Genomic DNA, 52,054 nt, shown 5'->3' with positions numbered 1-52,054 from the left:
TGTTCGCCGTCGCCGGTGCGTGGCTCTGGCACAACCACGGCTTGCGCGAGCGGGCGCTGGAGCGGGTCAAACAGCATTGCGTGAATGTCGGCGTCGAGTTGCTCGACGGTAACGTGGCGCTGAAGAAGATCGGCTTGATCAAGGACGCCAGCGGTCGGCGACGTCTGGCCCGGGTCTACAATTTCGAATTCACCGTGACCGGCGAAACCCGGCACAACGGCACCATCACCCAGTTCGGTGCGCACAGCGCGCAGATTGAGCTGGCGCCCTACCCGGCGCCATTTGATGACACGCCGCCCGTGGTGGAAGTGACCAAGCCGCGTGGTGAAGTGATCGAGCTGAGCCAGTGGCGTCAGGAACATACCAAGTGGAAGCCTTGAGTCAGCTCGTCTGAAGCCGACACCGGGCCAGTCCGGCCTGTAATTCACTGACTGCCTGCGGTTCGTCGAAAATCAGCTCGATCCGGGAATCCTTGCGCCATTCACTGGGCAGCCAGCTGAGCTCGGCATTGTCCAGCGCATTGGCTGACTGCCAGCCGTCCGGGCTGTGAATCACCAGTTTGGCCCGGCGCCAGTTCAGGCTTTTCAGCCATTGGGTTATCCCCGATACGTCGAACACTTGGCTCGGATGCCAGCGCCAACCGATGCTCCAGCCACCCTCCTGAGCCTGACTCAGGCAGATCGGCAATGCCGGATCGCTCCAGATGGCCGGCATCTGCGCCAGCCCCTGAGGCACAACCAACTTATCCGCACCTGCTTGCGCCTGCACCGCCAGACCCGGCAACTCGCTGAGCGGCAACATCGCTTGTTGCGTCCAGATCAGCCGGACAGGCGGCAACTGTCGGGTGATTCGCTCACGCGTGGGCTCGTCGAGGTTTTCCGCCTTGTTCAACAGCAGCAGGCCTGAGCTGGACAAAGCTTCCTGCTGCGCGTCCGGCAGCGGTTTGCCCGCGGCGAGGGCCTGGGCGTCCAGCACCAGCACGCAAGGTTGTACGGCGAGTACGCCTTGCCACGGCGCCTCTTTCAGTTGCTTCAGCAGCTGCGCCGGATGCCCAAGCCCCGAGGGCTCGATGAACAGGCGATCCGGCCGCGCCTTGCGCAATAAACGCCCCAGACCAATCTGGAACGGCGCACCGTTCACGCAACACAAACAGCCCCCGGCCACTTCGCCCAGTGCGATACCATCGGCGTCGCAGGTCAACAGCGCAGCGTCGAGCCCGATCTGACCGAACTCGTTGATCAGCACCGCCCAGCGCTCGCCCGCCGGTCGCTGGGCCATGAGCTGGCGGATCAGGCTGGTCTTGCCCGCGCCCAAGGGGCCGGCGATGACGTGGGTGGGAATGTTCTGCAACATGATCAAGGTTTTCTGGAGGTCGAAGATGCGGTGGATGGGATGGTCGTTGCTGCTGACGCTGGTGTCGGGCGAGGCATTGGCACAGGCCTGCGTGGTGCACAGTCAGGCAGAGCGGCTCGACGTGAAGGTCTGCCAGCAGAACCGCAACATCCCGGAAAAACTGTTCAACGACGGCTTCTGCCAGCCGACCCTGGCCGGGCAGAAAGTCGAGGTTCAATACGTCAACCAGTGCCCCGCCGGCGCATTCGGTGTGTGCAGCAACGCGCAAGTCGCCAATATGCCTTATCGCCAGGATATCCACTATTACGGCGTGGCCACCGATGCGGCGTATTTGCAGCCCTACTGCGAGGCCCAGAGCCAGGGGAAATGGCTCAAGCCCTGAGGCGCTATCCGAGCCAGTCGAGGGTCAGCATCAGCCGCCGCTCTCCCGGCGCCGGTTGCGGCGAGCGATGGATCAGCCCGAAACCTTCGTTGCCGTGCCATTTTTCGCCCTTGAGCAATGCCACTTCGCCCCGATTCAATTGCTGAATCCGTGACGCTTCCTGCGGCTCGGCTTGCGGCTTTCCCAGTTGCCGACGATCCATCTGCCCTTCCCTTAACCATTCACTGCCGACACCTGCGTATGTCGTGATCAACCGCACCGGCACATGATCGACGTGAAAACGCGGACACATGGCCTTGTCCAGCACCCGCAGGCGCAAGCCGATCCGTCGCGCCCCCAGCAGGCAGGCGAAGGCACTGACCAGCCATTTCAGGTCGGCGATAAATCCTTCGTAGCCTTCCAGATCGCGAAAGCCGCTGGCCAGTCCCGTGAGATCCGGTTCTGCGTCTTCGTCCGGCAATTCCAGGCACAGCGCCTCGGCGTAAGGCTCGTTCAGAGACAACAATAAGTCCGCGAATTCGGCAATGTGCAGCGGAAGCTGTCGTTGCCAGACCGCAAGGTTGGTCTCGTCGTCAAGAATGTCCGCCAGTGCCTGCGGGGTCTGGCCGAAAGACTGATGGCGCGTGCTGCCTGACAGCGGTTTCAGGGCGAGCATCAGGCCACCTCGTCGTGCCAGGAACCAAAAGGATCGCGCAGCTGTAACCAGCCTTGAGTACCGAGCGCCATTTCGGCATCGGTCAGCAGGCAATCATCGAGTTCCGACGACAGCTGTGCGAAATCGATGTTCTGCCCGATAAACACCAGCTCCTGGCGACAATCGCCTACGCTGGCGATCCAGTTTTCCATGATCGCGGCGGTACTTTCCTGATCCTGTGGCCACTGTTCTTTTGGCACGAAGCGCCACCAGCGCCCGGCGAAACCGTGGCGCATCAGGCCACCTGCCTGAGACCAGCTACCGGCGTCGGTGGGTTTGCTGGCCAGCCAGAAGAAGCCCTTGGAGCGCAGCAATTTGCCGTTAACCCAAGGACGATCGATGAAGTCGAAGAAGCGCTGTGGATGAAAAGGCCGGCGCGCCCGATAGGCCGTGGAAGCGATGCCGTACTCTTCGGTTTCCGGCACATGTTCCCCACGCAGTTCCTGCAGCCAGCCCGGGGCCTGGGCGGCCTTTTCGAAGTCGAAACGACCGGTATTGAGAATTTTCTCCAGCGGCACTTCACCCATGACCATCGGGATGATCTCGGCCTGAGCGTTGAGGCGTCTGAGAATGGCCATCAGCTCTTCCCGCTCGCGGCTGCTGATCAGGTCGATCTTGCTGATCAACAGGACGTCGGCGAACTCGATTTGCTCGATCAGCAGATCGGTGATCGAGCGCTCATCTTCTTCACCGAGGAATTCGCCACGGGACGCGAGGTTTTCAGCGGCCTGGTAGTCCGGCAGGAAGTTCATGCCGTCGACTACAGTGACCATGGTGTCGAGCCGAGCGATGTCGGCGAGGCTTTGCCCCTGCTCATCACGGAAAGTGAATGTCTCGGCCACGGGTAACGGCTCGGAGATTCCCGTGGATTCGATCAGCAGGTAATCGAAGCGGCCTTCACGTGCCAGCTGGCTGACCTCTTCAAGCAGGTCTTCGCGTAACGTACAGCAGATACAGCCGTTGCTCATTTCCACGAGCTTCTCTTCTGCACGGTTCAGGCTGACATCACGCTGGACTTCGCTGCCATCGATGTTGATTTCGCTCATATCGTTAACGATAACGGCGACGCGCAGATCATCTCTGTTACGTAGTACGTAATTCAAAAGTGTACTTTTTCCGGCGCCGAGAAAGCCGGACAAAACGGTCACGGGAAGTCGGGAAGACATTGGATAAACCTCATCAGACGGTCGCTAAACAGCGCTGGAGGCTCTCGGGGCGAGCGTTCTTGGGTTTCGATGGGATCACCAGGGAAACGGACGCTTGAAAAGGAAGCCACGGAAAGCCTTGTCCGATTAATGTTATAGTATAACAACAAAATCAATCCACTCTCTTCTTGCCCAAAGTGACAAAGGGCCGGAAGCTGCAATCAGTTCGTCGCCGAGTTACGTCATGAAAACTGCGCTGAAATACTCGCTTATCTGCCTTGCATTGCTGACGCTGAAGGCCGAAGCACAGGTGCCGGGGCTCGCCAATTGCACGCGCAGCGCGAACCTGTTGGCGTGCATCGATGGCAACGGCAACGCCTATAGCGTCAACACGGTCGGCAGCACGATTTACCTGCGCGGATTCGAGAAAGCAGGCAACCGCTACTGGGCACAAACCAACAGCCGCTACGGCCAACTGACATTCTTCACCGGCATCGCTTCCGATGGGGAAGCCTGGGTTGGCTACAATCGCCGCGTGGGATGGACGACGATCAATCGGTTCTCCAGCTCAGGCGGCAGCAGTGCGAAGTTCACCTGCAGCCGGATCACTGGCTGCTAAACCCGCGATCCTTTCTGCTCTTGTTGCCATGCCATATAGCTGTCGACAGGTGGATTCTTCTGGAAATAGCGCTGCAAGCCCTCAAACAAACCGTCTGCCACGGCCTGCTGATGACGCGCCGTCACCAGGCGCTGACTGTCTCGTGCGTTGGAAATGAACCCGGTTTCCACCAGGATTGACGGCACATCCGGCGATTTCAGAACGGCAAATCCAGCCTGTTCCACGCGCTTTTGGTGCAGCGTGGTGATGCCGGCCAGGCTGCCCAGCACTGTGCTTCCGAGTTGCAAACTGGCGGCGATGGTTGCGTTCATCGACATGTCGAGGATCACGCCAGCGAGCATCGGATCTTTGTCCTTGAGATTGAGCAGGCTGGTGGCGCCAAGCAGATCCACACCGTTCTCACGCTGCGCCATGAACCGCGCGGTCGCGGATGTTGCGCCGCCTTCGGACAGGCAATACACCGACGCGCCAGAGGCGGTCAGACGCGGCGCAGCATCGGCGTGCACCGAGATAAACATGTCGGCCTTGTGCTGACGCGCGATCTCCACACGCTTGCGTAACGGGACGAAGAAATCGTCGTTACGAACCAGCTTCACATCAAAGCCTTTCTCTCGTTTAAGCCGACGCGCGAGCAATTGCGCGATGGACAAAACCACATCCTTTTCGCGCTCGCCTTTGGCGCCAATTGCCCCCGGATCTTTTCCGCCATGACCAGGGTCGACCACCACCATGATGTCGCGCTTGGGGTGAGATTTTTCCTGGGGTGTTTCACGTGGAACGCTCGCCGGGAGCCCTGCTGAAGCAGTCATCAAGTCCAAAACCAGGCGATGCCCTTGCCCATCCTGAGGCGCCAACAAGAATGAATTGAGCTGAACCGGTCTGCTTAGATCCAGCACGATCCGGGTGTTCCCTTGGCCAAAGTACCCTGAGCGGATCGAATGAATAGGGGTGCCGGATAACGCCAACTGGCTGAAATCCCCACTCAGGCTGGCCCCACTCAAATCGATAATCAATCGCTCCGGCGCACTCAAGGTGAAGGTCTTGTAACTCACGGGACCACTCAGATCGAACACCAGCCGAAGCTTGTCATCCGAACGCCAAAGCCGCGCATTGCGTATCTGCGTGGCGGACACCGAAAAAGGCAAAACAAAGGCCGCGCTGGCCAGCATCAGGTTGAGCAAGTGGCGTCTGTACATATGAAAGCCTGTTCATGAAAAAGGCATCGTGGTTTGAATTGTTATAATGTAACATCAAATTCAATCACCATGATGGAACTGCTCATGAACGCGCTGACTTTGCCGGATGTCGCGGCTCAAGCCGCCCGCCAGGCCCTGCCTCTCGAATGGGTGGGGATGTGCGGCATCGCATTACCTGTGTTTATCGAAGGCCAACGACTGGCTGCCAAAGCGGATGCAGGCGTCAGTCTGGATGACGGAGACGCACGCGGCATTCACATGTCGCGGCTCTATCTGGGGCTGGAAGCGCTGGAGCAGCAGAATCTTTCTCCCGCTCTTTTGCGCCGAGTTTTGCAGCGTTTTCTCGACAGCCACGAAGATCTGTCCGAAGCCGCTTACCTGAATATCCACACTGATTTGTTGCTGAGAAGGCCCGCGTTGGTCAGTCCTTTGGCAGGATGGAAAACCTATCCCGTCACTGTTTCAGCCCAGCTAAAAAACAAAGTGTTCCACGTGGAACTGAAAATCGACGTCGCGTATTCCTCGACTTGCCCATGTTCTGCAGCATTAGCGAGGCAGTTGATCCAGCAACAATTCATCGACGACTTTGCCAACAAACCGCTGCAACACGCCGATGTGTTGGCGTGGTTGGGCTCGACCCAAGGCATCGTGGCCACACCTCACAGCCAGCGCAGTACCGCCCAGTTACATTTGCACCTGGATGAATTCGTCGACGAACTACCCCTGACGTCCATCATCAACGACGCCGAAGCTGCCCTCGGCACCGCCGTGCAAACCGCTGTGAAACGCGCCGACGAACAAGCCTTCGCCCTCGCCAATGGCCAGAACCTGATGTTCTGCGAAGACGCTGCCCGACGCCTGAACCTGGCACTGCGTCGCTCACCCGGTGTCAGCGAATTCCACGTACGAGTCATCCACGCCGAAAGCCTTCATGCTCACGACGCCGTCGCCGAGAGTCATTGGCGCCGGGAGCAGCCATGATTCGCTGCCACAACCTGAGCTGGGGGATACCCGGCCAACCACTCACTGCACCGCTCAACCTGAGATTGGAAAGTGGCAGCCTGACGGCAATCATCGGCGTCAACGGCAGCGGCAAAAGCAGCCTGCTCAAAGTCATCGCCGGTTTACAGCGACCGCTGGCCGGCAAGGTCGAGTTGGGTGTTCCACGCCAAAGCGGCTTGTCCTTTCTGCCTCAGCAACAGCATCTGGATCGACAGTTCCCGATCAGCCTTCAGGAATTAGTGGCGGCCGGATTCTGGGGACGCCGACTGTCATCGCAACTGAGAGCCCAACGTCTCGAATCCGCACTGGAAGACTGGCACCTGAGCGGACTGGAACATCGTCCCCTGATGGCCCTCTCCGGCGGAGAACTGCAACGCGCCCTGCTCGCCCGATTGAGTCTGGCCGACACACCGTTGCTGCTGCTCGACGAACCCCATGCCGCGCTCGACGAACTGGGTCAGACATTGTTGTGGCAACACCTGCACGCCTGGCACGAACAAGGACGAACCCTGATCGTGGTTTGCCATGACCTCGCCGCCGTGCGCCAACACATTCCACAGACCTTGCTGATCAAACCCAGCGGCTGTGCATACGGCAGCAGCGTCGATCTCATTCAGCAAACGCCTCACACGCAGGTAGCCTGATGCTGACGCTCAGCCATTTATGGCAACCGTTCCACGAGTTCGTCTTCATGCGCCGGGCCCTGCTCGGCGGTCTGGTATTGGCGTGCAGCACGGCACCACTGGGCGTGTTTCTGATCCTGCGCCGAATGAGTCTGATCGGTGACGCCGTCGCCCACGGCATCCTTCCCGGTGCCGCGTTGGGGTTCTGGTTCGCCGGGCTGAGTCTGCCGGCGCTGACTCTCGGCGGGCTCGGTGCCGGCCTGAGCATGGCCGGACTCGCCGCGTGGATCACCCGACGCACCGGCCTGCGCGAAGACGCCAGCCTCGCCGCGATCTATCCCATCTCGCTGGCCAGCGGCGTGCTGATTCTGGGAATCGCCGGCAAGCGACTGGATTTGCTGCACCTCCTGTTCGGCTCTGCCTTGGCGGTGGACGGCCCGACCCTCAACGGCATGTTGTGGGTATCGGCACTCAGCCTGATGGCCATGGCGCTGATCTACAAACCGTTGCTGCTCGACACGCTCGATCCGTTTTTCCTGCGCACAGTCAGCCGACTCGGCCCCGTCGCCCATGGCGTGTTCCTGACGCTGGTGGTGCTCAATCTGGTGATCGGCTTCCAGGCGATCGGCGCCTTGATGGTAGTCGGCCTGATGATGCTGCCCGCCGCCGCCTCTCGTTTCTGGAGCCGACGCCTGCCGATCCTGATTGCCATCGCCGCGCTCATCGGTTGCGCCTCGGTATGGCTCGGCCTGTTGCTGTCGTTCTACTACTCGCTGCCCAGCGGCCCGGCCATCGTGCTGGTCGCCGGTGGCGGTTACCTGTTGTCCGTGGTGTTCGGACCGGTTCACGGTCTGTTGCGCCGCCCGCCTTTGCTCACATCCCAATGAGGTCTTTCCCGATGCGCGCTCTACTCGTGCTATTCAGCCTGATGCTGTCGATGTCGTTATCGGCGGCGGAAAAACTGCCGGTGGTCACCAGCTTCAGCATCCTTGCCGACATGGTGCATCAGGTCGGCGGCGAGCATATCCAGATCACCAACATGGTCGGCCCTGACGCCGATGCCCACACTTACGAACCGACGCCGGATGACGCCAAAGCCCTGCTCAAGGCGAAGCTGATCATCAAGAACGGGCTGGGTTTCGAACCCTGGCTGGATCGGCTGGTTGCCAGCACCGACACCAGAGCCCCGGTTATCAGCGCCAGCCGCGGCGTGATTCCGCGCTCGCTGGATGAGGACGGCGAAACCGTCCCCGATCCTCACGCCTGGCACAACCTGGCGAACGCCGAGCTCTACGTCGCCAACATCACCAAGGCGCTGATCGCTGCTGACCCGGCAAACAAAGCCGACTACGAGCGCAACAGCCAGGCCTACCTGAAACAGATTTACGCCCTCCTCGCCCAAGCGAAAGCCAAGCTCGGTTCACTGCCGCCGGGTAACCGCAAGATCGTGACCAGCCACGATGCCTTCGGTTATCTCGGTCAGGCCTACGGCATCGACTTCATGGCGCCACAAGGTCTGTCCACCGAACGCGAACCTTCCGCTGCCGAAGTCGCCGCGCTGATCACCCAGATTCGCCAGGCCAAAGTCAAAGCGGTGTTCATGGAAAACATCAAGGACGCGCGCCTGCTGAAACAGATCGCCGACGAAAGCGGCGCACACATCGGCGGCACGCTGTACTCCGACGCCCTCGCCGCCAGCGGCCCGGCCAGCACCTTCACCGGGCTGTTCGAATACAACCTCAACACTCTTTACCAAGCCCTGAGCCAACCATGATCCGTAAAAATCCTTCCGGTGATTTGCCGCAGATTGCCGAGTCTGCCTACGTCGATAAAACCGCGATCATCTGCGGCAAAGTGGTGATCGGCGAAAACGTGTTCGTCGGCCCGTATGCGGTGATCCGCGCCGATGAAGTGGACGCCACGGGCGAGATGGAGCCGATCATCATCGGCGCCAATTCGAACATCCAGGACGGCGTGGTGATCCACTCCAAATCCGGCGCGGCGGTGACCATCGGCGAATTCAGCTCCATCGCCCACCGCTCGATCGTGCATGGCCCGTGCACGGTCGGCGACCGGGTGTTTATCGGTTTCAACAGCGTGTTGTTCAACTGCGTGGTCGGCAACGGTTGCGTGGTGCGGCACAACTCGGTGGTCGACGGTCGGGATCTGCCGGACGCGTTCTACGTGCCCTCCACCACCCGCATCGGCCCGGGTACCGACCTCTCGCAATTCCCGCCGGTGAGCGTCAGCGCTTCGGAGTTTTCCGAAGACGTGGCGCGTACCAACGTCGATCTGGTGCGCGGCTACAAAGCCCTGCAGAACGAGTTCTGAACCATGAGCAGTGTGCTGATTCGCAATGCGCGGCTGGTGAACGAGGGGCGTGAGTTCGACGCCGATCTGTTGGTCAGCAACGGGCGCATCGTCAAGATCGCCGGTAGCATCGAAGGTGAAAACGCAACCCGTGAAATCGACGCCAACGGCCAATGGCTGCTACCGGGAATGATTGACGACCAGGTGCATTTCCGTGAGCCGGGTGCGCCGGCCAAAGGCAGCATCCACACCGAATCCCGTGCAGCCGTGGCCGGGGGTATCACCAGTTTCATGGACATGCCCAACACCAACCCTGCCACTCTGACCCTTGATGCGCTGGCCGACAAAAAACGCCGGGCAGCGATCAATTCGGTGGCCAACTACGGTTTTCACTTTGGCGTCAGTCGCGACAATCTGGACACGGTCGCAGCGCTGAATCCGAGCGAGGTGGCCGGGGTCAAAGTGTTCATGGGCGCGTCCACCGGCAACATGCTGGTGGACGACCCCCACACCCTCGAGCGCCTGTTCGCTGAAGTGCCGACGATTTTGCTGGCCCACTGTGAAGACACGCCGAGCATCGAAGCGAATGCCGCGAACCTGCGCGAACGCTTCGGCAACCAACTGCCACCCGATGCCCATGCGCTGATCCGCAATGCCGACGCCTGCATTCGCTCATCGTCTCTGGCGGTGGATCTGGCCCGACGTCACGGCACTCGTCTGCACGTCCTGCACCTGACCACGGCCCGCGAACTGGCCCTGTTCGAAGACAAGCCACTGTCGCAAAAACGCATCACCGCCGAAGTCTGCCTGCACCATTTACTGTTCGATGACCGTGACTATCCGAACCTCGGCAACCTGATCAAATGCAACCCGGCGATCAAGTCGCAGAGCGATCGTGACGCCCTGCGCCAGGCACTGCTGAGCAATCGACTGGACGTGATCGGCAGCGATCACGCACCGCACACCTGGGCGGAAAAACAGCAAGCGTATGAACAGGCACCGTCCGGGCTGCCACTGGTGCAGCACGCACTGCCGGCGTTGTTGGAACTGGTGGCGGATGGCGTGATGCCGATCACCACGCTGGTGGCGAAAACCAGCCACCGGGTGGCGGATCTGTTTGCCATTCCGGACCGCGGTTATTTGCGTGAGGGGTATTGGGCGGATCTGGTGTTGATTCAACCGGAGCCCAAGGGTGTCGCGGTGTCACGCCAACCCGTTCTATCGCAATGCGGCTGGACGCCGTTCGCTCAGCGCAGCTTTCGGCATCGGGTCAGCACGACGATGGTGTCGGGCCAGATCGCGTGGCATGACCAACGGATCCATGACAATTGCCAGGGATTGCCGCTGCGGTTCATGCGCTGAAAAAAAACCGCCTCCACTCGATGTGGAGGCGGTTTCGATAATGACGTTACGCTCTCGGTTTGACCGTGCCGCAATCCTGACCCAGCCAGACTGCCCGGGTTTCCAGACTGCCCTTCTGGTTGATCCCGATGGCATTGAAAGTACCGTTGGCGACGGTGGTGAACTCGCGGTCACTGAGGAACGTCGCGACGCCGGTGCCTTGGGCTTTCGGGCAACTGAAGCGGAATTTCCACTGGTTGCCGACACGCTCGGTGATCTGCTGTTTACAGCCCGACTGCGGATCCGCCAGTGGAATATCGTTGGTCGCCACCTGTTGCGGCGTCAGGCAGGCGCGGATGCCCTTGCCACCGATGTTGATCCCCTGCTTCTCCAGTTCAGCCCGTTGCTGAGGGGTGATCTGGCCCTGAATCTGGCCGAGGATCGATTGCACATCCATCACTTGATCATCGACCTTCACATTGCTCGACGTCATTTCCCACAACCCCGGCTGCAGCATTTGCGCCTGAGCAACCACCGGCAAGGCCAAACCCAGGCCCAGCGCCAAACCCAGCAGACGAACGTTCATTGAAAAACTCCTGATCAGTAGTGGCCGTTAGACGCCGGCCGCCTGTTTCGGTTCATGGCGGGCGCTGGCGGCTTGAAAACAAATAGCGACAATCGCCATGGAACATGGTCTGTTAAGCATTGAATCTTCAGGAGCAAGGTTGCCCCATGGATTATTTCGGACCGCACATTTTCGGTTATCTGATCGCCCTGATACACACCCTCGGCTCGATCGCCGCGATCCATGCCGTATTGACCGTACGCACCGCCCAAGGCTCGATCGCCTGGGCGCTGTCGCTGATCTTCATTCCCTACCTCACCCTCATCCCTTATCTGGTGTTCGGTCGCAGCACCTTCGATGGCTACATCAAGGCCCGCCGCCAGGCCAACGAACAGATGCGCCAGGCGATTTCCGAACTCAACTGGCGGCCGTGGGTGGAGGAAGCCCTGACCGCCCGCGCCTCGAATGCTTACGACTCGTTGCGCGCAATGCCGAAGCTGGGACGCATGCCATGCCTGGCCAATAATGAAGTGCGATTGCTGATCAACGGTGCCGCTACCTTCGAGGCGATTTTCCACGCAATCGACCAAGCGCGGGAAGCGGTGCTGATCCAGTTTTTCATCATTCACGACGATCGTCTCGGTCAGCGCCTGCGTGACTTGCTGCTGAAGAAAGCGGCCGAAGGCGTGGTGATTCATTTGCTTTACGACCGCATCGGCAGCCACGCCCTGCCCCACAGTTATGTGCAGGCGCTGCGCGACGGCGGCGTCGAGGTCAAGGCGTTCGCCACCCGCAGCGGCTGGCTCAATCGTTTCCAGGTGAATTTCCGCAACCACCGCAAGATCGTGGTGGTCGACGGGCTGATCGGATTTGTCGGCGGGCACAACGTAGGCGACGAATACATGGGTGAAAAACCACCGCTGGCACCGTGGCGCGACACCCACGTCCAGGTGCGCGGCCCGGTGGTGGCGTGCATGCAGGAGTCATTTGCCGAAGACTGGTTCTGGGCCGCACGATCGTTGCCGCCGCTGATCCTGCCGGACGCGTACCCGGAGGATGGCGTGCTTTGCCAATTGCTCGCCAGCGGCCCGGCGGATGCCTACGAAACCTGCTCGCTGTTCTTCGTCGAAGCCATCCACGCCGCCACCGAGCGTGTGTGGATCACCAGCCCCTACTTCATTCCCGATGAAGCCGTGTTCGCGGCATTACGTCTCGCGGTGTTGCGCGGAGTCGACGTGCGCCTGTTGCTGCCTTCGCGTCCCGACCACCGCATTGTCTACGCCGCCTCCAGCCTTTACGCGTTCGAAGCGGTGCGCGCCGGGGTGCGGGTGTTCCGCTACGAGCCGGGTTTCCTGCATCAGAAAGTGGTGTTGATCGACAGCGAAATCAGCGCCATCGGCAGCGCCAATCTGGACAACCGTTCGTTCCGGCTGAATTTCGAAGTGATGCTGTTGACCGTCGACAGAGAATTCGCCGCCAGCGTGGAACACATGCTCAACGATGACTTCGACCAGGCCTACGAAGTCGCCAAAGAAGAAAGCCGGGAGATCCACCGCCTGCAACAGGTCGGCATGCGGATCGCCCGGCTTATTTCACCGATTCTCTAGGTTCAAGGGTTGTAGATGTCGTCCCTCGTCCACGGCAGTTCATGGCTGCCGTCGGCATGGGCCTTCACGGCGAGGATCTGGTGCAGATTGATCCAGCCGCGAGCGAACGCATAAGCGCAGCCCGCCAGGTACAGACGCCAGATGCGCAGCGCCTGATCCGGCACCAGTTTCGCAGCGGCTTCGAGGTTGTCCTCCAGCCGTTCGCTCCAGTGGTCCAGGGTGCGCGCGTAATGCAGGCGCAGACTCTCGACGTCGACGATCTCCAGACCCGCTTCGCTGATCTCGGCCGAGATCATCGCCAAATGCGGCAACTCGCCGTTGGGGAACACGTACTTCTCGATGAAATCCCCGGCACCGCGTCCCACGGGACGGCCATCGGTGTGCTTGGCGGTGATGCCGTGATTCATCACCAGACCGCCCTCTTTCACCGCGCCGAACAGGGTTTTGCAGTATTCGGCGAGATTGGCATGACCAACGTGTTCGAACATGCCGACGCTGACCACTTTGTCGAAACGCCCGTCCTGTGGCAGATCGCGGTAGTCGAGCAGTTGCAGTTCGATCTGATCTTCCAGCCCCTCGGCTTTGACTCGCTCGCGGGCCAGGGCCAGTTGCTCTTTGCTCAGGGTGATACCGAAGACCTTGGCGCCGAACTCGCGGGCGGCATAACGCGCCAATCCGCCCCAACCGCAACCGACGTCCAACAGATAATCGCCTGGCTGCAGACGCAGCTTGCGACACAGGTGCCGGAACTTGGCTTGCTGGGCTTGCTCCAGGGATTCACTGCCGGTTTCGAAATACGCGCAGGAATATGCCATGTCGCTGTCGAGCCACAGCTGGTAGAACGCGTTGGACAGGTCGTAATGGTAGGAGATGGCTTTGGCGTCGGTTTCCTTGTCGTGCACGCTGCGCACCGGCTGACTTTCTTCGTCTTCATTGAGCAGCGCCGTGCTCAACTCATCGCACACCCGGATGACTTCGCTGATCGAGCCCTCCAGTTCGAGCTTGCCCTCGACGAAGGCCGCACCCAATGCGTCCAGACTTGGATGGGTGAACTGGGTGACCATCTGCGGGTCCTTGACCACGATGGTGACGCTGGGCGTCGGGCCCAGATTGAATTCATGGCCGTCCCAGAGTCGCAGGCGAAGCGGAAGCTGCAGATTCTGTAAGGCCGGTGGAAGTTGCGCGAGCATGGAATATCCCCCTGGTTTCAGACGTCTGATCTGAGGGTAGACCATCCTTGAAAATTAGCAGGCTATCGATTTGATAGTCGCCGACTATCAGCCGCAGAGGCTGTAATGGCGCTGTCATCCTTGCTTCAGTGCGCCTTCTCAAATGACTGCGAGAGCGGCGCACAGTTCGAAAAATGATCAGTCCGACGCTTTCAGCTTCAGCAGCGGTTCCTGAAAACGCAGCAGGCGACCGGCATTGCCCAGCACCAGCAACGTGCTCAGGTTGTGCAGCAATGCAGCGATCATCGCGCCCGCTGCACCGAGCCAGCCGAAGGCCGCGAACACTACGATGGCCAGCGTCCAGCCCAGACCGATGATCACGTTCACTTGCAAGGTCCGTCGGCACTGACGGCTGAGGCGCACGCAGGTGCCGAGTCGACGCAGGTCACTGCCGATCAGCACGATATCGGCGGACGCCAGCGCGATATCCGCGCCGCCCGCTCCCATCGCCACCCCGACGACGCCCGCCTTGAGCGCCAGCGAATCGTTGATCCCGTCGCCGACCACCATCGGCCGGAAGCCGTTGTCGATTTCCTTGAGCACTCGATTGAGCTTGTCTTCGGGCAACGCCTGGGCCTCGACTTCGTGCAGGCCGACATCCTTGGCCAGTGTCTGCGCGACGCTTTGCCGGTCGCCGGTCAACAGCAGTTGCCGCCCCAGCCCGAGGTCACGCAGTTCACTCAGTGCAAATCGCGCTTCCGGTTTGACGGTGTCGGCCAGCAACAGCCAGGCGAGGAATTCGCCGTTCAACGCCAGCCCGGCAATCGGGCCGTCGTGTTCGGGGATCGCCGTGGTCGAGATGCCCAACTGCGCAAACAGCTCCGGACGCCCGAGCGCGGCCTCGCCTTGCGCGGTCTTGGCCACTACGCCCAACCCCTGTCGCTCGTGAATATCGGTCAGCACCAGCACCTCCTCCGCGCTGACCAGTCCGGCCAGCGCGCGGCTCACCGGATGGCTGCTCGCCGCACCCAGGCTTGCAGCCAGCGCCATCACCGACCCGTGATCCGCTCGCGGGCTGTTGATCGACTGCAAGCGCAGCGTGCCGTAAGTCAGGGTGCCGGTCTTGTCGACCACCAGCGAAGTGAGATCGGCCAATTCCTCAAGGAACGCCGAACTGCGGATCAGAATCCCGTGCCGCGCCGCCACCGCTACCCCGGCAATCGCCGTGGCCGGCGCCGACAGCACCAATGCGCAAGGGCATGCCGCCACCAGCACCGCGAGCATCGCCTGCGCATCGTTGGTGATGAACCAGGTGACGGCCGCGAGCAACAACACCAGCACCATGTAACTGCCGGCATAACGTTCGAGCAAACGAGTGATCGGCGGTTTGGAGCGTTCGGCGTTCTGCATCAGCGCGATGACTTTGCCGAGGGTCGATTCATCCCCGGTACGGGTCACTTCAATTCGCAGCAACCCGTCGAGGTTGATCGCGCCGCCGAACACCGCCATGCCGACGCCCGCCTCGACCGGCACCGACTCACCGGTGATCGACGCCGTATCGAGGCTGGCCTGGCCGGATAAAACCCGACCGTCCGCCGGCACCCGGTCGCCGGCGCGCACTTCGACTTTGTCGCCGGCCTTGAGCGTGCCGTTGTCGACTTCGATGATCGAGCCGTCTGCCTGCACCTTGCGCGCATGACTGCGCGTCAGTTGGCCGAGGGCATGAATCGCTTCCTGGGAACCGATCACGCTGCGCTCCTCCAGCACATGGCCGAAGATCATGATGATCGGCAGCAGCGCGGCGGTGAGCAGATCGCCCGTGGCCCACGCCCCGATCATCGCCAAGGCGATCAACTGATCGGTGATGCCGTGCAGGCTCGGATAACGCAGGCTGAACCACGCCGAACGCATTACCGGCACCGCGACTAATAAAGAAGCGAATCCGAGCAACAACTGACTGACGCCGGTTTGCTCCGGCATCAACCAGCGCCAGATCAGCCCCAGACCAAGCAAGCCGAGGGCGAGCATCGCCAGGGTCAACTGGCGCGCGGCGCGGCGTTGTTCGGCCGAGGACAACAGGCTCGGAGATGAGGTGGTGGCAGTCATTTGCTGGCTCCCTGAATGATCAGGCGTGAATCGTCTTTCGGATCGACCGTGGTGACAGAACCGGCCTGACCGAGAATCTTCGGCATCCGCTCACGGTACAAACGCAACAGCATTTGCGGGTCGGTGCCCTGCTGTTGCGCCTTGGCCAGGCTAAGCACCGTCGCCGTGTCGGCGGAGGCTTTGGCCAGGCGCTCACCGGCCTGGGCGTGGGCGACTTGCAGCGTGCGGTCGGCCTGTTCGTTGGCGGACTGGGTGAGTTTCTCGGCCTCGGTGCGGGCATTGGCGACCGCCTTGTCAGCTTGCTGGCTGGCGGTGAGGACAGCGTTAAACGCGCTCACTGCCGGCTCCGGCAGACTCGATTGCACATCGACCCGCGCCACTTCGATGCCGATGCCCTGCCCGCTCGCCTTCAACTCGGCGAGACGGCGGTTGATGCCTTGCACCAGATCACCGCGCAGCCGTTCGCGACGTTCGGCTGCCTGATTGTCAGCGCCGATCAGTTCCGGCCGAGCCACCAGAATCGTGTCCAGATCTCGCGCCGCCGTCAGTGCGACGGCGCTTCGCGTCACCACTCGATCCAGCGCAGGCAACACATGCTCGCCTTGCAGTACAAAGTCATAAGGATCGGTGACCTTGTAGAACACCCGCACATCCAGTTGCACCACTCCGGCATCACCGGTGAGCAGATAACCGGAGCCGGCCAACGCGTCACTCAGCGGCGTGGCGAAGGTGGCGACACGATCCGCTTGCATGGCCTGATCACTGCGCAGCAGATTTTCCACCCGGCGTTCAATCACCCGATCCGCCGCCGGCAACAAAACCACCTGTTCGAACGGCTGCGGCCAGGCCAATAACAACCCGGCATTCTGAATGCGATCCAGTGCTCCAAAGTGCAAAACCACCGCCCGGTTCTGCGGATCGATCTGCCGAACATTGGAAAACGCCCAGGCTAATGCCGCAAGCACGGTTACCGCATACAGCGCGAAAAACGCCAGACGTCCCGCCTGAATCCACGGACTGTTCAGCGAATGTGTTCCACGTGGAACTTCATTCATGGCTGCGATCCGCTTTTGCTGTCGAGATTCGGCGGTCCGTCGACCAACACCCGGAATGGCGCGGCGTCGGTGCGCAGGATCAGTTTGGTATCCGGCGAAACGATGGTGCCGAGGGTGTCCAGCGAGCGTAGCAAGTTGTACAGCTGCGGTGAGCCTGCGTAAGCGCGCCCGTAAATCTGCGCCGCTTCCACCCGCGATTGGGCTTCTATATCGGCGGCTTTCACCGTGGCATCGGCTTGCACGATGCGCGCATCGCGTTCGGCGGCGGAGCGGATTTGTGCCGCTTCACGCTTGCCGATGGCGGTGCGTTCGGTGGCGATGGTTTCACGCTCGGCGCGCATCCGGTCGACCGTTGCAGTGAGGGTCACCGATGGCAAGGTCAGCCGTTCGATGCCCACCTGCACCACGCGCACGCCGTAGGTGGCGAGCAGCTGCTGATCGATTTGCTGGCGCAACTGCGCTTCGAAATCGGCGATGCGAACCTGGCTGGCATCGGTGTTCACCAGATTGGCCAGATCGAAACTGCTGGCCGTGGTTTCCAGTGCCGAGCCGACAAACGTCCGAATCTGCCGCGCCGCTTCGTCCGGCTGGTTCTGTACGGCGCGCATGAAGCGCTGCACGTTGTCGGGATCGCCCTGCACCTGCCAGGCCACGTACGCCTGAACGATGATGCGCAAACCGTCGCGAGTGCCGACATCCTGCAAGCCGCTGGAGGTCGTGCGCAAACGCAGGTCCACCGGAATCGCCGCTTCGAACGGCGCCGGCCAGCGCCAGCTCAGGCCAGGTTCCAGCAATACGCGGGACGGATTGCCGAAACGGGTGATGACCGTGGCCTCACCGGAGCGCACTTGCACCAGGCTCGCCGCCGCGATGGCGAACGCCACCAGTAACGCTGCCCAGCCCATGCGTTTCCACGTAAAAGGCCCCGCCTCTTCCGGCGCACCGTGGTGATGGTGATGATGCCCGTGATGGTGATGACCGCCGCCATGAGCATGATCGTGGCCGCTGTGGTCATGGTGATCGTGAGTGTGCGACTGGCTCAATGGGTAGCTCCTGGCTGAGCGGTGGTGCGCGCCGGATCTGCCGGCAGCGTAAACGTACGCAGGTCGATGGTCGGTGCGTTACTGCTGCCGCCCAGGCGATGGTCGAGTACCAGCAGTTTGGCTTTGCTCAAACCCTGGCTGAGTTGGCTGAGGTATTGCTCCAGCACGAAGGCCTGGCCGGCGCTGGCGTAAGCCTTTTGTTCGGCGCTGAATTTCAGGTCCGCCGCCCGGGCCGTGGCGTTGATTTCGTGGGCATTGGCACTGGCCTGATCCCGAGCGAGGCTGGCCTGCAACTGCGCCTGGTTACTCGCTTCGGCAGCGGCGCCGCGCTCGCGGGAGATCAACGCCTGAGCACCGATCTGCGCCGCTTGCACGCTGTGATAGGCATTGGCCGCCCCTGCCGGCGGGTGAATCGCTTCGACCACCGTAGCGAGAATTTCCACGCCGCTGTCGAGTTTCTGCAGATCGCTTTGCACGGCGCGGCCGATTTCTTCGGCGAGCCCGGTCCTGTCCTCGCCGAGCAATCCGTCGAGGGTGCGCGAGGCAAAGTCATGCACCAGAATCCGGCTGGCGGTGCTGCGGATCAGCGTGGGCACATCGGCGCTGTTGTAGGTGGCGGCCAGCGCGGCTTGATCGCTCAGGCCGATGCGGTAGACGAAGCGCACGTCCATGTTGACGATCTGAAAGCTCTGCTGATCGCCACGGCTACTGGCGATAACCTGGGACTTGTCATTGACGTGGCTGGCATCCCACAAACGGTTGGCGGTGAATGGCGCCGGGCCTTCTGCCGGATCCAATTGCACGGGTGCCGGATTTTCACCGACGCTGGTTGCCAGTTCATGCACCACACCATTTTCAACGTTCAGTACACGCCCCAGCGGCCAAGGCAAACCGGCGTGTAAACCCGGCCCGAACACCTGCACCGGTTTGCCGAAGCGCTCGTAAATGCCACGGCTTTGCATCGGTATTTCGTGAAGGCCGGTGAGCAACCAGCCTACCGTTGCCACCAGCACCAACACCGGCAAGAACGCGCGGCGCATGTAACTGAAGGCCCAGATCTGGCGCAGATCGATGCCGAAGCGGTTGTGCAATTCGTGCTGCAACGCGAGCAGAGGTTGTGGCGGCCAGCGCAGCAGATCGGCAACGAAACTACGCGCCAGCAACGCCGGTTCGAGTTGTTCGCGGCGCGGGCTGAACAGCGACAGCAATGCACGCAACAGCAATTCCAGGGCAACCAGCCCCGGCAGAATGCCGATCAACACTGCCAGCCGCACCGGCCAGATTGCACTGTCACTGGCGAACAACAGGCACAACGCACCCAGCACCAGACTGATGATTGCCACCCGCGTCAGTTGCGCCAGCGCTCCGGCCTCGGGCCATTGTGCCGGGTTTTCCTGCGCCAGTTGCCGCTCCAGTACCAGCAGAGCGAACGCCAGCAGCAACGCGATGGCCGCGCCGACCGTAGCGGACAACCCTAAACCCGCCGCCGGCAGCGTCAGATTCCACATTTGCTCGATGCTTAACAGCACCAGCACCGACCACCCGCCCAGCCACAATGTAGGCACGCCGATCTGCCCAAGCAGGTGCAGACTGCGCTGGCTCATCCGATCCAGCAGCCGTTCGTACCAGCCCTCTGGCGCAGGTTCCTCAGCAGCCGTAACCGGCACGACGGGATTGATCACCCGCGCCCGCCATTGCGTCACCCACCACGCCGATTGCAGTCCGGCCACCAGCACCAGCAACGCCGCGCTCTGATTGACCAGCAACGCGGGCCACAGCGATTGCGGCGCAAACAGCCCGACAAAAAACGCCAGTACCCACCCTGCCCCGGCCAACGCGCCCAGACCGATCGCCAGGCGACGCAAACGCCGGCCCTGCGTCGCCGCTTGCTGAAAGCGCGGCAATCCGTTCACCGGCGTGCCTTCATCCAGATCGACTTGCATATCCCCCCAAAACCCTCGGCTCACTGCACATATCGTTACGATATAACGAAAGTCGTGAAATATTTGTACTCATTTGCGCCATTCAAAGATGTGCAACCTGTCGCTTGCCTGAAGCCTTGACCGAAATGTCCGGAAACGCACATATTACGTTCGTAATTTTCAGTGCGAACTACTTTTACCGATCCGCATCCTTCAGCCAGGAGTAAGAGCATGAGCAACTATGACGTGGTGATTCTGGGCGGTGGCCCCGGCGGTTATAACGCAGCGATCCGCGCCGGCCAGCTGGGCCTCAAGGCCGCGTGCGTCGAGGGCCGCGCCACGCTGGGTGGCACCTGCCTGAACGTCGGCTGCATGCCGTCCAAGGCGCTTTTGCATGCGTCCGAGCTTTACGAAGCGGCGCTGGGCGCGGAGTTCGCCAACCTCGGCATCGAGGTCAAACCCACGCTCAACCTTGCGCAAATGATGAAGCAAAAAGACGAAAGCGTGAGCGGGCTGACCAAAGGCATCGAATTCCTGTTTCGCAAAAACAAGGTCGACTGGATCAAGGGCTGGGGCCACATCGACGGCCCCGGAAAAGTCAGCGTGACCGGCGATCAGGGCAGCAGGATCGAGCTAACCGCGAAGGACATCGTCATCGCCACCGGCTCCGAGCCCACTCCCCTGCCCGGCGTGGAGATCGACAATAAGCGCATCCTCGACTCGACCGGTGCGCTGTCCTTGAGCGAAGTGCCCAAGCATCTGGTGGTGATCGGCGCAGGCGTAATTGGCCTCGAGCTCGGTTCGGTCTGGCGCCGGCTCGGCGCGCAAGTAACCGTGGTGGAGTACCTCGACCGCATCTGCCCCGGTGTCGACGGCGAAGCCGGCAAGACTTTGCAGCGCTCACTGAGCAAACAAGGCATCAGCTTCAAGCTGAGCTCGAAAGTGACCAGCGCCACCTCCTCCGATACTGGCGTACAGCTCAGCGTCGAACCTGCCGCTGGCGGCAGCGCGGAAATCCTTGAAGCCGATTACGTGCTGGTGGCCATCGGACGTCGTCCGTACACCCAGGGCCTGGGCCTGGAAAACGTCGGCCTGAGCACCGACAAACGCGGCATGCTCGCCAACAAACAGCATCGCACCGAAGCACCCGGCGTGTGGGTGATCGGTGACGTAACATCCGGGCCGATGCTCGCACACAAGGCCGAAGACGAAGCCATGGCCTGCATCGAACAGATTGTCGGCAAGGCCGGCGAGGTCAATTACGACCTGATTCCCAACGTGATCTACACCCGCCCGGAGCTGGCCAGCGTCGGCAAGACTGAAGAGCAGCTAAAAGCTGAAGGCCGGGCATACAAGGTCGGCAAATTCCCGTTCACCGCCAACAGCCGGGCGAAGATCAATCACGAGACCGAAGGCTTTGCCAAAGTCATCGCCGATGAGCGCACCGACGAAGTCCTCGGCGTGCACCTGGTCGGCCCGAGCGTCAGTGAAATGATCGGCGAGTTTTGCGTGGCCATGGAGTTCAGCGCCTCTGCCGAAGACATCGCGCTGACCTGCCACCCGCATCCAACCCGCTCCGAAGCGTTGCGTCAGGCGGCGATGAATGTCGAGGGGATGGCGACGCAGATGTAAGCACTGTGCGAATACTTCCCGCGCAATGCGGGAAGTATCAGGACGGCAGATGCCCCAGCGGCAACGCGCCGGGCGTTTTCACCGTGTGGATCGCAAAATTGCTGCGGATATCGCTTACTCCCGGCAGCTTCAACAGGCAACCGGTGAGAAAGCGGTCGTAGGCGCGCAGATCCGGCACCACCACCTGCAGCAGAAAGTCCGATTCCCCTGACACCAGAAACGCTGAAATCACCTCCGGCAATGCCGTCACCGCCCGGTGGAATGCCTCGGCCTGTTCGTCGTTGTGGCGCTCGACCTTGACCCCGACAAACACCGTCAGCCCCAACCCTACTTCATCGCGATCCAGATTGGCCTGGTATCCGCGAATCACCCCGGCCTCTTCGAGCATCCGCACCCGGCGCAGACACGGCGACGCCGACAGACCGATTTCGTCAGCCAGCTGCACATTGCTCAGGCGCCCGTCCCGTTGCAGCGCGGCGAGAATCTTGCGGTCGAAGGCATCCAGTTTCATGGTTGGCAGATCCTGATGGTTTACGCGGTGAAAGAGCGCAGATTATGCCAATTCAGCGCCCTTTAGAAGCTGACTACGCAACCACCTGCCCTGCCCTTCAGCCCTAGACTGAGGCGACCGAATCGACAACGAAAGGGGTGCGACATGGCGAGTCTCTGGCTGTTTTTCCTGGCTTTGGCGGTGGTCTATCTGCTGCCCGGTCCGGACATGATCCTGCTGTTGCAAACTGGCGCCCGCCAGGGTCGCGGCGCGGCGCTGGCCACGGCGGTGGGTCTTGCGATTGCCCGAGCTTGCCACGTCGCGCTCGCAGCATTGGGGCTGGCGGCGCTGTTCAAGGCGGCGCCGTGGACGTTCGATGCCGTGCGGATTGCCGGCGCGGCGTACTTGCTGTGGATCGGCATTCAATGCCTGCGCACCACGCTGCTGCCGGATCTGGACGCCGGCACCGTAACGGACAGTCATGCACAGTGGTACGCAGCCATCCGTCGTGGCCTGCTGACCAACCTGCTCAACCCGAAAGCACTGCTGTTCTGTTCGGTGCTGCTGCCGCAGTTCATCGTGGCAAATGGCGCACCGGTGCTGACCCAATTCGCCGTGCTCGGCGCGATGCTAGTGGGCGCAGGCCTGCTGTTCGACAGCGCCTACGCCCTGACCGGCGCCGCGCTGGGCCGCTGGCTGAAACACAGCCCGACGGCCCAGCGAGTGCAGCAGTGGTTGTTCGGCAGCCTGTTGATCGGCTTTGCCGTGCGCCTGACGTTCGTCCAGCAGGCTTAGGTTTTGCGGGCCTTGCGCTGGCGGCGGGTAATGATTACGAGCGCAATGACGGTCAACCCGACAATGGTGCCGATCTGCACTGCACGCTTGTAGGGCCGCAACACTCCGCGTACAGCATCGACAACCTGGGTGACGTAGCGTTTGTCTGCGTTGGCGAAATCCGGATAAGGGCATTGCTGGCCGAAATAGCCGCCCCAGCCCATGTACGGACCTTCTTTCACATATCGCTGGTACAGCGCGCTTTGCTCTTGCAGGCTGCTATTGAAACCGGCTGCCGAGCACAACACCGCAGCGAACGCCTGACTGGTGTGCGGCAGATTATCCGCCGCACGACTGGCCAGCGCCGTGGCAACAAACCGATAGTGATAGCGCTCATCCGGCTGCGCTTCACTGGCCTTCTGGCGCTGCACTTCAGCCTCGCTCACCAAAGGCCCAACTTTCAGTTCGGTGGTTTCCAGGCTGTAGTTGCCGCCGAAGGTCGCGTAATCCGGGGCCATTTCGTAGCCCAGGATGTCCATGCCCCACTCACGGGCAGTCCACGCAGCATTGAACAGTGCGCTGGCACGTTTGGTCGGCCACCATGCCGAATCGGCTTTGAGGCGTTGCTCACCATAGAGCCGCGCCTTGTTCTGCAGATCCGCGCTGTCGAAATAGCCAACCGCTTCTTCGTAGTGCCCCTCACGCAACAAACGCCGCCCCAGCAGATTACGCAGACTGGCGGCCACCGGCAGCGGCACGTAATTGTCGCGATCCTGCTGGCTCAGCGCGGGCGGTGCCGGGACGTTGTTATCAACATAGTTTTTCAGTTCCTCGACCGTCAGCACTCGCTCGGCCACGGTCGCAGCGTCGAACCAGTAAATGCTTTGGCTGCGATACAACTGATCGAAAGCCTGCAGATACTCGCCACGTTGCAGCGCCAGAATCGCGCTTTCACCCTCGACCCGGCATTTGGGCTGCACGCTTTCGAGATTCCAGTCGGCGGTGCGCCGCTCGCCCCAGGACTCGTCCTGCGGGAACGCTTGCGCGGCTTTCGCATAAGCCGCAGCCGCCGCGTTCCTGTCGCCATCGCGCACCGCCAGTTTCGCCCGCAGCCACCACGCCAGACCGCTGTCGCCAGCGTGTTCGAGGAACGCCTTGGCGCTGGCGTAATCGCCCTGTTGGTAATTCATCGCCGCCAGACGATCAGCGTTATCGAGGCTGCCGCGCGTACTCGCTTGCAGCGCCTTGACCAGCTTCTTCTCGTTCGGCGGCTCATCGCCGAACGACCAGCCGATCCGGCTGATCAACGAGGCGGTCACCAGTTGCTGCACGGCTTTGCCACGCAGCAACTTCTCCAGTCGATCCTCGGGCTCTTCGGCCAGATCGTTCATCAACAGCTTCAGCGAGGTGTAGCCGACGTTCGAGCCATGCAGGTTTTGCGTGGCGTAGAGTTCGATGGCCTTGTCCCAACTACCCGCCGTGCGCAGCGCGCGCGCTTCTTCGCCAAGGCTGGCCACGCCCAGTTCCAACGGATCGCTGAAACCGTCGATGCTCAGTTGCCGCGTCTGGTGGAAGGCTTCGATGGCGTTTTCCAAGGCTTCGAGTGCATCGCCCGCTTCGCTGCTCATGGCAAAGAAAGCCCGGCCCAGCGAATAAGCGGCCCAGGTGCTGCGCAACGCACGTTGATCGGCCGGCAGCGCCAGCAACTGACGGAAATACTCGACAGCCAGTTGATGGTCACCGGCACCGAACGCTACGGCACCCGCCACATACAGACGCAGTTCCGCCGGCAGGCTCGCGCCCTGCGCGTCGACCTGATGCGCGTCGGTCAGGCTGCGCAGTTGTTTGACCAGCGCTTGCTGTTCAGGCGTCAGGCCGATCTGCTCGGCCTTGTCACGCACCTCGGCGGGTTCTGGCGCCTCGGCGTAGATGTCATCCGGATTGTGGGTGGCGGCGGTGACGTTCTTCAGCCCGGCAATGGTTTTGCCGAGGCGACTGATCTCGAACCTGAAGTTGCCCTCCGGCATTTCCGCCAGCGATTGCCCGCGATCGTCGAGCAGACGCATCGGGAAATCCGGGCCGCAGGCCAGCGCCGAGCCCAGCGGCAGGCTGAGGCTCAGGCAAAGCAGATGGCGGGGCCAGTTACGGGTCAACATGCGAACCTCCTTGATCAATATTTGCGCAGCGTGCCCAACCAATCGCACGCTGCCCGCCTGCCGGCAATCGGCCGTCGCGCAGGCGGGTGAAGGTAAGCAGATCCGCCGTCTGTTGCAACGCATAACCGGCGAGCGCATCGGCGCCTTCGCAGCCCCGGGCTTTGAGGGTGATGCGGGCAGGCCAGGCGCTGTCGAGGTTGCCGACGTTACGCAGGGCGATGTCTTGCAGGCCGTTCTGTTCGGTAAACGTCAGGCCAAGCTGGCTGCTCAATACATCGCCTCGGGCGACCGCACGCAGTGTGCTCAGGCTCCAGGCTCTGCGGTCGTTGGCCAACGGCAGCCGAAACCAGATCAGACCGGCCAGGTGCGCCGGGCGATCCTCGCGTAACTCATTGGCCAACCGGCCCAGTTGTTGTGGATCGGCGAGCAATTCGCGTCGCTGGCCACCCCGTTCGAGTGGCACTTCGCTTTCCACCACCGGAGCGCCATCGGCATCCGCCAACAACGCCACGCCATAGGCCGGCAGCGCCAGATAAAACGGTTTATCGGTCACCCGCCCCCAGGCCTTGGCCCAGCGCTGCGCCTGCTCGGGATCGAACAGACCGCGACGCGGATCACTGACGGCGTGCACCTGCAATACACTGCTATCGACGGTCGCCAGCAGCGCCGGCAATTGCGGGCTGTCGAGCCAGGCAGGCAGCGCGGTGATGCTCAGGGGCAGATTGGCCGGCAATGCGCCGCGCAAATGAGCGAGGAATTCGGTATAGCCCGACAGTCGGGCACTGCCGGCGTCATGGTCGATCTCGACCCCGGCCAGGGTGAGTCCCTGCCCTTGCCAGTCATCGAGCACTTGAAGGATTTGCGCCGTGACCGCTTGCGGGTCGAGCGCCTTGAGCTGGCCGTCGAGGCGAATTACCGCGATCAGCGGCCGGGCATCGCGTTTCAACAACGCAGAATCGACGCGTGCCCGACTCCATCCGGCATTCGGGAAAGCCTGCAACGCCAAGACCCGCAACGTCGAAAAGTCGTTGCGACTGTCGTTCAGGGCCTGTACATGGGCTGGCGTCCATTGCCGTTGCCAGACATATAGCTGCTGATCGAGCGGCACTGCGTCCTGTCGTTCACAAGCACACAGCAACAACACAGCCACCAGGGCTGACCACCCGATGATAAAGCGCATACCTTGCAGATCCCTGAGACATCAGGCTGCAAGGTTACACAAAAGCGCTCAGGGCTTGCGGGCAATGATGACCTGACTTTTCGCCACCACCGCATCCAGCGCCTGCTTGATCTGCGCGCCGCGCGGCGAGTCGAGCACCGCTTGCCAGGTATCGGCCCAATGGTTGAGCAGCGGATGATCCGGGTTGCTGAATTCGACCTTGGCTTCCCAGAACAACATCATCCACATCGACCAGTAAAAGCCGTACTGGCTATGGCTGATGATCTCGAGTCCCGCCTCGCTGACCATCGCCTTGAACTGCTCTTCGCTGATGATGCGAATGTGGTTGGGCTTCTGGAAATACTCCGGCGCGGCGATGTCCTTTTGCAGGTCTTCGGAGCTGGGGTGCGGCACACTTAGCAAATACAGCGCGCCCGACTGGCCGACACGCACCAGTTCGGCAAGGAACTGCGCCGGATCGTCGACGTGCTCGATGACTTCAGTGGACACCACGCGAGTGGCGGTGCCATCGGCGATCGGCAGCGGATTGCAGTCGGTCACATGGCATTCGACGCCACGCGCCGGCGTATCGCTCAAGCGCTGGCGAGTCGCTTCGACCTTGGCGCCGTCGATGTCGGCAATGATGATCTTCGCCCCGCGCATGCCGCAGAAATGCACGTTGCCACCGTCGCCGCAGCCAACGTCGAGCAAGGTGTCATCAGCGGTCACCGGGAAGCCTTTGAACAGCTCACCGGTTTCCTGGTTGAACCAGCCGCTGAGCATCGCGTCGTGCAGGCCGAGCATGTAAGGGTCCACCTTGTCGGCGACCGATGCGACAGCTTGTGCGGGGGCCGGAGCCGCCGTGAGTTTTTTCAGAAGGCTCAGCATGAGGTGGCTCCAGAGGACGAGACGACGGTTCGCGAGGTGGCGAGGCGTTTCACCAGCGTGGCGCCTCGATTGCGCATGGGCATTTCGATCAAGCGGTAATTGAGTTCGCTGAGCAGCACGATCAGGCCACCGGCTATCAGCAGCGTCACGATCGGATGCCCGGCCGGGCTCGGCAGACCGGCGCCCTGCAAACGGAAGGTCAGTTCCCGCACCAGTTGATAGGCCGGGATGTGGATCAGGTAAATGCCGTAGGAGCGGCTGCCGATCCATGCCATCAGTCGTTGCAGGCCCCCGGCCGGCAGCAGGTAATTGCGGTCGTACGAAGCAATCCACACCAGTACGGCGCTGAGCACGGCGATAGACCCGATGCGGTAACCGGCAAAAGTGAAACGGTCGGTGGCCATGAAACTCAGCAGCGCTCCGAGGCCGACCAGCGCGAACACTCCGGCCCATGGCCGCCGCAGAAATACCGGCTCCCAGCGGCGATAACCGGGCTGCACGCTCCACATCGCCAACAGCACGCCCAGCGCCAGCGCATCGGTACGAATCACCATCAGCAGCGGCGTGCGCACGGTGAACAATTGCACCGCCACCAGCGCCAGCAATGCCCACACCAGATGCTTGCGGCACAGCATGATCAATAGCGGGAACAACAGGTAGAACTGCTCCTCCAGCGCCAGGCTCCAGTAGACGAAGCTACTGCCGTATTCGTAATGAAAGAACGCATCGGCAAAGCGGAAATTGGCGTACTGCAGCACCCCGGCCAGGGTGGCCTGGACGTTGGCGGACCACGTGCCGAACGCGCCTGATCGATTCAGAAACACGCACGCCAGCAGCATCAGCGCCAGCCACAGCCAGGCCGACGGCAGAAGACGAAACGCCCGGCGCAGCCAGAAATTGCGCGTCTGCTCCCAGTACTCCTGGCGATTGCTGCAGCCGCGCAGCGCCGGGATCAGGCTGCGGGCGATGACAAACCCGGAAATCGCAAAAAACAGGTCGACGCCCCACCACGGCTGCGCCCAGGCATGAACCCTTTTAAGCAGCGGCACCGGGTCGGTGAACAGGCTGCCCTGCAAGTGATGAAACAGCACGCCGAGTACCGCGACAGCGCGCAGGACTTCGATGTCCATGATCCGCTTGCCGCTCATGACACACGTCCTGCATCGAGCGGTTTGCGGGCGATGATCACCTGACTCTTGGGCATGAAACGGTCGAGCATCTGTTTGATCGCCAAGCCATCGGGCTGCGCCAGCAAGTCCTGCCAGGTTCTGGCCCAACTCTCCATCAATGGTGGATACGGCGCCTGGATCCGGTCGCGCACGGCCCCGCCGAGGTCACGTCCGCCAGCCCGTTCGCTGGCCCAGAAAAAGATCATGCCCATGACCCAGAAAAAGCCCGTGGCCTGACGATGCTCGATCACTAGGCCGGCATCCTCCACCAGTGCCGCGAAGCGTTCCGGGGTGAAGATCTGCACATGGTTGGGTGACTGGTAATAACCCGCCGGGGCAATGCCCTGCTGCAAATGCTCGCCCACCGGCGCCGGCACACTGAGCAGGTACAGCGCACCGGGACGGCCCATGCGCACCAGCTCGGCCATGAACGGCTCGGGCTGATCGATGTGCTCCAGCACTTCCATGCACACGACCTTGCTCGCACAGCCGTCGCTCAGCGGCAGTGGCAGACTGTTGCTGACCAGACCGAGGCTGGCCTTGCGGCTCTGCGCTTCGACTTGCCGGGCAAGATCGCGCACCTTGTCGTGTTCGCTGTCGGTGAAGATCACCGAGGCGCCCTGGCGCACGGCAAACAATGTCGCTACGCCCTCACCGCAACCCACGTCGAGCAGGGTGTCGTCCGCGTCAATGGCAAAGCCCTTGAGCAACTCGCCACTGTCGCCGTGAAACCAGCCGTCGAGCATGGCGTCGTGCAGGCCGACGTCCCGCGGCGACACGCCGGCAGCCAGCGGTTCAGGCGCAGCAACCGGCAAAGAGACCGGCACCGATCGCGCCACCGGACGCAAGCGCCTCAGCAATGCGCGGATCATGTGCCCGTGGCTTCCGTTGCAGCGACAGCACGACATTCCTGCACTTGAGCGAGGAAATCACGCAAACGTTGCTCGGCCACCGCCTGACTGCAGAACGCCTGGAGACTGGCAACGGCTTGCGCCGACATTTGCGCATAACGCCCGGGATCGTTCTTCGCCACTGCATAGCTGTCGCGATAGGCCACACAGACCGACGCCCAATTAGTCATGTAGCGCAATGTGCGGAACGCCTTGCGCGGGTCGTGAGGCCAGGCGGTAAGTTCATCGGTGGACTCGACCTGGAACGCGTTGTCGGTGTTCAGGTAATCGATCATCGCCGTGGTGCGCGGCGCCACGGCCGGTTTGCCGCAGGACATGAACTCCATCAGCGGCAGGCACTGACCCTCACCGTAGGAAGTGTTCACCACGTAACGGGTGGCCTGCACCAGACGCTCGTAGTCCGCGTCCGCGAGGTAGCCATAAATCAGCACGATGCGGCAGCGGTAGGACTGGTTTTTGTACAGGTGATGAAGAATGTCGCCGAGCGCTTCTTCGGCATCGTGGTGCGTGAGCTTGAGCACCAGCGTCGCGTCTTCGACGTCGCGGAATGTCACGCAGAAAGCGCTGAGCATGTCTTCCCAGTTCTTGCGCCCGTCACCGGGATTGAACACCGATGTGTAGACGACACCGTCCAGCAGCAGCTCCTGCTCGCGCACCGGTGCCTGGAAATCGATGCCCTCGCCACGGCGCAGGTGTTTCGGACCGAACGCTTCGAGATCGAGCTGACGACTGTCAGCGACCAGCCCCTTGATCGTCAGGCGCACCGGACCTGTCGAGGGCTGCCCCTGAAGCTGCACGCCCCGGGCCGCGAAGCGATCCCACACCGGCGCGGGCACCGCGACAATCGGGTAATCGGCGCCCATGGCTTCGCGCACGGCGTTGACCGTGTAGGTGGAATGGGTGATCGCCGCGCCGCAGGCCCGGAGCACTGTGCGCCAGTCATTGCGCGGCTCGTTGTCGAAGGGTTCGTTGGGGATGGTGCTGAATTCCCAGGCGAACACCGGCAACGTCGGGCATGCCAGGTGGATCGGCGTGCGGTGCGGCGGCGAGAACGACAGGAACACGCAGGGCTCGCCACGGGACAGGCATTCCAGATACAACGCATCGACTTCGCGCGCCGGATCGACGACTTCCACCACACGCCCAAGACGTTCGAGCACCGGCCGGTACTCCTTGAGCACGAAGTAATAGCTGTACTCCGAACGCCCCAGGTTCTGCGCGATGGTGTGCTGGTTGGTTTCCGAATGAATGATGATCAGCATGAGGCGTTGTCCGTCACGGGGGCGGCATCGGCAGCCAGCGGCACGAGGCCGAAAAAGTCCGCCATGCGCCGCTGCACCGGAGCGAACGCGCAGTAGTCGTGCATGCGTTCGACAGCGGCGGCAGACATGCGCGCGTATTCCTGCGGCTGTGCCTTGGCCATCCGGTAGCTGTGCTCATAGGCGCTTTTGAGCGAAGCCCAGTCCGGCCGATAGCGCAGGGTGCGGTAGAGGATGCGGATGTCCTGGGGCCAGATCGTCAGCTCTTCGCTGGATTGCACGACGAAAGCCACCGTGTCGTCGATGTAATCTTCCATGGCCGTGTGGTCCGGGGCGATCACCGGTTTGCCGCTGGACATGAACTCCATCAATGGCAGGCACAGGCCTTCGCAGCGTGAGGCGTTTACGTAGAAACTCGCAGCCTGGTAGAGCCGCGCGTATTGCGCATCGTCCAGATAACCGTGCATCACCAGCACCCGGCAGGCGAACGGTGTCAGTTGCGCGAGCAGGGTCATCAGTTCGCTGTAGTAGGACGCCAGATCGTTCTGGGTAATCTTCAGCACCAGCGTCGCGTCAGGCGTTTCGCGAAAGGCCCAGCAGAACGCGGTGATCAGGTGGTGCCAGTTCTTGCGCCCGTCTTTGGGGTTGAACACGGTGACGTAGATCACGCCTTCCACCGCGGTCTCGACCACAGAAGAGGTGTCCGGCAGATCCAGCGGGGGTGGCTCGACCACCGCCACCGCATGCGGAGCGGCGATGGCCGGGAAACGTTTTTCAAGCCAGGCGTGTGCGCTGTCCGACAGCAGATCCTGCACACCTTCCCAGTACCAGTGGTGCAGGAATTTCACCCGTTCTTCACCCGCGCCCAGCAACCACAGACGCAGATAATGGCGGGCAATGACCAGGCGTCGTTTGACCGTCAGCGGTGGCGGGCGCAGTGCCTCGATTTCAGCCAGTTGTTCGGCGGTCAGCGGTTTGGGCAGCAAATCGTCGGCAGACAGTCCCAGCGTTCGGCTGTCGAAAATGCAGCCCTTGATCGCCAGGGTCGCGCCTGGATTGATCGGCGCACTGACGTGCTGATCACGAATGGCGGCGAAGTTTTCCCACAAGGGCGTCGGCAGCACGAGTAGCGGAAAGTCCTCGCCCATGGCGCGGTGAATCGCGCGGGCGGTGTGGCTCGAGAGCGTGATGACCCGTCCCTGTCGTGCGAGCATCTGCGTCCAGTCGTGGCGCGGATCATCGTCCCACGACTCGTCGGGGATCGAATCGAACTCCCATGCGATCACGCAGATCGTCGGGCATTCAAGGTCGGTCGGCGTATTTTGCGGCGGCGTGAATGACAGGAAAACGCTGCTTTCACCAGCACCGAGCAGGGCTCGATAGAGTGGATCGACTTCGGCGCGGCTGGATACCACATGCACCCGACCCAGGCTTTCCAGCACCGGGCGATAGGCCTTGAGCACGAAGTAGTAGCTGTATTCGGGACGCCCGAGACTCTGGCTGATGGAGCGGTCGTTGACGTCCGAGTAGAGAATGAAATTCATGGCATCCCACGGTGAAACCGCCATCCCGGCAACTTCACGCTATGACGGCCGGGCGTCGGATCGAACCGGTACCAGCGGTGTTCGTCCTGCGTCATCGGGCACGTCTCTGTTCTTGTTTTAATGTTCGGTTTGACCCTGTCGCACGATCCTTGCGAAATGCCGCCGGGGATCGCGACGAGGGGCATTCTAAACACATCCGCCGAGGATTCGGGAACCGCCCGGCGAGAAAAACCCGACTACTCTGACGAGAACTGACCAGTCACGGTTTGGCCGGTTGAAATTGCTGCGCAATTGGCACAGATTGGCAACCAAACAACTACAACAACGGCTTCACCCGTCGTTCTGCCGGATTTTTCTCTCGGTCTGACAGACATTCCCTTAAAGCCTGTGGGAAGTGGTGAAAGTTAAAGACCAAGGGGTCGCTGTTTGAAAAAAAGTCTGTTCATCACGGGTCTCAGTGGATTCGTGGGACAACACATCCAGTCACGTCTGCAAGGGGAAGACGCGTCGTGGGAGCTGCTGCCTGCCGCCTCACCCTACGACCTGACAAAACCGGACAGCCTCATCGACCTGTGGCCTCAGCTGCCCGATGCGGTCATTCACCTGGCTGGCCAGACCTTCGTTCCCGAAGCCTTTCGCGATCCGGCACGCACCTTCGATATCAATCTGCATGGCACCTTGAACCTGTTGCAGGCACTCAAGGCCCGGGGCTTCAAGGGTACGTTCCTGTATGTCAGCTCGGGCGACGTCTACGGCCAGGTTGAAGAACCCGCACTGCCGATCACCGAACAACAACCACCCTGCCCGCGCAATCCTTATGCAGTGAGCAAACTGTCGGCCGAATTTCTCAGCCTGCAATGGGGGTTGAGCGAAGGCTGGCCGGTGCTGGTGGCGCGCCCGTTCAACCACATCGGCACCGGGCAGAAAGAAAGCTTCGTCATCGCCAGCGCCGCGCGACAGATCAACCGCATCAAACAAGGCCTGCAAGCGCCGCAACTGGAAGTCGGTGACATCGATGTCACCCGCGATTTCCTAGATGTCGGCGACGTGGTTTCGGCCTACTTCGCGTTGCTGGAAAAAGGCACGCCAGGACAGGTCTACAACATTTGCTCAGGTCGTGAGCAAAGCATCCGCAGCCTCATCGAACAGATGGGCGACCTGGCCGAGGTCGAGCTGCAACTGGTTCAGGACCCGGCGCGCATGCGCCGCGCAGATCAGCGTCGCGTTTGTGGCAGCCATCAACGGCTGGCCCGAACCACAGGATGGACGCCGAAAATCACTACACAACAATCCCTGCGGGCGATCCTGTCCGACTGGGAGACGCGAGTACGACAAGAATGACAAAAAGTGCATTGATCACAGGGATCACCGGCCAGGACGGCGCCTATCTGGCCAGACTGTTGCTCGACAAGGGTTACAAGGTTCACGGCCTGGTGGCACGACGCAGCAGCGACTCGCGATGGCGTCTGCGCGAGATGGGCGTTGAAGCCGACATCGTTTACCTGGACGGCGACATGGCCGACGCCTGCTCGGTGCAGCGCGCGGTGATCAAGTCGGCACCGGACGAGGTGTATAACCTGGCGGCCCAAAGCTTCGTCGCGGCCTCCTGGGACCAACCGGTGACCACCGGCATCGTCGATGGCCTGGGCGTGACTCACCTGCTCGAAGCGATCCGTCAGTTCAGCCCGCACACACGCTTCTATCAGGCATCCACCAGCGAAATGTTCGGCCTGATCCAGGCCGAGCAGCAGGACGAGAACACCCCGTTCTACCCGCGCAGCCCTTACGGCGTGGCCAAGCTCTATGGCCACTGGATCACCGTCAACTACCGCGAAAGCTTCAACCTGCACGCCAGCAGCGGCATTCTGTTCAACCATGAATCGCCACTGCGCGGCATCGAATTCGTGACCCGCAAGGTCACCGATGCGGCAGCCCGGATCAAGCAGGGCAAACAGCAGGAGCTGGCCCTGGGCAACATCGACGCCAAGCGCGACTGGGGCTTCGCTGGCGATTACGTCGAGGCCATGTGGCTGATGCTGCAACAGGACAAGCCTGACGATTTCGTGGTCGCCACCGGCGTCACCACCACCGTGCGCGAGATGTGCCGCATCGCCTTCGATCATGTCGGTCTCAACTACCGCGACTACGTGAAGATCGATCCGGCGTTCTTCCGCCCGGCTGAAGTCGAAGTGCTGCTCGGCAACCCGGCCAAGGCCCAGCGCGTGCTCGGCTGGAAACCCAAGACCGACCTCGACACCCTGATCCGCATGATGATGGATGCGGACATGAAACGCGTCGCCAAGGAGTAGGCCATGCTGATCCCCGTGATTCTGTCCGGCGGTGCCGGCACCCGTTTGTGGCCGGTGTCCCGCGAGGGCCATCCCAAGCCGTTCATGACCCTGCCCGACGGCCAGTCGCTGCTGGGCAAGACCTACCGCCGCGCCGCCGCGCTGCTGGACGGCTGGGGCGACATCGTCACGGTGACCAATCGCGAGTACTACTTCCAGAGCAAGGATCACTATCAGGCCGCGCGCCTGTCCCGGCATCGCGGGCACTTCCTGCTCGAGCCCACCGGACGCAACACCGCGCCGGCCATCGCGGCGGCAGCACTGTCGCTGCAAGCCCTGCACGGTGATGCGGCAATCATGGTGGTGATGCCCGCCGACCATTTGATCGTCAATGAAGACGCGCTCAAGAGTGCAGTCGAGCACGCGGTCAACCTGGCGAAGGACGGTTATCTGGTGACCTTCGGCGTAGTGCCGACTACCCCGGAAACCGGCTTCGGCTACATAGAAACAGGAGCGCCGCTGGATGCCAGAGGCGCGGCCAAAGTGCAGCGTTTTGTGGAAAAACCCGATCTCCAAACCGCCACCCATTACCTGGAAAGCGGCAACTTCCTGTGGAACTCGGGGATGTTCTGCTTCACCACCGCGACCCTGATCGCCGAGCTGGAGCTGCACGCCTCCGAGCTGCTGGAGCAGACCCGCGCCTGCATGGCCGCCAGCGAACCGCTGGAAACCACGGGTTATCTGCAACAGGAACTGTCGCCGCAGCTATTCGCCGAGATCACCGACATTTCCATCGACTACGCCTTGATGGAGCGTTCGGAGAAAGTCGTGGTGGTGCCCGCCGGTTTCGACTGGAGCGACATCGGTTCGTGGGGCGCGGTCGCCGCGCTGGTGCCGGCCGACGCGGATAACAACCGTGCGAGCGGCGAAGCGATCTTCATCGACAGCCGCAATAACTTCGTTCAAAGCGAAGGCCGGCTGGTGGCCGCTGTGGGTGTGGAAGACCTGATCGTCATCGACACCGCCGACGCTGTGCTGGTGGCCCATGCCGACCGTGCGCAGGATGTGCGGCGGGTGGCCAAGCAGCTCAAGGACAAATCCCACGAGGCCTATCGCCTGCATCGTACGGTCAGCCGTCCGTGGGGCACCTACACCGTGCTCGAGGAAGGCCCGCGCTTCAAGATCAAACGCATCGTGGTCAAACCCGGCGGCAAGCTGTCGTTGCAGATGCACCATCACCGCAATGAGCACTGGGTGGTGGTCGAAGGCATGGCCAAGGTCACCAACAACGGCAGCGGCACGACCCTGGTGGCGAAAAACGAATCAACGTTCATCGCCGCCGGTCACAAGCATCGTCTGGAGAACCCCGGCGTGATCGACCTGGTGATCATCGAAGTGCAAAGTGGCGAATACCTGGGAGAGGACGACATCGTCCGCTTCGAAGACCAATATGGCAGGACGGTGTGAATGCTGCTTTCCCTGTACCGCTCGCTGCACGACTACCGGGGTTTCATCCTCGGTAGCGTCAAGCGGGAGTTTCAAGCGCGGTATCGCAATTCGCTGTTCGGCGCGCTGTGGACGGTACTCAACCCGCTGTCGATGATCATCGTGTATACGGTGATCTTTTCCCACATCATGCGCGCCCGTCTGCCCGGCGTGGACGACGGCATGGCCTACAGCGTCTACCTGTGTGCCGGGCTGCTGACCTGGGGCCTGTTCTCGGAAATCACCCTGCGCAGCCAGAACATGTTTCTGGAAAACGCCAACCTGCTGAAGAAAATCAGCTTCCCGCGCCTGTGTCTGCCGGTGATCGTGCTGCTCAATGCCGGCATCAACTTCGCGATCATCATCGGCCTGTTCCTCGGTTTTCTGTTGATCACCGGACGCTGGCCGGGCATGGCTCTGTTGGCACTGGCGCCACTGCTGGCGCTGCAAGTGCTGTTCTGCGCCGGGCTGGGAATGATCCTCGGCGTGCTTAACGTGTTCTTTCGCGATGTCGGGCAATTGTTCGCCATCTGCCTGCAATTCTGGTTCTGGCTGACGCCGATCGTGTACCCGCTGAGCATCCTGCCCGAGTGGGTGCAGCGCCTGCTGCAGCTCAATCCGCTGACCAACCTGATCGGCAGTTACCAGAACCTGTTTCTCTACGGTCAGTGGCCGGTGTGGAGTTCGCTGGTGCCGATCTTCGTGATCGGCCTGCTGTTGTGCGCGGTCGGCCTGCGCCTGTTCCGCCGCCGGGTCGGCGAAATGGTGGATGAACTCTGATGGGGCACATACGCGTCACCGGCCTGGGCAAGGCCTACAAGCAGTACCCCACTCGCTGGAGCCGTCTGGCCGAATGGCTGATTCCGTTTTCGCCCATGCGTCATCGCCAGCACTGGGTGCTGCAGGACGTGAATTTCGAAATCGCCCCCGGTGAAGCGGTGGGCATTGTCGGGGTCAACGGCGCCGGCAAAAGCACCCTGCTGAAAATGATCACCGGCACCACTCAACCCACCTGCGGCCAGATCCAGCTCGAGGGCCGGGTCGCGGCGCTGCTGGAACTGGGCATGGGTTTTCACCCGGACTTCACCGGTCGACAGAATGCGGTGATGGCCGGGCAACTGCTGGGCATGCAGGTCGAAGACATCGAAGCACTGATGCCCGACATCGAACGCTTTGCGGAAATCGGCGAGGCCATCGATCACCCGGTGCGCACCTATTCCAGCGGCATGCAGATGCGCCTGGCCTTCAGCGTTGCCACCGCGCGCCGCCCCGACATCCTGATCGTCGACGAAGCGCTGTCGGTGGGCGACGCCTACTTTCAGCACAAGAGCTTCGACCGCATCCGCAGCTTCCGCAAGGCCGGCACCACACTGTTGATCGTGTCCCACGACCGTTCGGCGATCCAGTCGATCTGCGACTCGGCGATCCTGCTCGAAGGCGGCCACATGGTCATGCACGACAAGCCCGAAGCGGTCATGGATTACTACAACGCGCTGCTCGCCGAACGCGAAGGCCAGACCGTGCGCCAGGAACTGCTCGATGGCGGCCAGGTGCGCACCGTGTCCGGCACCGGCGAGGCCGGGATCCTCAGCGTGCGCCTGCTCGATGAACGCGAACGTTCGATCGAAGCCGCCGAAGTCGGTCAGCCGGTCACACTCGAAGTTGAAGTGGAGATTCGCCAGGACATCGAACGGCTGGTGCTCGGCTTCATGATCAAGGATCGCCTGGGCCAGGCCATGTACGGCATCAACACCCACCGCCAGAATCAGGCGCTGGAAGACCTGCGTGCGGGCGAGCGCATCACCTATCGCTTCGTGTTCGTCATGGGCCTGGGCAAGGGCAACTATTCAATCGCCCTGAGCCTGTCGCGGCTGGATTCGCACCTGGACCGCAACTTCGAATGGCGTGACTACGGCCTGGTGTTCCACGTGATCAATAACCGTCGGGAAGATTTCGTCGGCTGTTCCTGGCTGGGCGCCAGCACCTCGATCACCCGCCATGCGGACAGCCTCGCGGAGCGTGCGCCATGACCCGCCTGTTGGTCGAATGCACCCACGTGTTCAAACACCCGAAGGTCAATTCGGGGATCCAGCGGGTGGTGCGCAATGTCATCAAACAGTTGCCGCCGAGCGCCGAAGGCGTCGAATGCGTACCGGTGGTTCTGCTCAAGGGCCAGCTATACCGTGTGAAGCGTCTGGCGCCGCTGGATTCGCCGCTGTTCAATGCCATCGTCACGTTTGGCGAACGCCTGGAACGGCTGGCCCATCGCTTCTGGCAACTGCATCAGCGGCTCGACTCCCGTTGCCGCACAAAACTGGCAAGACGCCTGTTGTACGTCGGCTATCGGCTGACCTCGTTCGGTGCATTCGGAGTACCGTTGCGGCTGGTCGGGCAGGTCAATCGCTATCAATTGCCTCAACGCTGCGAACCGCTGCAACACCAGCCGGGCGATCAACTGGTGCTGCTGGATTCGTCCTGGCATTCGGACTTTTTCCTGCGTGCCGAGCGCCTCAAACAGGAAGGTGTGGGCATCGTTGCGGTGATCTACGACCTGATTCCCCTGTCCCACCCGCAGTTCTACGACACGCGGCTGTTCGAGGTGTACAGCGAGTGGTTCGACTGGATCGCCCGTAATGCCGACGGTTTCATGGCGATTTCCGCCACGGTGCGCGATCAGGTGCGTGCAGAACTGCAACGTCGTCTAGGATCGGCCCAGGCTGACAAACGCTGGTTCGACTACTTTCACCTCGGTTCGGAGCTGGATCTGCAGAGCCTCGAAGCCGCCGTCGAACCGCGTCTGGAGCGGCTGTTCGCCACGCCGGAGCCGGTGTTCCTGATGGTCAGTACCATCGAGCCGCGCAAGAACCACGACTACTTGCTGGATGCCTTCGACCTTGCCTGGGCCAACGGCTCGACAGCCCGGTTGTGCATTGCCGGCCGCATCGGCTGGAAGTGCGACGCGCTGCTGGCCCGGATCCGCCATCATCCCGAGCTGAACCGACGCCTGTTCATGTTCAACGACTTGAGCGACACCAGCCTCGAACACGCCTACGCCCATGCCAGCGCACTGGTGTTTCCGTCGTTCGTCGAAGGTTTCGGCCTGCCGCTGGTGGAAGCCATGCAGCGCGGGTTGCCGGCGATGGGCAGCGACATCCCGGTGTTCCGCGAGATTGGCGGTGAATTCATGGCGTATTTCGATCTGCAATCGCCGCAAAGTCTCGCCGAGCTGGTGCAGACCTTTGAGCGCAACGGTCGATTCCCCGCCGCCCGCGATGTCAGCGACTGGCAATGGATCGGCTGGCGTGAAGCCAGCGCGCAACTGGCCGAGCGTACCGCGCGCCATGTGCTGGAGGCGCCTCAAGTGCCAGCGAGGCAACATGCGCATAGCCCTTAACGCCCGAATCCTCCAGGCGCCGCGCACCGGCATTGGCCATTACGTGGCCGAACTGGTGAATGCCTTGCACGCTGAAACCGATATCGAGATGGCGCTGTTCCATGGCTGGGGCTGGAGCTCGCAACTGCCGGAAGCGGCGATGCCCGGTTATTCGCGCCTGACGCCATTGCTGCGGCAGATCCCCGGCGCCTATCAGGCGCGCCGCTGGCTGGAGCAGAAACGCTTCGATCAGGGCCCTGCGCAACCGGTCGATCTGTATCACGAACCGAGCCTGTGGCCGCTGGCCTTCGATGGCCCGACCGTGATCACCCTGCACGATCTCACGCACCTGCATTTCCCCGAGACCCAGCCACCGGCACGGCTGCGGGAAATCGAGCGGCGGCTCGCCGACGGCGTACGCCAGGCGCGGATCATTCTGACCGACTCGCAAGCCATCGCTGACGAGGCCCGGGAGTATTTCGGACTGCCTGCCGAGCGCTTCGTGGTCGCGCCGCTGGGTGTCGCCGAGCGTTTCCATCCGCGCGAGCCGCAGGACATCGATGCGGTGCTCAAGGCCCATGCGGTCGAGTTCCGGGAGTATTTCCTCTGCGTCGGCACTCTGGAGCCGCGCAAGAACCTGAACCTGGCCCTGCGCGCCCACGCGCTGTTGCCAGACCTGGTGCGCCAGCGTTTCCCGCTGTTGATCGTCGGCATGGCCGGCTGGCAGCGCGACCAGTTCAGTGAAGAATTGCAGCAAGCGCTGGCTTGCGGGCACGTGTGCCTGCTCGGCTACTTGCCCGATGAGCAAGTCGCGCAATTGCTGGCCGGCGCCAGGGCGCTGATTTTTCCGTCGCTGTATGAAGGTTTCGGCCTGCCGGTGCTGGAAGCGATGGCCAGCGGCACACCGGTGGTACTCACCCGCTCTTCGGCCATGCCGGAAGTGGCGGGGGACGCCGGCAACTATATTGAAGCTGACGATGCAGACGGCTTGCGTGATGCGATGAGCCGACTGATCGATGATCGAGCGCACTGGCAGGCATGCCGGGAAGCCGGATTGCAGCAGGCACGGCTTTTTTCCTGGAAGCGTTGCGCGCAGGCCACGGCCGGCGCCTACCACCAGGCCATGGGAGGTTGAATGCGAGTTCTGCATTTTTTCAAAACGTACCTGCCTGACTCGGTCGGCGGTATCGAGCAAGTCATCTTTCAACTCTGCGAGAGTGGCGCCCAGCACGGCATCGACGGCCAGGTGCTGACTCTCAGCGCCAATCCCGAACCAGCCGTGGTACGCCTCGGCCAGCACGAAGTGCATCGGGCCAGACTGGATATCCAGTTCGCCTCCACGGGTTTTTCCTGGAGCGTGTTCAAGCAGTTTCGCGAACTGGCCGCCGAAGCCGACGTGATCAACTATCACTTCCCTTGGCCATTCATGGATCTGGTGCACTTCGCCAGCGGCGTGAACAAACCGACGGTGGTGACGTACCACTCGGACATCATTCGCCAGAAGCACCTGCTCAAACTCTATCGCCCGCTGATGAACCGCTTCCTCGCCAGTGCCGACCGGATTGTCGCGGCTTCGCCGAACTACCTGCACACCAGCGATGTATTGCAGCAATTCCAGGACAAGACCCGCGTCATCCCGTATGGCTTGAACAAGGCCGGTTATCCACAGCCCGACGTCGAGCGCATGAACCGCTGGCGCCAGCAGCTTGGGGATAAGTTTTTCCTGTTTGTCGGGGTGATGCGCTATTACAAAGGCCTGCACATCCTGCTCGATGCATTGAAGGATGTGGACTACCCGGTGGTGATCGTCGGTGCCGGCCCATTGGAACAGGAACTGCACGCCCAGGCCGCCGCGCTGGGCCTGCGCAACATTCACTTCCTCGGCCGTTTGAGCGATGAAGACAAGGTCGCCCTGCTGCAACTGAGCTACGCGATCGTCTTCCCGTCGCACCTGCGCTCGGAAGCGTTCGGCATTTCGCTGCTGGAAGGCGCGATGTACGGCAAACCGATGATCTCCAGCGAGATCGGCACCGGCACCAGCTACATCAATATCCACAACGAGACGGGGCTGGTGGTGCCACCGAGTCATCCACAGGCGTTTCGTGAAGCCATGCGGACCCTGTGGGAAAATCCGGCCCGCGCCGCCGAAATGGGCCTCAAGGCTGAAGCCCGCTATCGGCAGTTATTCACAGCCGATGAAATGGGTCGCAAGTGGACCGAGTTGTATCAGGATCTGCTGGAGGAAAAGGCGTTGTCCTACGCCTGATCCCTTACAGATCCAGCACCAGCGGCTGGGCACTCTGCGCCGGCACCGCGCAGCAGATCAGCACTTGCCCTTCCTCCGGCACTTCCGCCGGAGGCTGTGGATAATTCACCGCGCCGCTAATCAGCCGCGTCTTGCAGGTGCCGCACGAACCACCGCGGCAACTGAATTCCGGGCGCAGGCCGCGACTTTCCGCCAGCTCCAGCAAACTGCCGCCATCGGGCTGCCAGCGCGCTTCCTTGGCCGAACGCTCGAACAGCACCGGCACCGACGTGGTCGCGGCGGGCAATTGCTCGATCACGATCGCATCCGGATCGGGCTGGCGCTTGAGGGTCGAAGGGCCGAAGGTTTCCGCGTGTATTTGCCCGTCCCGCACATCCAGTTCACGCAAAGTGTCGTAGATGCCCTGGGTAAAACCGCCGGGACCACAGAGCACGAAGTCGACCTGATCAAAGTCCTCGTCGGTCAGCAGATTGCGCAATAGATCGCCATCAATACGGCCGCGAATGTCGTAATCCTCGCCTTGCACCAGATCGTCCTCTGGCTGGCTGAGCACTCGCAACACCTTCACGGCGTCACCGGCATCCTCCAGCAACCGATCCAGCTCCGCGCGAAACGGCTGGTCGGCAAGGCTGCGGGAACTCTGAACAAACAATGTCGGACGAATCCGCCGAGTCCGCAGACCTTGGTACACCACCTCACGCAACATCGACAGCAACGGCGTGATGCCGACCCCGGCGGCGAGCAGCACCAATGGCTTGCGCTCCAGCGCAGCCACGGTGAAATGCCCCTGTGGAGAACGAGCCTCCAGCACATCGCCGACGCGAATCTGTTCATGAAGGTGCGTCGACACCCGCCCTTCGCGTTTCACGCTGATCCGGAAGAAATCATCCGAAGGCGCGCCCGACAGGCTGTAAGTGCGGATGTGCATCTCGCCATCGAGGTTGAACCGCAGCGGCAGGTGCTGCCCGGCCAGAAACACCGGCAGCCCCGCGCCATCGTCCGGCTCCAGATAAATCGAGCGGATGTGGCGGCTTTCTTTTTCAATCCGTGTCACGCGCATCGGACGCCAGGCATCGCCCAGCGCTTGCGCCTGCAACCGCGCATCGGCCTGGGCCCAGGTGCCGGTCAGCAGGCTGGTGGGCGACATACCGTCGAAGCGCCAACGCAGAGCCAGCGCCGCCGGACGTCGAACCAGTTTCTCCACTTCAAATGTCCACAACCGCTCGGCGCCCTGAAAGGCTTCGATCTGCGGCGCTTCGAGAATGACCTCGGTACGGCCGCTGAGCTGCAACACGTCGCCTGTGGAAAAGTCGATGAACAGCAACCCGGCCAAGGGATTGAGCAGCAGGTTGCCTAGGGTATTGAAGTGCAGATTGCCGGCAAAATCAGGGATTGTCAGGCGATTGCCTTCGATCCGCACAAAACCTGGCTGACCGCCGCGGTGGGAAACATCGACTGAACGCTCACCTTCGACATCAACGTAACTGGCGACGAAGAAAGTGTCGGCGCTCTCGATCATCGCTATGGCGGCGTCATCGAGGCTGTCACGGTGTTCGGCCTTGCGGGTCTGCGGATCCGTCAGTGGCACCCGCTGAAACTGGCGCAGCTGAATGTACTGTGGGCAGTTACCGAACGACTGATCCACCGTCAGCGCAAAACCGTCCGCATCAAGGCTGACAATATGGCCATTGAGCCGATTGCGCCGGCGAGTATGCAGCTCGATGCCAAGCAATCCGATCGCGGCACCGGCCTGCAACTGCGCCGGATCATCGGCAGCCGGAAGGCTTGCGAACTGCAATTGCGTCGGCTCGGGAGAGTGGGCGAACCCCGGTTCGCCCTCCAGCAGGCTGGCCCAGGGACGGCCCTCGGCATCCACCGCGCCGTACAGCATGAAGGGCAGTTGCTGATAGAACTGACGGTGCTGATCCGGCATCCAGGTGCGAATCACCTTACGACCGAATTCCGCCATGCGTTCGGCAACGCCGACATGGGCCTGCAACTGTTGCTCGCCAGCGTGCCACGGTGAACGTTCCATCTCGGCCTCTCCCCTGCACCGTCGGCGCAGTGTGGATGATCAAAGTCAGGCGGTGGTTTGCAGACCGGCGACGGTGCGCGGCATGCCGACAAAACCGGGCAACGCTTCGATACGCGCCAGCCAGGCGCGAACGTTAGCGTAGTCGTCCAGCGACACATTGCCTTCCGGCGCATGGGCGATGTAACTGTAGGCCGAGACATCGGCGATGGTGGGCTCAGTGCCGGTCAGGTACGGGGTTTTGCCCAGTTCCACATCCATCACCTTGAGAAAGTTGTGCGCACGGGTGATGACTTCTTCGGCGTTGAACTTCGCCCCGAACACCGTGATCAAGCGTGCGGCGGCGGGCCCGAAAGCAATCGGCCCGGCAGCCGCCGACAACCAGCGCTGCACGTGCGCTGCGCCAACCGGATCGGTCGGCAACCAGCGACCGTTGCCGTATTTCTGAGCCAGGTAGACGAGAATTGCATTGGAGTCGGCCAGCACCACGCCGTTGTCATCGATGGCCGGCACTTGCCCGAAGCTGTTGATGGCCAGGTAACCGGGCTGTTTGTGCTCGCCTTTGGCGAGATCGACAAACACCAGCTCGGTCGGCAATTGCAGCAGGGACAGCATCAGTTCGACGCGATGGGCGTGGCCGGAACGCGGGAAGTTGTAGAGTTTGATCGCTTGCATGGTCGACTCCGCTGAACGAATGCGCCGTTCAGGATGGACGGCGGCCGTGGCAGCCATCTTCCACCTATCGCGAAAACAACAGAATCACCAGCAAACGCAATCCATTATTTCATTGGATGAAATAAAGCCGCATTTTTCAACGCTGGGTGTTCACGCAATGCGTTCACCATGAAGTCGACAAAACTGCGGACCCGAGCCGGTGCCTTGCGCCCGCCCTGATACACCACGTGGATCGGCAGCGCAGGCAGTTCGAATTCGGCAAGGACGATTTCCAGCTCGCCGCAAGCCACCTTGCTGGCCACCTGATAAGACAGCACCCGGGTCAGCCCCAGGCCCAGCGACGCCGCCGTGATCGCAGCCTGATTGGCCGTGACCACCAGACGCGGCTCCGGTTTTACGCCAATCAGTTCACCGTGTTCCATGAATGGCCAACTGCGCTGCTGGCCGATGGCCGATGTCGCCACCACCGGCGCCCCGGCCAAGGCCTGTGGGTGAGTTGGCCGGCCATGGACCGCAAAGAATTCCGGCGAGCCGCAAATCACCCGTCGTACCTCACCGACCCGGATCGCATGCTGATTGCTGTCCGGCAACTCGCCGATACGCACCGCGACGTCGATGCCCTCCTCGACCATGTTCACCACCCGGTCGAGCAACAGGGCATTGATGGAAACGTCCGGGTATTGCGTCAGATAACGCGCCATCACCGGCGTGACGAATTGTTCACCGAATAAAACCGGCGCCGTCACCGTCAACTGCCCACGGGGCTGGGTATGACTGCCGGCAGCGGAATCCTCCGCTTCCTGCACCTCGGCGAGAATTCTCCGACAATCTTCCAGATAACGCAGACCCGCTTCGCTCAAATGCACACTGCGGGTGGTACGGATCAACAACTGCGTGCCGATCCGCTGCTCCAGCGCCGCCACCGCCCTGGTCACGCTCGCCGCCGACAGACCCAGACGCCGCGCAGCAGCGGAAAAGCCCTGTTCCTGGGCGACGATGGCGAAAACCTGCATTTCCTGAAAGCGATCCATGGTGCCCTCGATCCGGATAACAAAATCGCAGCCGAAGCTGCGATTTTATTGGGGGTGGATTTTGAGAATTAAAGCTGTCGCGGGCATGCCCGTATTTAGGCGCCCTCATCCAGTTACGAAGGAAACGCAAAACTGTCGCAACCTCCCAAAATACCGGTCAGGACTTACATTTTAGAGAATTAAAACTGTCGCAGCCAGAAACGACGCGGCTTTGACATATATTCTCAGAATAATTCTGACACTGAGATGAAAATGCCGAGCGCACCGACGAGCTTGCCATTCAACCGTTATAGCGTGGAATCTGGTATCGGATAGCCGATAGCGTCCTAGTTTTGAGGTTGGTTCTGAGATTGCGGATCAAGACGAAATTAGCGATAAGCGCTCAGCCTTGCCTCGAATCGCGTGTAAGCTCCGCATCGGCGCCAATATCCTGAGGGTTTGCCGATCGATAACGTTGCGAATAATCATATGAAATTGAGGGAGATTTCATGTTCCAGACAGATCGCCGAGCTAGCCCTGAGATCCAACTATCATGGGAGGAAATAGCCCAACTCCCTACGAAAGTACGAGAAATTTGCTTACGGCACGGTGTAGGAATCAGAAATCAAACGGATCTTGCAGCATATTTGGAAATCTGCGAAAAAGTCACAGCTGAAAAAAATTCGGCAGAACCTTTCGACCCCAAACTTTGCCAAGCTCAGCGGGTTCTTTCCGCCATCGTCGCCTGTGGGGATGAGAGTGAGCTCAAGGAACCACTCAGCCGAATGGCATCCAATACCTTGGATCCGACGTCAAAGACACCATCGCCGGGGAAGGATGCGCTGTTCGAATTGGAAACTCTTCAGTACGCGCGTCATCGGAGACTCGGAGCACGTCTGGGTGAGCCTGACGTCGTCATTGAAGCTCCATTTGGTGACTACTTTGTAGCATGTAAAACAATCAACTCTCCTGAAAATTTTGAAAAACAATTGAGCCGCGGCTGCCGGCAATTAGACCGACTGGGCTCTGGGTGCGTGGCTTTTAATTTTGAACCCCAGATATCAGCGAAAGAGCCTATCGTTGTCGATACAAGTCGAAAACTGCAGCTTCATCTTGATGCGCAGTTAATTGATTTGTATGAAAAACATCGTCGACACATTGATAAACGCCTTGAGGATGACCGCTTGGATGGCGTCATGCTCCAGATTTCCTGTTACGCAAACATTCGTGAAAGTACTTCCGCATTAGACGTATTCACCCACACAGTGTTCTATTCTCGTACGAATCTTCAGCAAACCGAGGCCCATGAGCGCTTTGAAGGGTTCAAGCAATCCATGCAGGGTCCCTTATGCTCCTTCAGGTCATAGGGTGTCGCATCACGCCGCAGAATGATCTGCATTGCGCTATCAGGTTTGAAACCACGTCCGACATTCCAACAGAGTCGGCCGAGTTCAGTCTTTCCCGCCTGTATTAACGCTTAGCTTGAAGCGCAGTTGCTTGCTCCGGCGGGCTGCGGTGGCAGTTTTTTGCCATCACCGTAGTGGTGCTTTCAAAAACGGCGCCGGCTAGCATCCGCCGGACCGTATAACATATCGACAAGGGGATGAAGCAAGAATCCCACCTGCGCTGAGCCTAGAATGGTTCATCAATCTGAGTGCTGTATTGGCGACCAAGGGTAAGTACCAGTTACCCGGGCGAGATGATCTCCCACAGCGAACTCAGTATGGAAAGCGATACTGATAACGTGCATCAAATAGTTGAATCCATCCCCCTTGCCCACAGGCTTACCATGCCGTAAGCGATGGGCGATATCGCCGCGCATAGTAATGAACTTATCCAGCTTCTCGGCTGCTTTTTTGGGGGAGACGCCTTTCCAATGCCAGTTATTGCTGAGGGTCGGGATACCTAACAGCTGATCAAAAAGATTATTCACTGGCTCGGTTTTGGGGGTATTGAAATTGCCGACCCATTTCTCCAGCACTGACGCTTTATGCGAAGCTAAGACTTGTTTCCACCCCAAGTCTGCTACCTCCCACACTCGGTTTGGATCTTTCTGATTCAAAACCGCCGCTGCAATATGATTTTTGATTTTTTGGGGGATATGGCTGGAGTCAGACGCATGGGTAATCAGGTAGTCAAACGCTTCCTGAGCCAAATCTTCTATGAAGCTTTCCCAGATAGCCGTCACGAACACGATAACGGAACGGTTCAGTACCTCAACACCATGCTTACGCCCTCTACCCTCACCAGCATAATCCTCGTGAATAACCCATAGCTGCTCGATATCTTCCTGATTCTCTACAAACAGCTTTAACGCTTGCGACATCTTCGTCTCGCTCCCCTCAAAATCTGAGCATACCGCATGCCCTAGGCTTTGAAGCCACCTTGCAGGTTACCTTGTGGGTTTTTTCAAAATTTAGCTGATGTCGTCACTTACGGTGGGTTCTATCCCGCTCCCGGAGTACTCCGCCATGCGTTTGGCTTCTGCCCTTTCCTCGAGGTGTTTGCGCTCCTCACAATCCATCTCCTCGCGACGACTAGCTCATACGACCCGCTCTACTGGCACATGCCGGCCATTGCCGATAATCGTCAGAGACTTGGATCCGCGAGTCATCGCAACATACAGATGCTTGGCATCGAGAGAATCCGCATCCAGGATCACCGCATGATCGAATTCAAGACCTTTAACCAACAAGGTGGTGCCGATGAGTTTGCGGTGAGAGATGGGGCGTCCCGTATGCCTCATATCGCGTTGGTAGATCTTGCCCACCTCTATCAGGGTCAACCCTTCACTCTCGCTATGCATTTTGAGTACGTGGAGCAGGCGAAACAACAAGTCACGGCGATAAGCACCCGTCTCCGGGTTTGCTTTAAGCTCTAGGAAGAATGCTATCAGGTGACTGCTTGTAGGATCTGCGAGGTAATCATTTGCGGCCAAAAGCAGGCCTGGATATTTGGTAGTTTTCCGGAGGATCGCAGACTCTCCGCGACTGGTACCGGCCGTCACTACGCTGCCAACACCAGTGAAACACTTTTTCGCAAACGTCAGCGCAAGTAGCAACCCCTTCTGGGCGGTCTTCGCCGCGGCCAATTGCTTGAGGAATGCATGAAGCACTTTTCCCTCAATTTCCTCAATAGACGAGAACCGGCCCGCCATTCCTTGGGCCAAATTGTGCGTCATATTCTTGGATCGTGGGTCTCCACCGTGGAGCGCGATGACGCTTTCATTGTGACCTAACGAGCTCCAAAGTGCAGAGCGCTGCTTTTTTTCAAGATCTTCAGGTTCGGTGCGGTACCGAATCACGCAGGGCGGTTTCCTCCCTAAAAGATCGATCTGCCGACCTGCCTGAATACTGGTACGGACGTCCTTCAGCCAAGCGCCCAACGCTGGATTATCAGCCCAGCGCCATGGTGTCTCTAGCTGGCCTAGACACTCAAATTTGGGATAGACGCTGCGCTCCCAATCCACCGGCTTGGCGTCGTCGAAATCATAAATAGCCTGCATTGGATCGCCCAAGAGCCGACAGGGCAAGATATCTGCCAAAGCACATATCAACGAGTGCTGCAAATCAGAGCAATCCTGATACTCGTCGACATAAATACCCGCGTATGAAGCTGATATGGCATGCCGGATGAACGCCTTCGCGAGCAGGGCGGAGCAGCGCTCATAAAGCTGGTTCCACTGTTCATCTGTCGGGTTGTCTACATTCCATCCTGAAGTCTTCGGATAAGCCAAGCACAGACGCAGAGACCAGCTCGCAATGGTATCGACCTGGTATTTTGAAGTCGGTACGCCGAGCGAAGTCATCTTCGCTCTGATCGAATTTACGCCGGCGAAGGTGTGAGTCAAAACCAGCTGCTTACCGTTAGAAACCCGCGCTGCCAAAGCAATAAGATGCGTCTTTCCGTAGCCTGCTGGGGCGATTACATACCCTTTGGTCTTGCAGTCGTTGAGCTTGACGGCTAATTCTTCAGACATGCTCGACCCACTTCCAAAGCTTTGTTAGCTGAATGGATAGGTCCGTTTTAGCGAATTCAGCGTCCTCAAACGCAGGTTTAATCGTTTTAAACCATAAGTCACCACGTGTGATGTCTTTGAACCAGTTCGATTTTTTGGCCGCAATACCAATGGCCTTTCGCAGCTCAGGACTGTCTTCCCAGTGGCCAAGCTCCTTTTCCAAGTTACCTTCGAACTTATTGAGTACTTGATCCCTCACTGAGTAATTCAGCGTATCCCGTGCTAGATAGAGGCTACTCAAGACGAATTCCCACGGCACATCTTGAAAAGCACGCTCCTCCAATGACAGCTTGTCACTCCACATGAAGACTGGAATCTCCAACTCCCTAAGCTCACGCGCATCAGCCTCGGAAAATTGGTCGTCCGCATCTCCATCGGCGAGTGCAGACACATTGTAGTGAAGTGCCTTAAACGCCTTGGCGATCGGTTTCACCTTTGACCCACCGATGACGTCCAGCAGTGCCACTCCATGGTATGACAGTGGATCTTTCTTATTCTCGACCTGGTAATCATCGAATCCCCGGAGGAAGCCAACCTCTGTTGCGCCTTCACACACGATGACCTTCTTGGCGAGGAATGCGTCGGAGCTTGAACGTACTTTTCCCTGTAGTTCATGCTGTTCAAGCCCTTTTTTTGCTGCTGGGATAACCTGAGTTAAGCCGCCTTCACGGTGCACGACGTAGAGCTCATTGATGGTCAGCTCACGCAATACTGTCGGCGAGTGGGTCGTGAGGAAATATTGGCCCCGTTTGTCTTCCCTGATGTGCTTGATCAGCCGTGTAATCCGGTGAGGCTCCAGGCCGAGCTCCACCTCGTCGAACAGGGTGATATGGCCTTCATCCAGTCCCATCTTCTGAATACCGCACAGAAGCATGCGCCTGGATCCTAGCCCCAACTGGCGCAGCGGAATTTCACCGTCATGCAGGACTAATCCACCAGCTTTCAAATTTATGGAGGCAAGATCGAGGTGCGCCTTGTAGGCATCGACTACGGGAACCCCAAGGAGCTTGGCGACTTCCTGAGATTTCAACGCCGCAGCATCGAAATTTTTTAGCGTCTCCTCCCGCTTCGCATCTAATGACGATCGCGCAGTTCTTGAGGCATCTGCCAGCAGTTCATTCAGGCTCTGTGCCGCGGTCAGCTTTGACAAGGCAGTACCCGTAGCCCATGAAAGCTGCCTTTCACTGAATGTGCCGATCAAGCCGACGCTGACTTTGTTCCGGTCGGCTTGCTTGAAGGGAACTCCCTCCGGTTGTCGGTCGCATACGACAACCCATTGGGGTTCGAGATCTTTGCCAACAGTGAAACGCACGGTGAGCACGTTTTCGAGATGGTCATCTGGCTCATCGTTGATCTGAAACGCGTCGATGTCCCAGCCTCGGAGGTAATGCCCATACTTAGCGAGAGAACAAAAATCGTCTACAAGCTCGCCGATCGTTGCTTCGATTGTGATGGAGTTTTCAATGTTGCCGTTATGGAAGTCGGCGTCGCTGAGCGTGAGATTCCACTGGGGATAGAACGTATACCGAATGGCATCCAATATGGTCGATTTAGACGAGTCTCCCTTTCCAATAAGACAGAAGATGTGAGCCTTCGGGAGGTTCCACTCCAGCTTGCTGACGCCACGGAAGTTCCTGATTTCCAGCTTTCTAATTTTCACCAGACTGTGACTCCTTCACATTCGCGCAATTGGAAGAGCAGCTTCAAAGCGTGGGTGCGACGCAGCCTCGCTGATGCTCCTAGGCATTTCCAGAACCTGTGCCATCGTCGCTCGCGGCAATGACGGCACGGAGGCATAATGCTGGCCACCTAAGATAAGCACGAAACTGTTGAAGGAACTACATGGGCAGCATTAAGGATGGATTTGATGATGCAGGCTTTCTGGGAAAGCTAGCCAAAAAGATTACGCTCGTGGCCTCGAAACGCGCACTGACTAGGGTGCTGCTCATGGCCACCGTGGGAATTGTCATCTTAGGTAGCTACCTTGGATACCTTACCTACCTGCTAGGTGAGTACCGGAAAAGCTCCAACGAACATAACGCTAAGTACGGTTTCATGCTTGCCGAAAACCAAGACAAGCGAACGATTGATTACCTTGAGCTTTGCATCGATGCATCAAAAAATAATGATGCGAGCCGCAATTACTATTGCGGCACGGCAGTGGAGCTTTATAAGACAACGTTCAAGATGATGCCCAGCGACACAGATGTGAACATAGAGAAAGAGGCGTTCGGCGGAATGAAGGCCGACATCGCAGCCAGAATTCGTTTCATGGCTCTACAGCGCACGATGGGGCAAAGCGCAGACATAGATGGCGTGTTAGGTTTTCTGCTGAGCATTACAGGAATCACGATTGCCATGATCGTAGCTGTCATCTGCATGCTCACCACGATTGTCTGGACTTGGCGAATTTCTCGAGCACAGCTCATCGACCAGCAAAACACCAACCCGCCCCCTACGCCAACGTAGGACCCCTTGCGCTCTGCCTATAGGTCGATATCGGCGAATCGAGCTTTGACGCCGGGGCGAGAAGTATCACTCAGAGATTCGTATGGCTCCGGCAGAATATCGTTGCTTCAGCATTCGATCGATTTCGGCTACGTATTTCTCAGGAGACATGCCGCAAGGCTTATTTCGAAGCTGGTGCACGGCGAGCACCGTTTCCGCGCGAATTTTTTGATTGCTGGTCAACTGGATAACCATTTCCAGGTTGGCGGGATTAAGGAATTCGTCGATCAGCTTCGTCTGGGACTGTATATCTCTCTCGATGACTGTGAGCTCATTCAGTCGGTT

General features: G+C 60.4%; 47 protein-coding genes. 22 read left to right on the top strand and 25 right to left on the bottom strand.

The annotated features are described in order from the left end of the window. A partial coding sequence (locus K5E37_RS25890; RefSeq protein ID WP_221535507.1) for a DUF3301 domain-containing protein occupies nt 1-380 on the top strand: 380 nt, incomplete at its 5' end. A 1-nt stretch (nt 381) separates the two neighbouring features. Here the strand turns inward: K5E37_RS25890 and K5E37_RS25885 are convergent. Further along, nucleotides 382-1,353 (bottom strand): GTP-binding protein, encoded by a 972-nt coding sequence (locus K5E37_RS25885; RefSeq protein WP_221535506.1) that lies wholly within the window; start codon nt 1,351-1,353, stop codon nt 382-384. A gap of 25 nt (nt 1,354-1,378) precedes the next feature. Here K5E37_RS25885 and K5E37_RS25880 point away from each other — a divergent pair, with 25 nt between their 5' ends. Continuing rightward, a complete protein-coding gene (locus tag K5E37_RS25880) occupies nt 1,379-1,735 on the top strand; it encodes an NADH:ubiquinone oxidoreductase (RefSeq protein ID WP_085606244.1) in 357 nt (118 codons plus the stop codon). 4 nt (nt 1,736-1,739) lie between these two features. On the opposite strand, the gene K5E37_RS25875 is transcribed toward K5E37_RS25880, so the two are convergent. Continuing rightward, a complete protein-coding gene (locus tag K5E37_RS25875; protein WP_221535505.1) occupies nt 1,740-2,390 on the bottom strand; it encodes a DUF1826 domain-containing protein in 651 nt (216 codons plus the stop codon). Beyond that, a complete protein-coding gene (zigA, locus tag K5E37_RS25870; protein WP_085606248.1) occupies nt 2,390-3,595 on the bottom strand; it encodes a zinc metallochaperone GTPase ZigA in 1,206 nt (401 codons plus the stop codon). Before zigA ends, K5E37_RS25875 begins: the two co-directional genes overlap by 1 nt. 223 nt (nt 3,596-3,818) lie before the next feature. Here zigA and K5E37_RS25865 point away from each other — a divergent pair, with 223 nt between their 5' ends. Then, nucleotides 3,819-4,193 carry a glutamine synthetase gene (locus tag K5E37_RS25865; protein ID WP_085606250.1) on the top strand — a complete coding sequence of 125 codons (375 nt, stop codon included), beginning with the start codon at nt 3,819-3,821 and terminating at the stop codon, nt 4,191-4,193. Here the strand turns inward: K5E37_RS25865 and K5E37_RS25860 are convergent. Next, a complete protein-coding gene (locus K5E37_RS25860) occupies nt 4,190-5,389 on the bottom strand; it encodes an N-acetylmuramoyl-L-alanine amidase (protein ID WP_221535504.1) in 1,200 nt (399 codons plus the stop codon). The genes K5E37_RS25865 and K5E37_RS25860 overlap by 4 nt on opposite strands. A gap of 84 nt (nt 5,390-5,473) precedes the next feature. On the opposite strand from K5E37_RS25860, the gene folE2 reads away from it, so the two are divergent. From folE2 to K5E37_RS25830, 6 genes are read left to right on the top strand one after another with little or no spacing between them, the layout of a single operon-like run. Next, nucleotides 5,474-6,370: a GTP cyclohydrolase FolE2 gene (folE2, locus tag K5E37_RS25855; protein ID WP_221535503.1), complete on the top strand. Its 897-nt coding sequence runs from the start codon at nt 5,474-5,476 to the stop codon at nt 6,368-6,370. Further along, nucleotides 6,367-7,035 (top strand): metal ABC transporter ATP-binding protein, encoded by a 669-nt coding sequence (locus K5E37_RS25850; protein WP_085606256.1) that lies wholly within the window; start codon nt 6,367-6,369, stop codon nt 7,033-7,035. The genes folE2 and K5E37_RS25850 overlap by 4 nt, the downstream gene beginning before the upstream one ends. Beyond that, the gene (locus K5E37_RS25845; protein ID WP_039765042.1) at nt 7,035-7,901 is read left to right on the top strand and encodes a metal ABC transporter permease; all 867 of its coding nucleotides are present in this window, start codon (nt 7,035-7,037) and stop codon (nt 7,899-7,901) included. Before K5E37_RS25850 ends, K5E37_RS25845 begins: the two co-directional genes overlap by 1 nt. 11 nt (nt 7,902-7,912) lie before the next feature. Beyond that, nucleotides 7,913-8,788: a metal ABC transporter substrate-binding protein gene (locus tag K5E37_RS25840; protein ID WP_007954224.1), complete on the top strand. Its 876-nt coding sequence runs from the start codon at nt 7,913-7,915 to the stop codon at nt 8,786-8,788. Continuing rightward, nucleotides 8,785-9,345, top strand: a complete 561-nt coding sequence (locus tag K5E37_RS25835; RefSeq protein ID WP_007954223.1) for a carbonate dehydratase — start codon at nt 8,785-8,787, stop codon at nt 9,343-9,345. The genes K5E37_RS25840 and K5E37_RS25835 overlap by 4 nt, the downstream gene beginning before the upstream one ends. A 3-nt stretch (nt 9,346-9,348) precedes the next feature. After that, nucleotides 9,349-10,686, top strand: a complete 1,338-nt coding sequence (locus K5E37_RS25830) for a dihydroorotase (RefSeq protein ID WP_085606262.1) — start codon at nt 9,349-9,351, stop codon at nt 10,684-10,686. A 46-nt stretch (nt 10,687-10,732) separates the two neighbouring features. On the opposite strand, the gene K5E37_RS25825 is transcribed toward K5E37_RS25830, so the two are convergent. Then, nucleotides 10,733-11,251, bottom strand: a complete 519-nt coding sequence (locus tag K5E37_RS25825) for a DUF3617 domain-containing protein (protein WP_007954220.1) — start codon at nt 11,249-11,251, stop codon at nt 10,733-10,735. 146 nt (nt 11,252-11,397) lie between these two features. On the opposite strand from K5E37_RS25825, the gene cls reads away from it, so the two are divergent. Further along, on the top strand, nt 11,398-12,837 hold the full coding sequence (cls, locus tag K5E37_RS25820; RefSeq protein WP_221535502.1) for a cardiolipin synthase: 1,440 nt from the start codon (nt 11,398-11,400) through the stop codon (nt 12,835-12,837). Nucleotides 12,838-12,839: 2 nt separating this feature from the next. On the opposite strand, the gene cfaB is transcribed toward cls, so the two are convergent. The 5 genes from cfaB to hflK (K5E37_RS25795) all read right to left on the bottom strand — a co-directional run bounded on the left by cfaB (nt 12,840) and on the right by hflK (K5E37_RS25795) (nt 20,153). Continuing rightward, nucleotides 12,840-14,027: a C17 cyclopropane fatty acid synthase CfaB gene (gene cfaB / locus K5E37_RS25815; protein ID WP_221535501.1), complete on the bottom strand. Its 1,188-nt coding sequence runs from the start codon at nt 14,025-14,027 to the stop codon at nt 12,840-12,842. Nucleotides 14,028-14,204: 177 nt separating this feature from the next. Then, complete coding sequence (locus K5E37_RS25810; RefSeq protein ID WP_085606269.1) at nt 14,205-16,112, bottom strand: heavy metal translocating P-type ATPase; 1,908 nt, start codon at nt 16,110-16,112, stop codon at nt 14,205-14,207. Then, the gene (hflK, locus tag K5E37_RS25805; protein ID WP_007954212.1) at nt 16,109-17,167 is read right to left on the bottom strand and encodes a protease modulator HflK; all 1,059 of its coding nucleotides are present in this window, start codon (nt 17,165-17,167) and stop codon (nt 16,109-16,111) included. The genes K5E37_RS25810 and hflK (K5E37_RS25805) overlap by 4 nt, the downstream gene beginning before the upstream one ends. Continuing rightward, nucleotides 17,164-18,210, bottom strand: a complete 1,047-nt coding sequence (gene hflC / locus K5E37_RS25800) for a protease modulator HflC (RefSeq protein ID WP_085606273.1) — start codon at nt 18,208-18,210, stop codon at nt 17,164-17,166. The genes hflK (K5E37_RS25805) and hflC overlap by 4 nt, the downstream gene beginning before the upstream one ends. Continuing rightward, complete coding sequence (gene hflK / locus K5E37_RS25795; protein ID WP_221535500.1) at nt 18,207-20,153, bottom strand: protease modulator HflK; 1,947 nt, start codon at nt 20,151-20,153, stop codon at nt 18,207-18,209. Before hflK (K5E37_RS25795) ends, hflC begins: the two co-directional genes overlap by 4 nt. Before the next feature lie 210 nt (nt 20,154-20,363). On the opposite strand from hflK (K5E37_RS25795), the gene lpdA reads away from it, so the two are divergent. Beyond that, a complete protein-coding gene (gene lpdA / locus K5E37_RS25790; protein ID WP_127800752.1) occupies nt 20,364-21,764 on the top strand; it encodes a dihydrolipoyl dehydrogenase in 1,401 nt (466 codons plus the stop codon). A gap of 37 nt (nt 21,765-21,801) precedes the next feature. Here lpdA and K5E37_RS25785 read toward each other — a convergent pair whose 3' ends face one another. After that, nucleotides 21,802-22,275: an Lrp/AsnC family transcriptional regulator gene (locus K5E37_RS25785; RefSeq protein ID WP_007954205.1), complete on the bottom strand. Its 474-nt coding sequence runs from the start codon at nt 22,273-22,275 to the stop codon at nt 21,802-21,804. Between the two features lie 144 nt (nt 22,276-22,419). On the opposite strand from K5E37_RS25785, the gene K5E37_RS25780 reads away from it, so the two are divergent. After that, nucleotides 22,420-23,049, top strand: coding sequence for a LysE family translocator (locus K5E37_RS25780; protein ID WP_221535499.1), 630 nt, complete (start codon nt 22,420-22,422; stop codon nt 23,047-23,049). Here the strand turns inward: K5E37_RS25780 and K5E37_RS25775 are convergent. Genes K5E37_RS25775 through K5E37_RS25745 form a run of 7 tightly spaced genes read right to left on the bottom strand, consistent with a single transcriptional unit; the run spans nt 23,046 to nt 32,114 of the window. Further along, complete coding sequence (locus tag K5E37_RS25775; RefSeq protein WP_221535498.1) at nt 23,046-25,184, bottom strand: hypothetical protein; 2,139 nt, start codon at nt 25,182-25,184, stop codon at nt 23,046-23,048. The two genes, K5E37_RS25780 and K5E37_RS25775, sit on opposite strands and share 4 nt — an antisense overlap. Further along, nucleotides 25,171-26,364, bottom strand: coding sequence for a DUF3142 domain-containing protein (locus K5E37_RS25770; RefSeq protein WP_221535497.1), 1,194 nt, complete (start codon nt 26,362-26,364; stop codon nt 25,171-25,173). Before K5E37_RS25770 ends, K5E37_RS25775 begins: the two co-directional genes overlap by 14 nt. A 48-nt stretch (nt 26,365-26,412) precedes the next feature. Next, nucleotides 26,413-27,231, bottom strand: coding sequence for a class I SAM-dependent methyltransferase (locus K5E37_RS25765; RefSeq protein WP_221535496.1), 819 nt, complete (start codon nt 27,229-27,231; stop codon nt 26,413-26,415). Then, a complete protein-coding gene (locus K5E37_RS25760) occupies nt 27,225-28,379 on the bottom strand; it encodes an acyltransferase (protein WP_221535495.1) in 1,155 nt (384 codons plus the stop codon). Before K5E37_RS25760 ends, K5E37_RS25765 begins: the two co-directional genes overlap by 7 nt. After that, nucleotides 28,376-29,272 (bottom strand): class I SAM-dependent methyltransferase, encoded by an 897-nt coding sequence (locus tag K5E37_RS25755; RefSeq protein ID WP_221535494.1) that lies wholly within the window; start codon nt 29,270-29,272, stop codon nt 28,376-28,378. Before K5E37_RS25755 ends, K5E37_RS25760 begins: the two co-directional genes overlap by 4 nt. After that, a complete protein-coding gene (locus tag K5E37_RS25750; RefSeq protein WP_221535493.1) occupies nt 29,269-30,573 on the bottom strand; it encodes a glycosyltransferase in 1,305 nt (434 codons plus the stop codon). The genes K5E37_RS25755 and K5E37_RS25750 overlap by 4 nt, the downstream gene beginning before the upstream one ends. Then, nucleotides 30,567-32,114, bottom strand: coding sequence for a glycosyltransferase family 4 protein (locus K5E37_RS25745; protein WP_260404493.1), 1,548 nt, complete (start codon nt 32,112-32,114; stop codon nt 30,567-30,569). The genes K5E37_RS25750 and K5E37_RS25745 overlap by 7 nt, the downstream gene beginning before the upstream one ends. Before the next feature lie 426 nt (nt 32,115-32,540). On the opposite strand from K5E37_RS25745, the gene K5E37_RS25740 reads away from it, so the two are divergent. From K5E37_RS25740 to K5E37_RS25705, 8 genes are read left to right on the top strand one after another with little or no spacing between them, the layout of a single operon-like run. After that, nucleotides 32,541-33,455 (top strand): GDP-mannose 4,6-dehydratase, encoded by a 915-nt coding sequence (locus tag K5E37_RS25740; protein WP_221535491.1) that lies wholly within the window; start codon nt 32,541-32,543, stop codon nt 33,453-33,455. Beyond that, on the top strand, nt 33,452-34,423 hold the full coding sequence (gene gmd, locus K5E37_RS25735; protein WP_007954189.1) for a GDP-mannose 4,6-dehydratase: 972 nt from the start codon (nt 33,452-33,454) through the stop codon (nt 34,421-34,423). The genes K5E37_RS25740 and gmd overlap by 4 nt, the downstream gene beginning before the upstream one ends. A 3-nt stretch (nt 34,424-34,426) precedes the next feature. Next, a complete protein-coding gene (locus K5E37_RS25730; protein ID WP_085606293.1) occupies nt 34,427-35,869 on the top strand; it encodes a mannose-1-phosphate guanylyltransferase/mannose-6-phosphate isomerase in 1,443 nt (480 codons plus the stop codon). Beyond that, nucleotides 35,870-36,667, top strand: coding sequence for an ABC transporter permease (locus K5E37_RS25725; RefSeq protein WP_085606296.1), 798 nt, complete (start codon nt 35,870-35,872; stop codon nt 36,665-36,667). Continuing rightward, entirely contained in the window at nt 36,667-37,917 is a 1,251-nt protein-coding gene (locus tag K5E37_RS25720) for an ABC transporter ATP-binding protein (protein ID WP_221535490.1), read from the top strand. Before K5E37_RS25725 ends, K5E37_RS25720 begins: the two co-directional genes overlap by 1 nt. Then, nucleotides 37,914-39,281, top strand: a complete 1,368-nt coding sequence (locus tag K5E37_RS25715; protein WP_221535489.1) for a glycosyltransferase family 1 protein — start codon at nt 37,914-37,916, stop codon at nt 39,279-39,281. The genes K5E37_RS25720 and K5E37_RS25715 overlap by 4 nt, the downstream gene beginning before the upstream one ends. Next, nucleotides 39,265-40,395 carry a glycosyltransferase family 1 protein gene (locus K5E37_RS25710; RefSeq protein WP_221535488.1) on the top strand — a complete coding sequence of 377 codons (1,131 nt, stop codon included), beginning with the start codon at nt 39,265-39,267 and terminating at the stop codon, nt 40,393-40,395. Before K5E37_RS25715 ends, K5E37_RS25710 begins: the two co-directional genes overlap by 17 nt. After that, a complete protein-coding gene (locus K5E37_RS25705; RefSeq protein ID WP_221535487.1) occupies nt 40,396-41,526 on the top strand; it encodes a glycosyltransferase family 4 protein in 1,131 nt (376 codons plus the stop codon). It begins immediately after the preceding gene. Between the two features lie 4 nt (nt 41,527-41,530). On the opposite strand, the gene K5E37_RS25700 is transcribed toward K5E37_RS25705, so the two are convergent. The 3 genes from K5E37_RS25700 to K5E37_RS25690 all read right to left on the bottom strand — a co-directional run bounded on the left by K5E37_RS25700 (nt 41,531) and on the right by K5E37_RS25690 (nt 45,264). After that, on the bottom strand, nt 41,531-43,561 hold the full coding sequence (locus K5E37_RS25700; protein WP_221535486.1) for a pyridoxamine 5'-phosphate oxidase family protein: 2,031 nt from the start codon (nt 43,559-43,561) through the stop codon (nt 41,531-41,533). Between the two features lie 45 nt (nt 43,562-43,606). Next, on the bottom strand, nt 43,607-44,233 hold the full coding sequence (locus tag K5E37_RS25695) for a glutathione S-transferase family protein (RefSeq protein ID WP_221535485.1): 627 nt from the start codon (nt 44,231-44,233) through the stop codon (nt 43,607-43,609). 104 nt (nt 44,234-44,337) lie between these two features. Then, entirely contained in the window at nt 44,338-45,264 is a 927-nt protein-coding gene (locus K5E37_RS25690; RefSeq protein ID WP_221535484.1) for a LysR family transcriptional regulator, read from the bottom strand. Between the two features lie 488 nt (nt 45,265-45,752). Here K5E37_RS25690 and K5E37_RS25685 point away from each other — a divergent pair, with 488 nt between their 5' ends. Continuing rightward, the gene (locus tag K5E37_RS25685) at nt 45,753-46,610 is read left to right on the top strand and encodes a hypothetical protein (protein WP_221535483.1); all 858 of its coding nucleotides are present in this window, start codon (nt 45,753-45,755) and stop codon (nt 46,608-46,610) included. Between the two features lie 278 nt (nt 46,611-46,888). On the opposite strand, the gene K5E37_RS25680 is transcribed toward K5E37_RS25685, so the two are convergent. The 3 genes from K5E37_RS25680 to K5E37_RS25670 all read right to left on the bottom strand — a co-directional run bounded on the left by K5E37_RS25680 (nt 46,889) and on the right by K5E37_RS25670 (nt 50,921). After that, nucleotides 46,889-47,569: a HEPN domain-containing protein gene (locus tag K5E37_RS25680; RefSeq protein WP_221535482.1), complete on the bottom strand. Its 681-nt coding sequence runs from the start codon at nt 47,567-47,569 to the stop codon at nt 46,889-46,891. Between the two features lie 216 nt (nt 47,570-47,785). After that, a complete protein-coding gene (locus tag K5E37_RS25675; protein WP_221535481.1) occupies nt 47,786-49,222 on the bottom strand; it encodes a UvrD-helicase domain-containing protein in 1,437 nt (478 codons plus the stop codon). Further along, a complete protein-coding gene (locus tag K5E37_RS25670) occupies nt 49,215-50,921 on the bottom strand; it encodes an ATP-dependent endonuclease (protein ID WP_221535480.1) in 1,707 nt (568 codons plus the stop codon). Before K5E37_RS25670 ends, K5E37_RS25675 begins: the two co-directional genes overlap by 8 nt. Before the next feature lie 182 nt (nt 50,922-51,103). Between K5E37_RS25670 and K5E37_RS25665 the strand changes: the two genes are divergently transcribed. Further along, nucleotides 51,104-51,730 carry a hypothetical protein gene (locus K5E37_RS25665; protein ID WP_221535479.1) on the top strand — a complete coding sequence of 209 codons (627 nt, stop codon included), beginning with the start codon at nt 51,104-51,106 and terminating at the stop codon, nt 51,728-51,730. Nucleotides 51,731-51,796: 66 nt separating this feature from the next. Here the strand turns inward: K5E37_RS25665 and K5E37_RS25660 are convergent. Then, a partial coding sequence (locus K5E37_RS25660) for a hypothetical protein (protein WP_221535478.1) occupies nt 51,797-52,054 on the bottom strand: 258 nt, incomplete at its 5' end.

Source organism: Pseudomonas sp. RIT778 (genome assembly GCF_019718735.1).
GTDB classification, from domain to species: Bacteria; Pseudomonadota; Gammaproteobacteria; order Pseudomonadales; family Pseudomonadaceae; genus Aquipseudomonas; species Aquipseudomonas aphyarum.
This window is presented reverse-complemented; position numbering and strand designations above follow the sequence as displayed.

Bases quoted from the DNA above. Each gene is read 5' to 3' on its own strand.
- K5E37_RS25885 (WP_221535506.1), bottom strand. From the start codon at position 1,353: ATGTTGCAGAACATTCCCACCCACGTCATCGCCGGCCCCTTGGGCGCG.
- K5E37_RS25880 (WP_085606244.1), top strand. From the start codon at position 1,379: ATGCGGTGGATGGGATGGTCGTTGCTGCTGACGCTGGTGTCGGGCGAG.
- K5E37_RS25875 (WP_221535505.1), bottom strand. From the start codon at position 2,390: ATGCTCGCCCTGAAACCGCTGTCAGGCAGCACGCGCCATCAGTCTTTC.
- zigA (WP_085606248.1), bottom strand. From the start codon at position 3,595: ATGTCTTCCCGACTTCCCGTGACCGTTTTGTCCGGCTTTCTCGGCGCC.
- K5E37_RS25865 (WP_085606250.1), top strand. From the start codon at position 3,819: ATGAAAACTGCGCTGAAATACTCGCTTATCTGCCTTGCATTGCTGACG.
- K5E37_RS25860 (WP_221535504.1), bottom strand. From the start codon at position 5,389: ATGTACAGACGCCACTTGCTCAACCTGATGCTGGCCAGCGCGGCCTTT.
- folE2 (WP_221535503.1), top strand. From the start codon at position 5,474: ATGAACGCGCTGACTTTGCCGGATGTCGCGGCTCAAGCCGCCCGCCAG.
- K5E37_RS25850 (WP_085606256.1), top strand. From the start codon at position 6,367: ATGATTCGCTGCCACAACCTGAGCTGGGGGATACCCGGCCAACCACTC.
- K5E37_RS25845 (WP_039765042.1), top strand. From the start codon at position 7,035: ATGCTGACGCTCAGCCATTTATGGCAACCGTTCCACGAGTTCGTCTTC.
- K5E37_RS25840 (WP_007954224.1), top strand. From the start codon at position 7,913: ATGCGCGCTCTACTCGTGCTATTCAGCCTGATGCTGTCGATGTCGTTA.
- K5E37_RS25835 (WP_007954223.1), top strand. From the start codon at position 8,785: ATGATCCGTAAAAATCCTTCCGGTGATTTGCCGCAGATTGCCGAGTCT.
- K5E37_RS25830 (WP_085606262.1), top strand. From the start codon at position 9,349: ATGAGCAGTGTGCTGATTCGCAATGCGCGGCTGGTGAACGAGGGGCGT.
- K5E37_RS25825 (WP_007954220.1), bottom strand. From the start codon at position 11,251: ATGAACGTTCGTCTGCTGGGTTTGGCGCTGGGCCTGGGTTTGGCCTTG.
- cls (WP_221535502.1), top strand. From the start codon at position 11,398: ATGGATTATTTCGGACCGCACATTTTCGGTTATCTGATCGCCCTGATA.
- cfaB (WP_221535501.1), bottom strand. From the start codon at position 14,027: ATGCTCGCGCAACTTCCACCGGCCTTACAGAATCTGCAGCTTCCGCTT.
- K5E37_RS25810 (WP_085606269.1), bottom strand. From the start codon at position 16,112: ATGACTGCCACCACCTCATCTCCGAGCCTGTTGTCCTCGGCCGAACAA.
- hflK (WP_007954212.1), bottom strand. From the start codon at position 17,167: ATGAATGAAGTTCCACGTGGAACACATTCGCTGAACAGTCCGTGGATT.
- hflK (WP_221535500.1), bottom strand. From the start codon at position 20,153: ATGCAAGTCGATCTGGATGAAGGCACGCCGGTGAACGGATTGCCGCGC.
- lpdA (WP_127800752.1), top strand. From the start codon at position 20,364: ATGAGCAACTATGACGTGGTGATTCTGGGCGGTGGCCCCGGCGGTTAT.
- K5E37_RS25785 (WP_007954205.1), bottom strand. From the start codon at position 22,275: ATGAAACTGGATGCCTTCGACCGCAAGATTCTCGCCGCGCTGCAACGG.
- K5E37_RS25780 (WP_221535499.1), top strand. From the start codon at position 22,420: ATGGCGAGTCTCTGGCTGTTTTTCCTGGCTTTGGCGGTGGTCTATCTG.
- K5E37_RS25775 (WP_221535498.1), bottom strand. From the start codon at position 25,184: ATGTTGACCCGTAACTGGCCCCGCCATCTGCTTTGCCTGAGCCTCAGC.
- K5E37_RS25770 (WP_221535497.1), bottom strand. From the start codon at position 26,364: ATGCGCTTTATCATCGGGTGGTCAGCCCTGGTGGCTGTGTTGTTGCTG.
- K5E37_RS25765 (WP_221535496.1), bottom strand. From the start codon at position 27,231: ATGCTGAGCCTTCTGAAAAAACTCACGGCGGCTCCGGCCCCCGCACAA.
- K5E37_RS25760 (WP_221535495.1), bottom strand. From the start codon at position 28,379: ATGAGCGGCAAGCGGATCATGGACATCGAAGTCCTGCGCGCTGTCGCG.
- K5E37_RS25755 (WP_221535494.1), bottom strand. From the start codon at position 29,272: ATGATCCGCGCATTGCTGAGGCGCTTGCGTCCGGTGGCGCGATCGGTG.
- K5E37_RS25750 (WP_221535493.1), bottom strand. From the start codon at position 30,573: ATGCTGATCATCATTCATTCGGAAACCAACCAGCACACCATCGCGCAG.
- K5E37_RS25745 (WP_260404493.1), bottom strand. From the start codon at position 32,114: ATGAATTTCATTCTCTACTCGGACGTCAACGACCGCTCCATCAGCCAG.
- gmd (WP_007954189.1), top strand. From the start codon at position 33,452: ATGACAAAAAGTGCATTGATCACAGGGATCACCGGCCAGGACGGCGCC.
- K5E37_RS25730 (WP_085606293.1), top strand. From the start codon at position 34,427: ATGCTGATCCCCGTGATTCTGTCCGGCGGTGCCGGCACCCGTTTGTGG.
- K5E37_RS25725 (WP_085606296.1), top strand. From the start codon at position 35,870: ATGCTGCTTTCCCTGTACCGCTCGCTGCACGACTACCGGGGTTTCATC.
- K5E37_RS25720 (WP_221535490.1), top strand. From the start codon at position 36,667: ATGGGGCACATACGCGTCACCGGCCTGGGCAAGGCCTACAAGCAGTAC.
- K5E37_RS25715 (WP_221535489.1), top strand. From the start codon at position 37,914: ATGACCCGCCTGTTGGTCGAATGCACCCACGTGTTCAAACACCCGAAG.
- K5E37_RS25710 (WP_221535488.1), top strand. From the start codon at position 39,265: ATGCGCATAGCCCTTAACGCCCGAATCCTCCAGGCGCCGCGCACCGGC.
- K5E37_RS25705 (WP_221535487.1), top strand. From the start codon at position 40,396: ATGCGAGTTCTGCATTTTTTCAAAACGTACCTGCCTGACTCGGTCGGC.
- K5E37_RS25700 (WP_221535486.1), bottom strand. From the start codon at position 43,561: ATGGAACGTTCACCGTGGCACGCTGGCGAGCAACAGTTGCAGGCCCAT.
- K5E37_RS25695 (WP_221535485.1), bottom strand. From the start codon at position 44,233: ATGCAAGCGATCAAACTCTACAACTTCCCGCGTTCCGGCCACGCCCAT.
- K5E37_RS25690 (WP_221535484.1), bottom strand. From the start codon at position 45,264: ATGGATCGCTTTCAGGAAATGCAGGTTTTCGCCATCGTCGCCCAGGAA.
- K5E37_RS25685 (WP_221535483.1), top strand. From the start codon at position 45,753: ATGTTCCAGACAGATCGCCGAGCTAGCCCTGAGATCCAACTATCATGG.
- K5E37_RS25680 (WP_221535482.1), bottom strand. From the start codon at position 47,569: ATGTCGCAAGCGTTAAAGCTGTTTGTAGAGAATCAGGAAGATATCGAG.
- K5E37_RS25675 (WP_221535481.1), bottom strand. From the start codon at position 49,222: ATGTCTGAAGAATTAGCCGTCAAGCTCAACGACTGCAAGACCAAAGGG.
- K5E37_RS25665 (WP_221535479.1), top strand. From the start codon at position 51,104: ATGGGCAGCATTAAGGATGGATTTGATGATGCAGGCTTTCTGGGAAAG.